Origin of the sequence: Brachybacterium sp. AOP3-A1-3, assembly GCF_052378285.1 — a bacterium.
In the GTDB taxonomy this organism is placed as follows: domain Bacteria; phylum Actinomycetota; class Actinomycetes; order Actinomycetales; family Dermabacteraceae; genus Brachybacterium.
This window is the reverse complement of the sequence record NZ_JBQSXM010000013.1, coordinates 1-57,671: the sequence shown is the minus strand read 5'-3', so window position 1 is coordinate 57,671 and position 57,671 is coordinate 1. Positions and strand designations below refer to the sequence as shown.

Here is a 57,671-nt window from a genome sequence, read left to right as displayed (position 1 = left end):
GCAGCAGCACCTCGTAGCCCTGGTCATCGGTGACCTCGGCCAGCGGGACCGGGGCGGACGTCGTGTTGACGACGACCCGGAGATCACCGCGATCGAGGACCAGCACCCCGTCGGGCGCCGTCTGCGCGAAGACCACGCCGGCGGCCTCGCTCTGGACCCCCAGCTGCAGCTTCCGGCGCAGGTGCAGCGCCGAGCGGTACATCTCCAGCACGGAGCCATCCACCCCGAGCTGCTGGTCGACCGCGAGCGGACCGAACTCCGCGGGCTGCGGAAGCCAGCTCTCGCCGGTCGAGGAGAACCCGTAGGCCGGGGCATCCTGGACCCACGGCAGTGGCACGCGGCAGCCGTCGCGACCGGGCACACCGGCACGCAGATGCGCGGGGTCCTCGCGCAGCTCATCGGGGATGTCGCTCACCTCCGGCAGCCCCAGCTCCTCGCCCTGGTACAGGTAGGCGGAACCGGGGAGGGAGAGCATGAGCAGGGTCGCGGCACGGGCCCGACGCAGTCCCAGCTCGGCATCGGGCACCTCATCGCGGGCCAGGCCCTCGCCGAAGCGGTGGTCCGGGGCGAAGCCGTAGCGGGAGGCGTGGCGGATCACGTCGTGGTTCGAGAGCACCCAGGTGGTGGGTGAGCCCACCGCATCGGCGAGGGCCAGGGGCTTCTCGATCGCGGCGCGCATCGTCTCCACGCCCCAGCGGGCCTGGAGGAAGCCGAAGTTGAAGGACTGGTGCGCCTTCTCGTCGCCGATGTACAGCGGCAGGCGGTGCTCCGGGATCCACGCCTCGAGCACCATCATCCGGTCACCCTCGTAGGAGTCGAGGATCGGGCGCCACTCGCGGTAGATGTCCAGCACGCCGTCGTTGTCGAAGTAGACGGGCACCTCGCCCTCGGGGATGTCGATCAGGCCTTCGGCGTTCACGGTCGCGTCTGGCAGGCCCTCGGGCTTGACCATGCCGTGGGCGACGTCCACCCGGAAGCCGTCGGCCCCGCGGTCCAGCCAGAACCGCAGCACGTCCTGCATGAGCTCGTGCACGCGCGGGTTCTTCCAGTTCCAGTCGGGCTGGCTGGTGTCGAAGATGTGCAGGTACCACTGGCCGGGTGTGCCGTCCGCCTCGGTGATCCGGGTCCAGGCGGGGCCGTGGAAGATCGAGGTCCAGTTGTTCGGGGGCAGCTCGCCGCTTACGCCCCGGCCCTCGGCGAACATGTACAGGTCCCGTTCGGGGGAGCCGGGGGCGGCGGCCAGCGCCTCCTGGAAGAGCACGTGCTCGCTCGAGGAGTGGTTGGGCACGATGTCGACGATGACCTTCAGGCCCAGCTCGTGGGCGCGGGCGATCATCTCGTCGGCGTCGGCCAGGGATCCGAAGCGGGGGTCGACGTCGGTGTAGTCGGCGACGTCGTAGCCGCCGTCGTGCTGCGGGGAGGTGTAGAAGGGCGAGAGCCAGATCGCATCGACGCCGAGGTCGCGCAGGTAGGGGAGGTGCGCGGTGACTCCGGGGAGGTCGCCCATGCCGTCGCCGTCCGCGTCGGCGAAGGAGCGGGGATACACCTGGTAGACGACGGCGTCGCGCCACCACTGGGCGGTCACCGCCTCACCGGTCGAGGAGGTGGTCGCGCTGGGGGCGGAGGTCGAGATCGGGGAGGTCATGCAGGTCCTTCCGAGGGTGGTGTACGGGTGCTTCGGGCTGCCGTATCCCGTTCGGGCGCTGCGGGGGCAGGCGCTCCGAGGGGGCGGCGGGGTTCAGGGGCAGTCAGTGCCAGGGGTGGTGGGTGTCAGGGGCGATGGACGTCAGCGGTGATGGACGTCAGAGGCGGCGCGGGCGATCTTGACCAGCGTCGCACCGGCACCCGTGGCAGAGAAAATCAGGGAGTGCCCCAGCAGACGGGCGCGGGCGCCGCCTTCGTGGTGGAGCATCTCGGCAGAGCAGACAGCATCAGCCGGTCCGGCAGCGTGAGCAGGTCCAGCAGCGCCAGCAGGTCCGACGGAGCCGGCAGAGCCAGCAGGATCGACCGGCACGCCCGGGAGGGCGGCGAGGTCGAGCGTGAGCTCCGCATGGGCGTCCCGCGCGAGATGCACGATCACATCCCCCTCCGGGTGGGTCCGGGCGAAGATCAGGGCGTCGGTGCCGATGTGCAACCAGCGCAGGCCACCGCGGCGCAGGGCCGCCTCACGCCGGCGCAGGCCCAGCAGGGCGCGGGTCGCCGCGAGGATCGCGAGGTCGACGCGCTCGCTGTCGGCCCCGCCCTCACCGTCGGCCCCGCCCTCACCGTCGCCCCCGCCCTCACCGTCGGTCTCGTCGATCGCGGGCCACGGCATCGGCGTGCGGGAGTGCTCGCCGGTGGTGCCGACGGCCCCCAGCTCGTCCCCGGCGAAGAGGGTCGGGACCCCGGGCAGGGACGCGAGGGCGGCGATCGCCGTGAGCTGTCGGCCCCGGGAGCCGACGACCGTGCGGGTGCGCGGCGTGTCGTGGCTCGAGAGCTGGTTCTGGGAATGGCTGCGCGCTTCCCAGGACAGCTGCGCGTTGTAGTCGCGCAGGGTGCGGGAGATGGCGGTGCCGCTCAGGCGAGGCAGCGTCATGGGCAGGCCGAGCCAGTTGAGCTCGCTGCCCGGGTTGGCGAGCCACGCCCACAGGGGGCGGGTGAAGCCCGCGTAGTTCATGGTGCCGTGCCAGCCGTCGCCCGCGAGATCGCCGGTGGCGTCGTGGCCGTGCTCGGCGATCAGCCAGGTGTCCCGGCCGGTCACGGCAGCGACCTCGCGCTGGGTGGAGCGGATCTCCCGCGCCACCTCGTGGGTGAGGTCCACCTCTCCGTGGCGGCCGGTCATGTTCGCCACGTCGATCCGCCAGCCGTCGGCGAGGACGGGGCCGGCGAGGTATCTGCCGACGACGCTGCGCGCCCCGCGGGTGAGCCGCTCGCGGAGCACCTCGCTGCGCTGGTCGAGCTTGGGCAGGGTCGGTACGTCGAGCCAGCAGGCGTACTGCTCAGGGTGCTCGTCGAAGAGGTAGAAGCCGGCTTCGGGGGAGTCCGGATCGGCCTGGGCGGCGCGGAACCATTCGTGGGTGTCGCCGGTGTGGTTCGTGGTCAGGTCCAGCACGAGTCGCATCCCGCGGCCATGGAGCGCCGCGGAGAGCCGGACCAGGGCCTCGTCCCCGCCCAGCAGCGGATCCACGGCGTCGAAGGTCGAGGCGTCGTAGCGGTGCACCGACCCCGCCGGGAACACGGGGGTGAGATAGACGGTGTCCGCGCCGAGGGAGGCGATGTGGTCCAGCCGGTCGATCACCCCGTCGAGGTCGCCGCCGTAGAACTGCTGCCCGGTGACGACTCCCTGCACCGCGGGCTCGTCCTCCCAGGCCATCGGGATCGCCCACTCCGGGAGGTGCTCCGGAGCAGGACGGCCGTGACCATCCACCGGCATCGCGGCGCTGCGGGAGAAGCGATCGGGGAAGACTTGGTAGACGATCGCATCGTCCACCCAGCCCGGGGCGGTCTCCTGGGCGACGAGCCGGAAGTCGGTCGCGTCGGACACGTCCCAGGGCACCAGCCCGGCCGCGGTGAGCCAGGCATAGGAGGGGGCGGGAGCGCCCGACGCGGTGACGGCGCCGTCCGCGGCGAGCACGCAGAAGCGATAGACCCCCACGGGGTTGACGACCCTCAGCGTCGTCTCCCACCAGGCGCCGGTCGCCTCCCGCGCGGCAAGGGAGAGCTGCGCGGTGCGGATCTCCCCGTCGGCCACCGTGCGCAGAGCGAGGTCGGCGACCGGATAGGAGTCCGGCACCCACACCCGCAGCAGGATCTCGTCCCCGATCCGGCGGGGCCGGACCGGGACGTGGAGCGGTCCGCCGTCGTGGTGGGGCTGCTCGGGCAGCGGCACCCCGGAGTCGTCGGGGCCGACGGAACCTGCGGGGCCGACGGACGCTGCGGGGCCGACGGACCCGGCGGGATCAGGGTGGCGAGGGGACGTCATGGAGAGGGGATCACCCCTTCACGGCGCCGGCGGTGGAGCCGCCGACGATGTAGCGCTGGAGGAACTGGTACAGGATGATCACCGGGATCATGATCATCACGGACCCGGCGGCGAAGACGCCCAGGTTGTTCGACCGGTCCCCCTGGAGCAGGCCGTACAGGCCCACCGCGAGCGTCTTCTTGTCGTCGGCGGTCAGGAAGATCGAGCCGAGCAGGAACTCGCTGAGCACACCCACCAGGGCGAGCAGCACGGTGGTGGCGAGGATCGGGGTGAGCGTGGGCAGCAGGATCTTCGTGAAGACCTGCCAGTGGCTGCAGCCGTCGATGATCGCGGCCTCGTCGAGCTCCTTGGGCACGGTGTCGAAGAAACCCTTGATCAGCCAGACCTGTCCCAGCGAGCCGCCGAGGAGCACCACGATGTAGCCCGGAAGGGAGTTCAGCCCCAGGACAGGGACGATCTGCCCGAGGTCCGAGATCATCGTGTACACGGCGATCATCGCGAGGATGGCCGGGAACATCATTACCAGCAGCAGGGACAGCAGACCGATCCGACGGCCCGCGAAGCGGAAGCGGCTGAACACATAGGCCGCGAGCGTGGACAGGAACACCTGGGTCACGGCGACCACGCCGCACACGACGAGGGTGTTGAGGTACCACTGCAGGAACGGGCCGCGGGATCCGCTGATCAGCGCCTCGTAGTGGACCAGGCTGAACGCCTTGGGCAGCAGCCCCGAAGAGGACACGGTCCCCAGCGGGTTCAGCGAGGCGGAGACCACGAACAGGATCGGGAAGACGGCGAAGGCCATGGCCGCGAGGCCGATCAGATGGCGCCAGCCGATCTCGGCCATCCATCGGCGGGGGGACATCCGGCGCGGGACGGCGACAGAGGTGCCGGGCGCGACGGGGAGGCGGGGTGTGGTGGAGGTGCTCATCGCAGGTCCCCTCTCAGTTGACGTCTTCGAGGACGTTGGTGAACCGGAACTGGATCGCCGCGAGCACGCCGGTGAGCGCGAACAGGGCGACGGAGACCGCCGAGGCGAAGCCGAAGTCGGCCCCGGATCCGCCGAAGGCGATGCGGTAGATCATCGAGATCAGGATGTCGGTCCCGCCACGGGTGTACTCACCCGGGAGGAACGGCCCGCCCTCGGTGAGCAGCTGGATGGCGTTGAAGTTGTTGAAGTTGAAGGCGAAGGACGCCACCAGCAGCGGGGCCACCGCGACCATGAGCAGCGGGGTCACCACCTTCAGCGTGGTCTGCAGCCGGCTGGCGCCGTCCATGCGGGCGGCCTCGGTGACGTCGTTCGGGATCGCCTGCAGGGCACCGGTGGAGACGATGAACATGTAGGGGAAGCCCATCCACAGGTTCGTCAGCAGCACGGCGGCCTTGGCGAGGGTGGGGTCGCCCATCCAGTCCAGGTGCAGTCCCAGCGTCTCGTTGATCAGGCCGAAGTCGCGGTTGTAGAAGTTCGACCACACCAGCAGGGAGATGAATCCGGGGACCGCGTAGGGCATCAGCAGCACGGAGCGGTAGAGGCGGCGTCCGCGCATTCGCTCGTCGTTGAGCACCAGGGCGAGGGCGAAGCCCACCACGAAAGTCAGCAGCACCGACCCGAGGGCGAAGATCAGGGTCCATACGAAGGCGGCGCCGAACTGCTTCGCGATGCCGGCGTTGGTGAACAGTCGCTCGTAGTTGCTTCCCCCGACGTTCTGCAGCCAGGACTGGCTGAAGGCACGCTTGCCGTCCGCATCGACGAAGTACTCGGAGTCCCCGACCTTCCCGACGGTGAACTCCTCATCGGTCTGGGAGTTGGTGAGGGTGTCGGTGGACTCGTCGTAGCTGAGCACCGTGGTGCCCTCGAAGGCCTGGTTCGCGCCCTGGACGCGCACCGCGGAGGTGTCCGAGATGGGGACGGCGAGGGCCTGCAGCGCGTCATAGGCGGTGTTCACCTCGCGCGCGTCGAGGATCGTGTAGCCCGCGGCCTCGGTGACGAAGCCCGAGGTCACTGTGACCTCGTCGGCGGGGACCTCCTGCACCGGCGCGGTCTCGTCGCCCCGATAGATCGTGCCGGTCTCGGGGTCCACGAGGAAGAGGGTGAAGGGGCCCTCGACGGGGTCTCCCTGGGTGGCGACGGCCAGGTTGTACCAGGTGGAGTCCTCGGTCTGCTGCACGGAGTTCGCGACGATCGAGTCGACCGCCTGCTCCTTCGAGCCGCGCGTGCCGTCGCCGAAGTTCGTGAAGGAGTACCCGATCGTGAGGATGATCGGGGTGATCAGGAAGACCACGAGGAAGAAGGTCCCCGGGAAGAGGTACTTGCCGGGCACGAAGCGCTTCGTCGAGTACAGGACGAAGATCGCGATCGCGGCCAGGATCATGACGCTCAGCCACATCCACTGCTTCAGCTCGATCATGAGCGGCACGGTGAAGGCGGCCACGGCGAGCACGGCACCGAGGAACAGCACTCGCACCACGATCGCGGGGATCGTGGTGGTGCGCTCTCGATGCGCAGGCGCGTGGGTGGAGGACATGGCGACGCTGCCTTTCGGGGATCAGGGCGAGGGAGAGGGACCGAGCCGAGACCGAACAGGGGCCGGACAGGGTCGGGTAGGGCAGGATCCGAACAGGGTTCGGGCAGGGCAGGGTAGGGCAGGGCAGGGCAGGGCAGAGCAGAGCAGAGCCGCGGCGGGGTGCGGCGCGTGTGCGCCGACCCCGCCCACGGCGTCGGGATCAGCCGCTGATCTGGCTGGTGATCTCCTCGCCGGCGGAGACCATCGTGGACTCCGGGTCGGCGCCGCCGACGATGTTCGCCTGTGCCTGGCCCAGCGGCTGCCAGATGGCGGCCATCTCCGGGATGGCGGGCATCGGATCGCCCTGGGCGGCGAGCTCCGCGATCTTCACGATCTCGGGGAAGTCCGTGGCGAGCTTCTTCTGCAGCTCGAGGTTCACCGGCGGCAGCTCGTTCTTGGGGAACATCTGCTCGACGATGTCCGGCGAGGACGCCACGGCGGTCGCGAACTGCTGCGCGAAGGCCGGGTTCTTGCCGCCGGCGGCGACGTAGAAGGCGTTGACGCCGGCGAAGGGGGCAGCCGGATCCAGGCCCTCGAAGCCGGGGACCGCGCTCATCGAGTAGTCGATCTCCGCGGTGCGGATGTCCTCGAGCGCCCAGGGCCCGGAGACCAGGTACGCCGCCTTGCCGTCGGTGAACAGGGAGATCGCGTTGTCGCCGGTGATGGAGGTGGACAGCACGCCGCTCTCGCCGAGCTCCTTGATCTTCTCGCCGGCGGTGATCGAGCCCTCCTGGCCCACGCCGACGTCGGAGGGGTCGAGGTTGCCCTCGGAGTCCTTGCCGAAGAGATAGCCGCCGGCAGAGGTGTAGAAGGCCTCCATGTGGTAGGCGTCGCCCTGCTCGCCCACGGGGAGCGCGAGCACGTTGTCGGCGCCGCCGGCCGTGGCCGCCTCGACCATCTCCTCGACGGTCTTCGGCTCAGGCACATCGGTCAGGGCCTTGTTGGCGAACAGCACCAGGGTCTCCACCGCGTACGGCACGCCGTAGGTCTGGCCGTCGTAGGTCACGGCCTCGATCCCGATGGGGGCGATGTCCTCGGTCGCGCTGCCCGGCAGCTGCACGGGGGAGATGGAGCCGTTCTGCACCAGGTTCCCGATCCAGTCATGGGCCGCGAGGATCATGTCGGGGCCATTGCCCGCCTGGTTTGCGGTGACGAAGTTGCCCTGGAGGTCGTCAGCGACGATCTGCACCGCGACGGTGAGGTCGTTGGCCTTGCCCCACGTGGCGGCGGGCTCCTCGAGGGAGACGGCCTTCTCCTCGTCGGTCCAGATCACGAGGTCGGCGTCGGCCCGAGCCGGGGCCGCACCCGCCTCGGCGCCGCCGGCATCCGAGGCGCCGCCCGCGTCGCTCGCACCACCGCCGCCGGTCTCGTCGCCGCCGCCGCAGGCGGCGAGCAGGGTGGTGCCGGCGGCGACGCCGCTGAGGGCGAGGAAACTCTGTCGACGGATCTGCACGTCTTCTCCTTTGAATCGTGGAGCGACCGGCTCTCGGTGGCGGTGCTCGATGGAGTCACAGTAGGACGGAACGCCCGCCGTATGCAAGAATACGCAAGAACTTGCAGGTATCGATTCGGCTACGGACGAGGGTGGTCGCTCCGCTCGCCCTCCGGCTGTCGGGTGCTCACCCCGCTCACTCTCTGGAAGGATGCGTGCCATGACACGACTCATCGACATCGCCCGGAGCGCCGGGGTCAGCGAGGCGACGGTCTCCCGTGTGCTCAACGGCAAAGCCGGCGTCAACGAGGCCACACGCGGAACGGTCCTGGAGGCCGCGCGGCAGCTGGGTCGTGAGCTGGGCCCGCGTGCGCTCTCGTCGGGCCCTCTGGTCGGCGTGCTCGTCCCGGACCTCGACAACCAGGTGTTCTCCGCCTGGGTGGAGCGGCTCGAGGCCGAGCTGTTCGAGCGCGGGGCGTCGGCTCTGGTGGGCCTGCGGGCCCGCACCGTGGAACGGGAGTGCGAGATCTTGCAGCGCTTCTTGCACAGCGGTGTGGACGCGATCATCGTCGTCTCCGGGCACCATGCGCAGCAGCGTGGTCCGATCGAGCACTACCGCGAGATCACGGCGGCCGGCACTCCGCTCGTGCTCATCAACGGGGTGCGGGACGATCTCGATGCCGCGTTCCTCTCGACGGACGACGAGCACGCGATGCGGCTGACCCTCACCCATCTGCAGGATCTCGGGCATCGGCGCATCGGCCTCGCCATGGGCGATGAGCACACCTGGCCGGTGCGCTCCAAGCTCGGCGTCTTCGAGGAGGTCGCCACCTCCTCGCTCGAGGGGGAGTGGCCGGTCTCCTTCACCGACTTCTCCTACGCCGGCGGGTACGAGGCGGCGCGAGACCTCATCGCCCATGACGTCACCGCGATCGTCTGCGGGTCCGACGTGATGGCCGCCGGGGCGCTCGAGGGCGTGCGCTCGCACGGGCTGTCCGTCCCGGAGGACATCTCCGTGGTCGGCTACGACGACGTCTTCTGGGCGGGGCTCACCGATCCGCCCCTGACCACGGTGCGCCAGGCGGTGAACTCCATCGCCCGCGCCGCGGTGCGCGCCGCGCTCGGCGGCGGCGAGGAGTCCCGTCGGCCCGCACGGACCGAGGTCGTCGTACGGCCCCAGCTGATCGTGCGCGGTTCCACCGCGGCCGCACCGGAGGGCTCTGCCGGCTAGGGACGCGCAGGCTTGGGATGCGCAGGCTAGGGACGCGCAGGCTGAGGCCCCGCAGGCGGCTAGCATGGTGGGGTGAACGATGAGACCCTCGCCCCCAGCAGCTATGACACGTCCCAGCGCCGCAGCGATGCGCTCTGGTCCAGGATCGAGACGGATCCCTCGGGTCTGCGCATGCTCACCGGCGACCGTCCCACCGGGGCCCTGCACATCGGCCATTACTTCGGCTCCCTGCGCAACCGCGTGCGGCTGCAGGACGCCGGTGTCGAGAGCTGGGTGCTGGTCGCCGACTACCAGGTGATCACCGATCGCGACGTCGTGGGTGACATCAAGGGCTCCGTGCGCGAGCTGCTGACCGACTACCTCGCCGTGGGCCTGGACCCGGAGCGCTCGACCTTCTTCGCGCACTCCGCCGTGCCGGCCCTGAACCAGCTGATGCTGCCGTTCCTGTCGCTGGTCACCCAGCCGGAGCTCGAGCGCAACCCCACCGTGAAGGCGGAGCTCGCCGCGGCCGGGAAGTCCGCCATGGGCGGCCTGCTGCTGACCTACCCCGTCCACCAGGCCGCGGACATCCTGTTCTGCGGCGGCAACGTGGTGCCCGTGGGCCGGGACCAGCTGCCCCACATCGAGCAGACCCGCGTCATCGCCCGCCGCTTCAACGAGCGCTATGCCGGCGGCGAGCAGGTCTTCACTGAGCCCGGTGCCCTGCTCTCCGAGTCGCCCACGATCCTGGGCCTGGACGGCGAGCACAAGATGAGCAAGTCCCGCGGGAACACGGTGATGCTGCGAATGGACGAGGCCGAGACCGTCAAGAAGATCAAGAAGGCCAAGACGGATTCCGAGCGCGTGATCACCTACGATCCCGAGAACCGCCCGGAGGTCGCGAACCTGCTGACCATCGCCTCGCAGTGTGCGGGGCGCACCCCGGAGGAGATCGCCGAGGAGATCGGCGACAAGGGCTCCGGCACCCTCAAGATCATGACCGCCGACCTGCTCAACGAGCACCTCGAGCCGATCCGAGCCCGTCGCCGTGAGCTCGAGCAGGACCCCGAGCACCTCTTCTCCGTGCTCCGCGCGGGCAACGAGCGGGCCAACGAGGTCGCCGAGAAGACCCTCGCCCGCGTGCGCGAGGTCATGGGGATGGTGTACTGAGCGCCTGACCGGCAGACCAGAACCGGTTCAGTTCCAGCTGGGGCACCTCTGCGCCGGCTCGTGCAGATCACGAACTGCCTCTCGAACCGCCTCACGAACTGCTCAGAAACGGCTCGAGCTGCCCGCGCCGGAGAAGCCGCCCGAGCTCGCCGAGTAGCCCGATGTGCTCCCGCTCGAGCTCGACGGATTCCGGTGGGCCTCCAGATCGGTGTCGGCCTCGTCGTGCCAGGTGCGGTACCACAGCAGCGGGCTGAGGTGCCAGAAGGTCCCTTGGCCGTCGGGGGAGCCGGAGGCCGCCGCATCCAGCGCATGGCGGCGTCCGCGCACCGAGCGGTAGCCCTGATCCTCGTGCTCCAGGTCGGCGTCCCACGAGGCGTCCCGCATCACCTCGGCCTCGTCGTCGTCGGCGGCGAGATGCGAGATCCGCAGGCGCTGCAGCGCGGCGACCGCCGCGGACAGCTCCGTGGTGAGGGTGTCCAGGCGCTGCAGGGCGCTGTCGGGAGCGATCTGGTCCGCCTCGAGCTGCGTGGTCAGCGTCTGCATCTCCTGGGCGACGTCCCCGCCCATCTCGCGGAGGTCCGCCGCGGCGGCGGCCTCCTCGGGGGAGACGTCCTCCCCGTCCTCCAGCGCGGAGTCGATCGAGTCGATCGAGTCCTGCAGCGGGGCCAGCTCGCGCTCCCAGGCGGCATGCCAGTCGCCGAGGCGGTGGAGCAGATCGTTCGTGCCGATGATGTCGTCATCGATGTCGTCGAGGTAGGTCACGACCTGCTCGAAGTCCCGGGCCAGTGTGCGCTCCGGACCCTTCAGCCCCCATGCCCAGCGGCGTTCCTGCGGCGTCGGGAGCTGCGTACACAGCTGCGTCGCCTCCTCGATCTTCTCGCGGTAGGTCTCGTGGTCGGCGAGCGCCGCCTGCGCGTAGACGGACTCGGTGGGCAGCGTGCGCGCCGCGGCGTCGGTCAGGCGACGCTTGGACAGGACGTCGTCCAGGCGGGGGAGGGATTCGTCGACGCGTCGCCGCGCCGCGCGGCGCAGGCCGACGAGCGACAGGGCGGTGACGGCGGCGCCGCCGAGGGCGACGAGGCCGACCACGAGCGTCGCGGGATGCTGCCACCAGGGGCGGTCGAGCAGATCTGCGTACTCCTCGACGCCTGCCTGGAGGGAGCCCTCCCAGTCGCCGTCGGCCGCGTCATCACGCATCGCCTCCTGCACGGCCTCGAAGCCGTCCTCGTCGAGCTTCACGTCCTCCCCGGCGTAGGTGCCCACGAACCGGTTCTCGGGGTCGAGGGCGATGATCACCGTGCCATCGGCCCAGTGGTCGCCGTCCGGGGCGAGCAGCTCGGGGGCGGCGTCCTTCGCGTGGGCGAGCACGGCATCGTTCAGCGCCGTGTCCTGGGACTCCTCGAGACCGTAGTCCGTGATGTCGAGGACCAGCACCGCGAGATCCACCTGGCGGCGGAAGTCGACGTCGGCGAGCCGGCTCTCGAGGATCTCGGGATCGACGTGGCCCGTGGTGTCCGTGTCGGTGACGGAGACCGAGCGCGGGGTCTCGGCCAGCGCCGGGGCGGGGAGCATCACGAGCAGAGACAGCAGCGACACCAGCGCGGCGAGGGCGAGAGCGGCGAGCGGGGTCGGCGCGGACTGCGAGCGAGCTGGCTGGACGGCGACGGGGTCGGCGGTCGAGAAGGGCATGGGGCGAGACTAGAGGGGGCATGCGCGCGAGCTCGTCGACGTTGGTCGATGCGCGCGTGTCGGAACGGTGGGACCCTGGAGGAGTTCGAGCCGGCAACGTGCCGGCGACGGCCCGGAGGACTCCGGGAGTCCGCCGATGGTGGGCGTCCCCGCACGGCGGCGCCCTGCACGGTTATGATCAATCCAAGCGCACCTTTGGGTCATGTCGTGAGTGACCCGTCCATCGAGGAGGAACACATGGCTATCTACGAGAACGTCTCCGAACTGATCGGCGGCACGCCGCTGGTGAAGCTCAATCACCTGGGTGAGGACGTGAAGGCCACCGTGCTGGCCAAGCTCGAGTTCTACAACCCCGCCAACTCCGTCAAGGACCGCATCGGCGCAGCCATGATCGACGCCGCCGAGAAGTCCGGCGAGCTGCAGGCCGGCGGCACCATCGTCGAGGCCACGAGCGGAAACACCGGCATCGCGCTGGCGATGGTGGGCAGCTCCCGCGGCTACAAGGTCATCCTCACGATGCCCGAGTCCATGTCCAAGGAGCGGCGCATGCTGCTGCGCGCCTTCGGCGCCGAGCTGGTGCTCACCGAGGCGGCCAAGGGCATGCAGGGTGCCGTGGACAAGGCCCAGGAGATCGCCGCCGAGAACGGCGCGGTCCAGGTCAAGCAGTTCGACAACCCCGCCAACCTCGAGGTGCACCGTCGCACCACCGCCGAGGAGATCTGGAAGGACACCGACGGCTCGGTCGACGCGCTGGTCGCCGGCATCGGCACCGGTGGCACGATCTCCGGTGTGGGCCAGGTCCTCAAGGAGCGCAAGGGCGAGGTGAAGGTCTTCGCGGTCGAGCCGCAGGAGTCCGCGATCCTCAACGGCGGCGCCCCCGGCCCCCACAAGATCCAGGGCCTCGGCGCGAACTTCGTGCCCAGCGTGCTGGACCGCGAGGTCTACGACGAGGTCGTCGACATCGACGCCGGGACGTCGATGGAGCGTGCCCGCAACGTGGCCCGCACCGAGGGTCTCCTGGTCGGCATCTCCTCCGGCGCCGCGATCGAGGCCGCCGCCCGCATCGGTGCCCGCGAGGAGTTCGCCGGGAAGACCATCGTGGTCATCGTCCCGGACTTCGGCGAGCGCTACCTCTCCACCCCGCTGTTCGCCGAGTACGCGGATTGAGCACCTCGGGACGCCGCCGGGCGAGTCCGCGGCAGGACCCGTCGCAGGGTTCGTCGTCGGGCTCGTCACGGGGCCTGCGGCCGCTGACGCGGGGCCTCACGGACCGTGTGATGAGCGCCGTCGGGACCGTCCGGGAGGACGTCGCGGCGGCGCGCCGTCGTGACCCCGCAGCGACCGACGACCTCTCGCTCGTGCTGACCTCCCCGGGGCTGCATGCGATCTGGACCTATCGGGTGACCAATCGGCTCTGGGAGCGGGGAGCGCGGTTGCCCGCGCGGATCATCTCGCAGGGCGCCCGGTCGATCACCGGGGTCGAGATCCATCCCGGCGCGACCATCGGCCGCCGCTTCTTCATCGACCACGGCATGGGCGTCGTCATCGGCGAGACCTCCGAGGTCGGCGATGACGTGATGCTCTATCACGGGGTCACGCTCGGAGGGCGCTCCATGGAGCGCACCAAGCGCCATCCCACGGTCGAGGACGGCGTGACGATCGGGGCCGGTGCCCGCGTGATCGGACCCGTCGTGATCGGGCAGGGCGCACAGATCGGGGCCAATGCCGTCGTCGTGCGGGACGTCCCGGACGGTGCCACCGCGGTCGGGGTCCCGGCGAAGGTGCGCACCGGCGCCGCCCACCCCGAGCACCAGGTGGATCCCGCGATCTGGATCTGAGCTGTCCGCCGGATCAGAACGGGTCGAGGAACGAGCTCCGACCGATCTGGTTCAGCGTGCGCTCCCAGTCCGGGAGCACCTCGTGGGCGTCCTCGGCGATGATGTGGTCGAAGACCGCCCGCAGGGACGGGTCCGGCGGCGGATCGATGTCGATGAGCACGGTCGTGGCCCCGTGGGCCTTCGCCATCGGGGCGAGCCGGGCGGCGGGGAAGACCACGCCGCTGGTCCCGACGGCCACGAACAGGTCGGCTCGCCGTGCCAGCCGCACCGCGAGCTCGAGCGCGTCCGCGGGCAGGTTCTCGTCGAACAGCACGACATCGGGCCGCGTCGGCTCCCCGCAGTCCGGGCAGGCCGACGGGACCCCGTGATCCTCCGCGCGGCTCCCGGCACCGGGATCCACCACGGCCCGCCACCGGCACTGCGGATCCAGGCACACGGCCCGCAGGGCGCTCCCGTGCAGCTCGGCGACGACCTCGCTGCCGGCGGCCTGGTGGAGACCGTCGATGTTCTGGGTGATCACCGGGGCGCCGAGGCGTGCGATCGCCCGGTGCCCCGGCGTCGGCCCGTGGTCCAGGGCGATCCGGGCCATGCGCCCCCAGACCGACCACAGCATCGGCAGCGAGCCGGGCAGCAGCTCGGCATGCATCGCCTGCTCCGTCTCCGGCTCCATGGCCCACAGCCCGTCCGGGCCGCGGAAGGTGCCCAGCCCGGTGCGGGCGCTGAGCCCGGAGCCGGTGAGGAACACGATCTCCCCATGCTCCTCACCGGGGCAGAAGCGGGCGCGCCCGCCCGCCGTCACCACTCCTCGTGCTCGCGCGAGTCCCAGGCGGCCTCCTCGCCGAGGTCCAGCGTCGCGAGCAGCTCCCGGTCGGCGTCGTCGAGCGCGACGTGGTCCAGGGAGGCGTTGTCGAGCTGGCGCTGCGGATCGCCGGACTTGGGGATCACGACGATGCCCTGGTCGATGGTCCAGCGCAGGGTCACCTGGCTGGTGGTGGCGCCGTGCTTGTCGGCCACCTTCCGCAGCGCGTACTGGGCGCTCAGCCCGTCGCGGCCACCGAGCGGCCCCCACGCCTCGGTGACGATCCCGTGCTCGCGATGGAAGGCGACCGCGTCGTGGCGCTGCAGGGCGGGGGAGAGCTGGATCTGGTTGACCTCGGGACACACCCCGGTGGCGTCGACGAGCTCCTGGATCTGCTCGGGTCGGAAGTTCGAGACGCCGATGTGCAGCGCCTTCCCCTCCTCCTTGAGGTCGATCAGGGTGCGCCAGGTGTCCAGCGCGAGGCCGCGAGAGGGGTTGGGCCAGTGGATCAGCACGAGCGCGGCACGCTCGAGGCCGAGCCGGCGCAGGGACTCCAGGCAGCCGGTGCGAGCCGCGTCGCGCCCCTGGTCGTCACCGGCGATCTTCGTGGTCACCAGGACCTCGTCGACGTCGACGCCGCTGCGGCGCACCGCCTCGCCGACGGCGGTCTCGTTGCCGTACTGGGCGGCGGTGTCCAGCAGCCGGTAGCCGGCGCGGATCGCGGTCGCGATGGCCTCGGCACCGTCGGGGCCCTTCAGACCTCCGGTCCCGAAACCGATCAGCGGGAAGGCCGTGCCGTCGGCGAGCGACGTGCTGGGAAGGGAGAGCGTGGTCATGGAGACCTCCTGCAGGAGCGGAAGCGGACACCACCAGCGTAGTCATCGTCGGCCCGGAGCGGGCCGGAGGGGGGTGGGAGGTCTGTTAGCGTGCATCCACCTGACGTCTCGACGAGGAGAGTCCGCATGACCGATACGCCTCCCCGGCATCACGGAGTCCACGATGAGATCTCCCCGCTGCGGCGGGTGATCGTCCACCGGCCGGGACCCGAGCTGGAACGGCTCACCCCGGACAGCAGGGAGGACCTCCTCTTCGACGAGGTGCTCTGGCGCGACCGGGCGGAGGCGCAGCACACCGAGTTCACCACCCTGCTCGCCGACGAGGGCGTGGAGGTGCTCGAGCTGACCGGGCTGCTGACCGACCTGCTCGAGGAGTCCGAGGTCCGCGCCACTCTGCTGGACCGGGCGCTGGATCCCGCAGCGCTGGGCGACATCGCCGCGCAGGACCTCCGCGAGGCGATCGCCGACCTCCCCGCGACCCAGCTGGTCGACGTGATGATCGCCGGGATCACCGTCTCCGAGCTCCGCGGGCTCGGGGTCGGGCCCCGGTCGATCTCCCTGCAGCACGTGCCGGGGGAGCATCTTGTGCTCGATCCTCTGCCCAACCATCTCTTCACCCGCGATTCCTCCGCCTGGATCGGTGACGTCGTCTCGGTCAGCCCGATGCGGCGATCGGCCCGACGGCGCGAGAGCCTGCACCTCGAGGCGATCTATCGCTACCACCCCGCGTTCGCCGGGGCCGCTGCGCCGCGTCGGATCCTGGGGCCGGGTGCGGGCGGCGCGGCCACCGTCGAGGGCGGGGACGTGATGCTGCTGTCCCCGCGCGTGCTCGCCGTGGGGCTGTCCGAGCGCACCACCGCCGTGGGCGTCGAGCGTCTTGCGGCGGATCTGCTCGAGGCCGGCACCGTGGACACGGTGATCGCGATCGCGCTCCCGCACCAGCGGTCGATGATGCACCTGGACACCGTGACCACCGTCGTCGACCAGGAGTCGATGCTGAGATACGGGCCGTTGGGGACGCTCGAGACCTTCGAGATCCAGCGGCACGGCGACCGCCTCGTGTCGCGGGCGCGCGCGGCCGGCGAGATGGACGAGGTGCTCGCGCGCGGGCTCGGCGTCGAGTCGCTGCGCGTGCTGAGCGCGCCCCTGGACGCCTATGCGGCGGCGCGCGAGCAATGGGATGACGGGTGCAATGTGCTGGCGATCGCGCCGGGGAAGGTCATCGCCTACGAACGGGCCGCCGCGACCAACGACTACCTGCGGGACCAGGGCATCGAGGTGCTCGAGTTCACCGGGGACGAGCTGGGTCGGGGCCGGGGCGGGCCACGATGCATGAGCTGTCCCGTCGCCCGCGGCTGACAGGATGGCCTGTCGGCCGCTCAGCGCCGGGTGGGCGGTGGCGGATCGGCCTCGGTCTGCAGGCTCAGCGCCTGCTCCGGCAGAGGGTCCCGGAGGGAGCGCTCGAGCAGCAGCTGCTGCGAGCCGAACTCCTCGAGCCCCTTGCGCACGGTGAAGCCGAGCTTGCGCAGCAGGGCGACGCTGCGCTTGTTCCGGGTCTGGCTGATCGCGATCACATGATCGTCCTCGAGCGCATGGCGCGCCCAGGAGAGCAGAGCGATGCAGGACTCCGCGGCGTATCCCTGCCCGGTCCACTCCGGGAGCAGGGCGTAGGAGAGCTCGAGCTCCCCGCGGTCGTAGTCCAGGGTGATCGACCCGATCATCGTCTCGTCCTCATGACGGATCAGGGCCCAGCGGCCCCACGTCAGGCCCAACGGCGAGAGCTCCAGCGCCTGCCGTGACGCATAGTCCACGGCGCCCCCGAGATACTCCCTGGTCACAGGATCGGTGAGCAGACGGATCACCGCTTCGCGGTCGCCGTCGCCCGGCGGGCGGATCATCAGCCGTGGGCTGGGGATCCGGACCGGCCATTCGCTCGTGCCTTCCTTCGTCACGGGTCCACCGTACAAGGTCCGGGTGCTGCCTCCCGCCGTGTTCCGTCCTGCTGCACAGGGTTTCCACACATCTGTCTGCGGGTGCCTGCCCGCGGGTGCCACGAGGCGTCGGGCGCAACGGTATGGTGACTTCTGCGGCACACCGAGGTGACGCACCCTGTCCGCTCACGAGCACGTGCCGTGTGACGCAGCCGGGCGGCGATCCCGCCCCGTGACGAGAAGGAGCATGATGGTCGAGCAGGCTCTGCGCAGCACCGCGCTGGAGACGGTCCACGAGTCGCTCGGAGCGACCTTCACCGATTTCGCGGGCTGGCGCATGCCGGTCCGCTACGACTCCGATCTCGCCGAGCACGCGGCGGTCCGGGAGCGGGCGGGGCTCTTCGATCTCAGCCACATGGGCGAGATCCATCTGCGCGGCCCGCAGGCGGCCGACGCCCTCGACCATGCGCTCGCCGGGAAGCTGTCGGCGATGTCCGTCGGGCGCGCGAAGTACTCGCTGCTGCTGACGCAGGACGGCGGCGTGATCGACGACGTCATCACCTACCGCCTGGCCGAGGACCACTTCATCGTGGTCGCCAACGCCTCCAACGCGGAGGTCGACGCCCAGGAGCTCACGGAGCGCGCCGCCGGCTTCGACACGGTGGTCGACGACGCCTCGGACCGCACCGCCCTGATCGCCGTGCAGGGCCCGGCCAGCGAGGAGATCCTGCTGCGCGCCCTGACCACCGGTGACAGCGGCGTCGAGGGCATCGGCGCCGAGGATCTCCGGGAGATGAAGAACTACCGCTTCGCCGAGGGCACCTACCACGGGGAGCAGCTGCTGATCGCCCGCACCGGGTACACCGGGGAGGACGGCTTCGAGCTGTACGTCCCCGACGAGCTGGCCGCAACCCTGTGGGAGCAGTTGACCGTCGCCGGCGGCGAGGACCTCACCCCGTGCGGCCTCGCCTGCCGCGACACCCTGCGCCTCGAGGCCGGGATGCCGCTGTACGGCCACGAGCTCGGCCGGGATCTGTACCCCGCCCAATCGGGCATGGCACGGGTCGTGGCCCTGACGTCCAAGGGCGATTTCGTCGGCCGCGAAGGCGTCGAGGCGGCGGACCTGTCCGATCGCCCCGTGCTGGTGGGCCTGGTCGCCGAGGGCCGACGAGCCGCCCGCGCCGACGCGAAGGTGCGCGACACCGAGGGGCGCGAGGTCGGGGCCATCACCTCCGGGGTGCTCTCGCCGACCCTCGGCCACCCCATCGCCATGGCCTTCGTGCGCCCGACCGTGACCGAGGTGGGCACTGAGCTGATCGCTGATGTGCGCGGCAAGGACCTCCCGGTGCGGGTCGTCGCCCTGCCGTTCTACTCCCGCGCCTGACACCACAGCATTCCCGTTCGCCAGCTTGACCGTTCGATCCCCGTTTTCTCTCCCGGAAGGACCACTCTCATGACCGCAGAACTCCTCTACAGCAAGGACCACGAGTGGGTCCGCGTCGAGTCCGACGGCGTGGCCGTCGTCGGCGTGACCGACTACGCGGCCGAGCAGCTCGGTGACGTCGTCTACGTCGATCTGCCGGAGGCCGGCGCCGACATCTCTGCCGGCACCGAGATGGGCGAGATCGAGTCCACCAAGTCCGTCTCGGACCTGTTCTCCCCGATCGACGGCACCGTCACCGAGGTCAACCAGGCCGTGGTCGATGCCCCGGAGCTCGTGAACTCCTCGCCGTTCGACGAGGGCTGGCTGGTCAAGGTCAGCTTCGCCGCACTGCCCGAGGATCTGCTGAGCGCCGAGGACTACACGGCCTTCACCCAGTCCTGACCGACCGGGAGGCGGCCGCATCGTGTGCGCGGTCGCCCCGGCCGTCGGGCCCACGCACCCACCGAGAACCGCGACACCCCAGGGGCACCTCTTCATGACCGCTTCGTCCGTGCATGCGCACGACTCCTTCGTCCGCCGCCATGTCGGCACCGATCCCGATGCGCAGCGTCGCATGCTCGAGGTCCTCGGCTACGAGACCTTGGACGAGATGCTGACCGCCGCCGTGCCCAGCACGATCCTGCTGGACCCGGAAGGGCAGGACGCAGCCTCCGCGGTGCCGTCGGGGATCACCGAGACCGCTGCGCTGGCCGAGCTGCAGGCCCTCGCCGATCGCAACACGGTGCGGCGCTCCCTGATCGGCCTGGGCTACCACGGCACCCACACGCCCGCGGTGATCCAGCGCAACGTGCTGGAGAACCCGGCCTGGTACACCGCCTACACGCCGTACCAGCCGGAGATCTCCCAGGGCCGGCTCGAGGCGCTGCTGACCTTCCAGACGATGATCTGCGACCTCACCGGGATGGACGTCTCCAACGCCTCGACCCTGGACGAGGCCAGCTCCGCGGCCGAGGCGCTCATGCTCGCCCGCCGCACCGCCAAGCGCAACGGGAACGTGTTCCTGGTGGACGCCGACGCGCTGCCCGCCACGAAGGCCGTGCTGCGCGGTCGCGCCGACGGGCTCGGCATCGAGCTGCGCGAGGTGGACTTCGCCCGCGACGGCGCCCCCGAGGGAGACTACTTCGGAGCCTTCATCCAGTATCCCGGGGCCTCCGGCCGCATCTGGGATCCCCGGGACGTCATCGCCGAGGTGAAGTCCACCAAGGCCGTCGCGATCGTCTCCGCCGATCTGCTGGCGCTGACGATGCTCGCCTCGCCGGGCTCCCTCGGGGCCGACGTCACCGTGGGCAGCTCCCAGCGCTTCGGCATCCCGCTCGGCTTCGGCGGCCCCCACGCGGGCTTCGTCGCCGTGCGCAAGGGCCTCGAGCGCCAGCTGCCCGGTCGGCTCGTGGGGGTCTCCGTCGACGCCGAGGGCAACCCCGCCTACCGGCTCTCGCTGCAGACCCGCGAGCAGCACATCCGCCGCGAGAAGGCCACCAGCTCGATCACCACCGCCCAGGTGCTGCTCGCCGTGATGGCTGCCATGTACGCCGTCTACCACGGCCCCGAGGGGCTCACCCGGATCGGTCGCCAGGTCGCCGATCGCACCGCGACCCTCGCCGCCCATCTCGTGGCCAGCGGCTTCGAGCTCGTCGGGGACTCCTTCTTCGACACCCTCGAGGTGCGCGCGACAGGACAGGCCCAGGACATCGTCGCGGCCGCGGGGGAGGCAGGCTTCCTGGTCCATGCCGTGGGCGACGACCTCGTGCACCTCTCCCTGGACGAGACCATCACGTCGGCCGACCTGCAGGCGATCGCCGCGGTGTTCGCGCCCTACGCCCAGAACCCCGGCCAGGAGCTGGCCGAGACCGCCTCGGGCGGAGCCTGGGGAGGGCTGGCGCGCGAGGACGCCTTCCTCCAGCACCCGGTGTTCTCCTCCTTCCGGTCCGAGACCGCGATGATGCGCTACCTGCGCCGGCTCGCGGACCGCGACTTCGCCCTGGACCGCGGCATGATCCCGCTGGGCTCGTGCACCATGAAGCTCAACTCCGCGACCGAGATGGCCGGGGTCACCTGGGCGGGCTTCAACGCGATCCACCCCTTCGCCCCGCGCGAGGACGTCGAGGGCTATCTCGAGCTCATCACCCAGCTGGAGACCTGGCTGACCGACCTCACCGGCTACGACACCGTGTCCCTGCAGCCCAACGCCGGCTCGCAGGGCGAGTTCGCCGGACTGCTCGCGATCCGCGCCTATCACGCCTCCCGCGGCGAGAGCGGCCGCGAGGTGTGCCTGGTGCCGAGCTCCGCGCACGGCACCAACGCCGCCAGCGCCGTCAACGCCGGCCTGCGCGTGGTGGTCGTCGCCTCGGACTCCCGCGGCAACATCGACCTCGATGACCTCAAGCAGAAGATCAAGGACCACGGCGACGAGCTCGCCGCGATCATGATCACCTACCCCTCCACGCACGGCGTGTACGAGGAGGAGGTGCGCACGGTCTGCGAGCTGGTGCACGACGCCGGCGGGCAGGTCTACGTCGACGGGGCGAACCTCAACGCCCTGCTGCAGGTCGCCCGGCCCGGCGAGTTCGGCGGCGACGTCTCCCACCTGAACCTGCACAAGACCTTCTGCATCCCCCACGGCGGCGGCGGTCCGGGCGTGGGACCGGTCGCGGCTCGCGCCCACCTGGCACCGTTCCTGCCCGGCCACCCGGCCATGCAGAAGCCGGAGCACCCCGTGGCCGGCCACGGGGATCAGGTCCACGGCGGCGCCCCGGTCTCGCAGGCTCCGTACGGCTCCCCGTCGATCCTGCCGATCACCTGGACCTACATCCGCCTCATGGGGCCCGACGGGCTGCGCCATGCGACCGCCTCCGCGGTGCTCGCGGCCAACTACATGGCTCGCCGCCTCTCGGAGTCCTACGAGATCCTGTACACCGGCGAGAACGGGCTGGTCGCCCACGAGTGCATCGTGGACCTGCGCCCCTTCACCGCGCGCACCGGGATCACCGTGGACGACGTCGCCAAGCGGCTCGTCGACTACGGCTTCCACGCCCCGACCATGTCCTTCCCGGTCGCCGGGACGTTCATGGTGGAGCCGACGGAATCCGAGGACCTCGCCGAGATCGACCGCTTCGTCGACGCGATGCTGATGATCGCGAAGGAGGGCGAGGAGGTGCTGGCCGGCACGTGGTCCGCCGAGGACAACCCGCTGGTGAACGCCCCGCACACCGCGGCGTCCATCGCCACGGGGGAGTGGACCCATCCCTACTCCCGCGAGGTCGCCGTCTACCCCGGCAGCTGGACCGCCCCGGAGGACCTCTCCACCCATGACAGCGCACAGATGCGGATCCAGTCCAAGTACTGGCCCCCGGTGCGCCGTATCGACCAGGCCTTCGGCGATCGCAATCTGGTGCCGACCTGGCCCCGTGGCGACGAGTGAGCTGCTGATCGCCCGCGCCGCTCGATGAACGGCTGTGACGCCCCGGTTTCTGACCGGGGCGTCCTGTCTTCTACTCTCGTGGCCATGACCGAGATCCTCACGACCCATGCCGGTTCCCTACCCCGCAGCCCCGAGCTGCTCGAGGCCAACGCCGCCCGCCCCGTCGGCGCGGACGGGCTGACCCCCGAGCCGACCGACGAGTTCCGTGAGGTGCTGCGCCAGGCGGTCGTCGACGTCGTCGCCAAGCAGCGCTCGATCGGCATCTCGATCCCCAACGACGGGGAGTACGGGCACCTGATGGGTTCGGCCGTGAACTACGGCTCCTGGTGGTCCTACATCTTCGACCGGGTCAGCGGCCTGGAGCTGACCGGCAGCGATCATTTCTCCAGCGAGCCCGTGCGCTCGAGCCCCGGGGACGTGCGCCTGACGACCTTCCCGGACCGACGCGACTGGACGATCTTCGCCGACGCCTACCAGGACCCCACCTCCGGCATCACCGTCGGCGCCCAGACCACGTTCCCCGCCGCGACCGGCCCGGTCTCGTTCTCCGACGTCGGCCGCGAGCTGGTCGCGCAGGACACGACGAACATCCAGGCGGCGCTGCAGGCGGCAGGTTACGAGCACGGCTTCCTCAACTCCCTCTCCCCGGGCTCCGGCAGCCGTATCAACGATGACCACTACGGGGACGAGGACGCCTTCCTGGACGCGTGGGTCGAGGTGATGCGCCCCGAGTACGAGGCGATCGCCGCCGCCGGGCTCACCGTGCAGATCGACGACCCCTCGATCGCCGAGAACTGGGACCAGATCAACCCCGAGCCGTCGGTCGAGGACTACCTCGTCTTCACCCGCAAGCGGGTCGACGCCGTGAACCGTGCGCTGGTGAACGTGCCTACGGAGCAGACCCGCTTCCATCTGTGCTGGGGCTCCTGGCACGGTCCGCACACCACGGACATCGAGTTCCGGCACATCGCCCCGCTGCTGCTGGAGATCGACGCGAAGTACTACAGCTTCGAGGCCGCCAACGTGCGCCACGAGCACGAGTGGACCGTGTGGCAGGACCTCGAGCTCCCCGCGGACAAGGTGCTCGTGCCCGGGATCGTCTCCCACGCCACCAACGTCGTCGAGCACCCCGAGCTGGTCGCGCAGCGCCTGGAGCGCTTCGCGAAGCTCGTCGGCCCCGAGCGGGTCATCGGCTCCACCGACTGCGGACTCGGCGGGCGCATCCACCCGCAGATCGCCTGGGCGAAGCTCGAGTCGCTCGCCCAGGGCGCGGAGATCGCCTCCCGCCGCCTCTGACACGTGATCCGTGCCCTGGGAGACAGGGCTGCGTCCGGCGTGCGATGTTCGGCGTTCGGGGTGCGGCATCCGGGGTGCAGTCCGAGGCCGGGGCGGGATGCTCTGTCGTCTGTTCATGTGGACGTCGCGCAGAGGCCACGCGCCCGTGGGGCGGATTCTGCTCGGGCGGAGGAGCATCGAGCTCGTGAGGATCCTTGTCGTGACCGAGTCCTTCCTGCCGCACATGAACGGTGTCACCAATTCGGTGCTCCGCGTCGTCGATCATTTCGCCTCTGTCGGCGATGATCTCGGGATCATCGCCCCGAAGTGGCCAGGGGTCGACAGATTCCTCCGCACCGCCGGTGGGCGGAGGATCCGGGTGCGCCGCGTCGCGTCGGCGCCGCTGCCCGGCTACTCCGCGGTGCGGATCGCCGCCACCAGCGCCGCGTCCCTGCGCCGACGCATCGAGGACTTCCAGCCCGACGTCATCCACCTCGCCTCACCCACGATCCTGGGAGGTCGCGCCGTGGTCGCCGCGCAGAGAGCCGGGGTGCCGACGGTCGCCGTCTACCAGACGGACATCCCGGGCTACACCGCCCGCTACGGGATGCCGTTCCTCGAGAACGCCTCCTGGCAGCTGCTCAAGGACGTCCACAACCGCGCCACGCTCACGCTGGCGCCCTCCACCGCGACCCGGGACCAGCTGGTCGAGCACGGGATCGACCGGGTGCACCTGTGGAGGCGCGGCGTGGACACCTCCCAGTTCTCGCCCACCATGCGCAGCGACTCGCTGCGGCAGAAGTACGCGAGGCCGGGGGAGAAGCTCGTGGTGTACGTGGGCCGTCTCGCGCCGGAGAAGCAGGTCGGGGACCTGAAGGTCATCCACGACATGCCCGGGGTGCGGCTGCTGATCGTCGGCGACGGCCCGGACCGTGACACCCTGCGCCGGGACATGCCCCGCGCCGCGTTCGCCGGCTTCCGCACCGGCACTGATCTCGCCGCCCACCTCGCGAACGCCGACCTGTTCATCCACCCGGGGGAGCTGGAGACCTTCGGACAGACCATCCAGGAGGCCATGGCATCGGGGCTGCCCGTGATCGCGCCCCGTCGCGGCGGGCCGGTGGATCTCATCGCGCCCAGCCGCACCGGGTGGCTCTACACCCCGGGCATGCTCGACGAGCTGCGCGAGCACGCCGGCGATCTGCTCTTCGACGACGCCAAGCGCCTGGCCTTCGGGCGAGCGGCCCTGGACTCGGTGCATCAGCGCACCTGGCCCGTGCTCGCCGAGCAGCTGCGCGGCCACTACCTCGCCGCGATCGAGCAGCACCAGCAGCTCCGGCAGCTCCGGCCGCCGGCGCGGACCCGACGCTGAACCTGCGCTGGCCCGGCACTGACCCCATACCCGCACCGATGACCCCGTCCCCGTCACATTCGGCCACATAAGTCGCCCGGGACAACGTCCCCGCGATGAACTGTGCATGTCGCCGACCCGGCGGCTCGGATCTCCGCGGAAAGGACTACATCATGGCGCAGCGCACCACCCGCCGCCCGCTCATCGGCGTGACCGCAGGGACCCGGGCCATGATGTCCGGCGCCTGGGCGGGCCATGACGCCGTGGTCGTCACCGAGCACTACGTGCGTGCCCTCCGCGAGGCCGGAGCCCGACCCGTGATCATCGCCCCGCAGGATGCGTGGAGCGACGAGGAGATCGCTGAGCTCGACGGCCTCGTACTCACCGGCGGCACCGACCTCGACCCCGCCGCCTGGGGCGAGGACGCACTGGCCACCGACATGACGCCCGATCCGGAGCGCGACGCCTTCGAGACCGCCCTGTACCGTGCGGCCCGCCGCGCGGACGTCCCCGTCCTGGGCATCTGCCGCGGCCTGCAGATCATCGTCATCGCCGAGGGCGGCGAGCTGCACCGGCATCTGCCCCTCGACGTCCCGGCCCATCCCGTCACCGGGGAGCAGCCCACCCGGGTCGAGGTCGGCATCGACGCCGCCAGCGACCTGGCAGTGGCCCTGGGCACCCGCGCGGAGGTCACCGCCTTCCACCACCAGGGTGTGCGTGATGTCGCCGGGGACCTCCGGATCGTGGCCCGCCACGACAGCGGGCTCCCGCTCGCGGTCGAGGCCGCGTCCGGATCCAGCGTCCTCGCCGTGCAGTGGCACCCCGAGATCGACGGGACGGACGGCGCCGCCATCTTCGAGAGCCTGCTCACGGCGATCGAGCATCGCGCCGCGTCGGCACCGGAGCCTGCTCTGGTCTAAGATGGCCGTGACCGTACGCGCCTCCGGGCCGCGCGGAGCACACAGGTGACACGGAGGAAGAACCACCATGAACAACCAGCACGCCGCCGAGGCCGACGTCATGGCCGAGCAGGCAGAGCGTACCGAGAGCAACCAGACCTCGACGGGTAACAACCTGGTGCTCAGCATCGTGCTGTTCGTCGTGCTGTTCGTGCTGTTCGCCGCGGGCCTCTACGTGATGAGCCTGTTCACCACGGTCACCTTCGTGGTGGGCCTGGGCATGTGCCTGGTCGCCCTGTTCGGCACCTTCGACCTGGTGCCGCGCTTCCTCACCTGAGCCCAGCTCCTCGACGCATTCCTCGTGCCCGGCGCCTCATGGCGGCCGGGCACGAGTGTTCTGCGACCGGCCCGGCGGCGAGGACGCCGTCCGGCGGGTCGAGCCCCAGCCTGACGGAGCCGCAGCCTGACGGAGCCGCAGCCTGACGGAGCCGCAGCCTGACGGAGCCGACGACCGGGACGGATCCGGTGGGGGTCGGATCCGATGGGTGTCAGATCCGGTGGGTGCTGTCGAGCCGGACGATCGACTCCAGCGCCACGACGATCATGTCCTCGAAGGTCTCTTGGCGCTCCTGCGAGCTGGTCTCCTCGCCCGTCACGAGATGGTCGGAGACGGTGCAGACCGCGAGCGCCCGGCGGGAGAACTGCGCGGCGAGCGTATAGAGGGCGGCGGCTTCCATCTCCACGCCGAGCACACCGTACTCCGCGAGCGTCGCGGTGATGGTGGGGTCGGGGTTGTAGAACTGGTCCGCGGAGTACAGCCCGCCGGCGACCACCGGCAGCATCTTCTCCTCGGCGACGTCCGCCGCGATCCTCAGCAGCTCGAAATCTGCGGCCGGGGCGTAGGAGACCTGTCGGAACCGCGGCACGTTCATCGCGGAGTCCGTCGACGCGGCCGTCCCGAGGATCACGTCGCGCACCGAGACCTTCTCCGAGAGCCCGCCGCAGGTGCCCACCCGCACGATGGCCTGGACGTCGTAGTCGCTGAAGAGCTCCTGGGCGTAGATGGCCATCGAGGGCTGGCCCATGCCGGAGCCCTGGGCGGAGATGCGGACGCCGGCGTAGGTGCCGGTGTACCCGAGCATCCCGCGCACATCGTTGTACTGGACAGGATCCTCGAGGAAGGTCTCGGCGATCCAGCGGGCACGGTAGGGGTCACCGGGCATCAGGACGTAGGGGGCGATCTGGTCGGGCGAGGCACCGATATGTATCGACATGCCGCCAGCGTACGTGGGCTCCGGCCACGTAGTCGGCCGACGGTCCGACGCCGACCGGGTTGGCTTCTGCGGGAGACTCCCGGACAATGTCGTCTCGTGAACGTTCACTCCTCGTCGCGCGCCGCGGCGTCCCCCTCCCTGCCCGTCGACGCCCGTCGGGCCCGATGGGCGGTCTCTCTGCTCTTCTTCCTCAACGGGGCGTCGTTCTGCGCGATCGTGCCCCGGTACCCGGAGCTCGTGGAGAGCATCGGGCTCACGAAGACGGCCTTCGGGCTCGCCGTCGGCATCGGTCCGATCGGCGGTCTGATCGCAGGGCTCGGGGCCGCGGCCCTGATGTCCCGCTTCGGATCGGCGCGGGTGGCCGTCGTCGCCCAGATCATCGCCTCGACCACGCATCTGGCCGTCTACCTCTCCGGCTCGTGGCTCTGGCTCGCCGGCTCGCTGATGTTCGCCATGGCGGCCGATTCCATCACCGACATCTCCATGAACGCCCATGGCATGCGCGTCGAGCGACGCTACCGGCGCTCGATCATGAACAGCTATCACGGCTGGTGGTCGCTGGGCGCCGTCACCGGCGGGCTGCTGGGCGCGGCGAGCGCCCAGCTCGGGCTGCCGCTGTGGATGCAGGGACTGATCGGCCTCGTCGTCTTCGGCGTCCTGGCCGCGTCGTCGCTGCGCTTCATGCTCCCCGGGCACGACACCACCGAGCGCACCCCGGTCGCCGCCCCGTCGGCCGCCTCCGGCGCGGAGGTCCCCGCCGACGTCGCCCCGACGGGCTTCCGCATCGCTGGGATGAGCCTGCGGGCACTGGGGCTGGTGTGCGCCCTGGGCATGGTCCTGGTGTTCGCCGGGTCCACCGAGGACGCCGGCAGCACCTGGGGTGCGCTGTTCATGGACTCGACGTTCGCGGTCACCCCGTTCGTCGCCGGCATGGCCTTCGTGGCCCTCCAGGGCGCCCAGACCATCGGCCGTTTCACCGGTGACTACGTCGTGGACAGGCTGGGGGACCGCACCACCGCCCGGCTCGGGGCGCTGATCGCGGCTGTGGGCATGGCCTTCGCCCTGCTGGTGACCAGTCCGATCACGGCGATGATCGGCTTCGCCGCCGCCGGCTGGGGAGTCGCCACCCTGTTCCCTGCGGCCTACCGCGCGGCCGACGACATGCCGGGAGTCCCGCACGGCGTCGGCATCACCGTCGTGGGCTGGTTCGCACGCCTGGGCTTCTTCGTGACCCCGCCGCTCGTCGGCGCCCTCGCCGACGCCCTGACCCTGCGCTACGCACTGTGGATGATGCCGCTGTATGCCCTGGGCATCCTGATCTTCTCCGGAGTGCTCAGCACGAGGTCCCGGACGACGGGGTCACCGAGCCCCACGGCCTGAGAGGCCCGAGCGGGGCCCTCAGAAGCGGCTGATGTCCCCGGCGCCCTCCCGGGCGATCTCGAGGTCACCACCGGAGAGGTCCACGACGGTCGTCGGCTCGATGCCCACCTCACCGGAATCGATGATCACGTCCACCTGATCGCCCAGCAGGTCCTGCACGACCCAGCCCTCCGAGGGCGGATCCTCCTGGCCCGGCAGCAGCAGGGTGGAGGAGACGATCGGCTCCCCGAGCGCCTCCACCAGGGCGTGGGCGACCCGATGATCCGGGATCCTGACGCCCACGGTGTGCTTCTTGGGGTGCGCCATCCGTCGGGGCACCTCCTTGGTGGCCGGCAGGATGAAGGTGTACGGGCCCGGCGTCGCATTCTTCACCAGGCGGAACGTCGGGTTCGAGACGATGACGAACTGGCCGAGCTGCGCGAAGTCCGCGCACACCAGAGTGAAGTGATGGTTCTTGTCGACCTGGCGGATGCGGCGGATCCGCTCGAGGCCTTCGGCGGCGCCCAGCGAACAGCCCAGCGCGTAGCAGGAGTCGGTGGGGTAGGCGATGAGGCCGCCGTCCTTCAGCACGTCGACGGCCTGGTCGATGAGACGCTGCTGCGGATCGACCGGGTGGATGTCGAGGTAACGGGCTGACGGTGAGGATCTGGCCATGCCCGATGCTACGTCCGCGAGTCCGGGAATGCCACGCACTCCTGGGCCTCGGTCCGTGCGCACAGGCGACGACGATCAGGCGACGACGATCAGGCGACGACGACGAATTCGCGGCCGATCCACTTGGTGCGCCGCAGCCGCAGCACGGCACTGACCGGCAGCGGACCCTTGATGTGGGGGTAGCCGCGGCCCTCGCCGTCGTCGTCGGCCTCGATGTCCACCGCGATACCGGCGGCCTCCACCTGGCCCACATCGATCTCGAGGATCACCAGGTTCGCGGGGCGGTCGGGGTACACGCGTTTGGCGACCACGGAGACCTGCTCCGGCCAGGAGGCGTGGATGTACCCGATCTCGCTCAGGTCGCGGCCACGGGTCGCCTGGGTGTACGAACCCGACCGAGCGGCCGCCTCCCAGGCGGGCAGCTCGGTGATGTGCCAGATCAGGGGCGCGGGCATGACCGGCAGTGTACCGTGAACTGCATGGATGAGACCTCCGCCGGACCAGGCGCGGTACGCCTGGTCCACGATGGCGACCGAGACCGTTTCGAGGCGCTCGTGGGTGACGCGCTGGTGGGCGTCCTCGCCTACGGCGACGAGCCGACAGGGCCGGACGGACCCGACGGGCCCAGGATCGTGCGCGATCTGCGATCCACCGTCGTCTCCCCCGATCACGGCGGCCGCGGTGTCGGCTCCGCCCTGGTGCGATTCGCACTCGAGGACGCCCGCGAACGGGGCTGCTGGGTGATCGCGACCTGCTGGTTCGCCCGCGGCTGGATCGACCGCCATCCCGAGTTCTCGGACCTGCTCGAGGACTCCTCGACCCCTCAGGAGGACGATCACCGATGACGTACCGCATTCTCACCGTGTGCACCGGGAACATCTGCCGCTCGCCGATGGCCGAATATGCCCTGCGCGAGGCCGTCCAGCAGGCAGGCCTCGGCGAGGAGGTGGAGGTCGCCTCGGTCGGCACCACCCGCGAAGAGGTCGGCAACCCGATCGACCGGCGGGCCGGCGAGCTCCTGCGCCGCCACGGCATCGACCCCTCCGCCCATCGGGCCCGGCACATGAGCGCACAGGATCTGGAGGAGGCCGACCTCGTGCTGGCCCTGGACCACGACCACGTCGGCCCGCTGCGGCGCCTCGGCGGCGACGCTCTCGACGGCCGACTGCACATGGTGCGGGACTTTGCGCCGGAACCGGTCGACGACACCGGCATCCGCGACCCCTGGTGGGGCGATGAGAGCGATTTCGACCTCGCGTGGGAGCAGATCACGGAAGCGACCGACGGGATCCTCGACCAGGTGCGCGCCGACCTCGGCCACGACGGGCGCTCGGCGGACGACGCGGGCAGCGATCGCGCCGACGAGGACGCCGATGAGGACGCCGACGAGAACGAGGCCGCCCGATGACCCCGTCCCACGGGGCTGACGCCCTCGGGGCGCTGGAGACGGGAACGGCGATCCGCGACGGAGAGATCGACCCGCGAGAGCTGGCCGAGGGAGCCCTCGACGCGGCCCGCGGCATCGGCGGCGTCGTCGGTGCTTTCGCCCACGTGCTGGACGACCTCACCCGCGACCAGGCCCGGGCCGTGTCCGATCAGCTCGCGGAGGCGAGGCGCACCGGACAGCTCGAGGAGCTCGCGCGCCGCTTCCCGCTGCTCGGCGTGCCGATGCCGATCAAGGACCTCACCCAGGTCGCCGGCCAGCCCTTCGAAGCAGGCAGCGCCACGATGGCGGGGAACATCGCGAGCGTCACCGATGGCGTCGCGCAGAAGATCCTCGACGCCGGCACCCTGACCATCGGCAAGACCAGCACGCCCGAGTTCGGGATGCCCTGCTACACCGAACCCGCGACCGGTGCGCCGGCCCGGACCCCCTGGGACGTGCGCCGCACGGCGGGCGGCTCCAGCGGTGGGGCCGCCGCCGCGGTGGCCAGCGGCATCGTGCCGATCGCGCACGGCTCCGACGGCGGGGGCTCGGTGCGGATCCCGGCCGCGTGCTGCGGCGTCGTGGGCATCAAGCCGACGCGAGGGCTGGTCTCGCCCGGCCCGTACTCGAGCGAGGGGATGGGCCTGGCGACCGATGGGGTGCTGGCCCGCAGCGTGCGGGACGTCGCCGCCGGGCTCGACCTCCTGGCCGGCCCGCGCCCCGGAGACTTCTTCTCGGGGCCCTCCCGCTCGGACAGCTACCGCGAAGCGGCCGGGCGCGCCCCGGGCCCGCTGCGCATCGCCGTGCTGCGCGAGCCGCTCGCGGCCGAGACGGAGGTGCACCCGGCGGCGCTGCGCGGCCTGGAGCGTGCGATCGACCTGCTGCACGGGCTCGGTCACGAGACGACGCCGATCGGCGCACCGTTCACCCCGCAGGAGTGGTCCTCGTTCATGCCGCTGTGGACCGTCGGCGCGGCGTCGATCCCGCTCGCCCCCGAGCAGGAGGACGAGCTCCTGGAGCTCACCCGCTGGCTGCGGGAGCGCGGACGCTCGTACAGCGGCGTCGACCTCGCGGGGGCCCTCCAGGGCGTGCAGTCGATCGCCCGGCGCACGGGGGAGCAGTTCGCCCCCTTCGACGTCGTGCTCACCCCGACCCTCTCCGGACCGCCTGCCTACCCGGAGGATCTGCAGCTGGCCGACGGAGCGGCGGACTTCGACGCCCAATGCGCCTTCACCCCGTGGACCAGCACCTGGAACATGATCGGGAACGCTGCGATCTCGGTGCCGTTGCATCGCGAGGAGATCGACGGGACGGAGCTGCCTTTCGGGGTCCAGCTCGGCGCGACGCGTCCCGGTCAGGACGCCCTCCTGCTCGCGCTGGCGGCGCAGCTCGAGGCCCAGGATCCGTGGCCCCTCGTGCGGGAACCCGCCACCGCATGAGCGCACCGTCGAGCGGGCAAGAACCGTCCGTCGGACCGCAGTCCGTGCGCCTGGACGTATGGCTGTGGAGCGCTCGGCTGATGCCCACGCGCTCGGCGGCGACCTCGGCATGCCGTGGCGGGCATGTGCGCCGCAATGGAGAGCCCACCAAGGCCGCCCAGCGCATCGCAGTGGGGGATGAGCTGAGGATCCGCTCGCCCGGGCGGGAGAAAATCGTCATCGTCACGAAGATTCTCGTCAAACGGGTCGGGGCACCGATCGCACGGACCGCCTACGAGGACCACAGCCCGGAGCCGCCGCCGCAGCTGGCGGCCGCCCCGCCGCGTCGTGATCGTGGCACCGGACGCCCCACGAAACGGGAGAGACGAGCCCTGGACCGATTGCGGGGACGGGACGAGCAGCAACCGCTCTGAGGAAGCGCCCGCGGTGCGCCGCTCACTCCGCGGGTGAACGGTTCACCTCGCGGTGCACCGCTCAACCTGCCGCGCACCGCTCAGGAGGAGTGCGACAGCAGCTCCTGACGGTTGCTCGTCAGGCGGTTGAGCAGCCGGGCCTCGATGCCGACCACCTTCGGGTTCGACCCGTCGGCAAGCAGGCGCTGACGGATCGACGCGAGGTCCGCACTCTCGCGGATGAACCTCTTCATCACGGGCTTCGCCCCGATCTGGGAGGCCCAGCGCTTGCCCTCGCTGCGGCCCTTCCAGGTCGCGAGCATGTCGACCTCCTCGTGGGTGAGCCAGCCCTGGTTCGCGTAGTCGCCCAGGCGGATGCGGGTCAGCCGGGACTCGTCCCAGATCAGCACGCCGATGAAGATCAACCAGAAGAAGGACAGCACCGCTTCTGCGGCGAACATGGCCACGATGAACAGCAGGGAGTTGTTCAGACCTGCCGAGAAATTCCACATCGCGTGCAGGAGCATGCCCGGTATCAACGCGGGGATGAACACGAGGAAGCCCATGATCGTGCCCCACTTGCGTGCCACGAAGCCGACGATGACGCCGGTCGCCGAGGTGTAGATCGCGTGGCCGAAGATGTTCAGCACGCCGCGCATGATGAACAGGATCAGCACCCCGAATCCGCCGTCGGATTCGAGCCCCCGGGTGTAGTAGAGGATGTTCTCGGTGAAGGCGAAGCCACCGCCGATGAGCGCGCCGTAGATCATGCCGTCCAGCGGGCCGTTGAAGTACCGGCGCGCCAGGATCATGAGCAGCAGCAGTCCCAGGCCCTTGGTGGTCTCCTCGACCAGGGGAGCGCTGATCACCGGGCCCACGAAGGCGACCGCGGCCTCGCTGCCGGTGACCACGTAGGTCAGGAAGCTGTTGAAGGTGTTGATCCAGTAGCTCGCGAAGGCGGCGATCGCCGCACCCCACAGCACGGCGACGACCAGCAGGGGGAAGGGCTGTGGATCCCAGCGGTCCGCCAGGAACATCACCAGGGCGATCACCAGCAGGGAGAACAGGGCGATGAAGGCCGTCACCGGCCACCACACCGGGTTGGCGCTCGACTCCGTGACGAACTTCAGGAAGAAGTAGCCCAGCACCAGGAGCAGGGCGATGCCCAGGACCACGACGACGAGCCAGACCAGGAGGCTGACGGCCGGGACCTTGGTGGCGTGCTGCGACACCTCCTGCACCCGACGCATCTGGGTGGACCAGGCGGACTGCGGCTGAGCCTGATCAGGTCGCTGGATCTGGGCCGGCGCGAAGCGGGCTGCGGTGAGGCCGGAGGCCGGTCGCATGGAGGTGTCCAGGGAGCGCGGATTGCCGTAATCGACGAAGCGCGGCTGGGACTGGAAGGCCGGCGCGCCGGAAGCGGTGGAGGTCGCGCCGGGACGAGGGCGTCCGTTGGGCATGAACTGACCGTCCTGCGGCGGGTTCGGGGGCTGGGTCATGAGGTCCTCGGTTTCGGCTGCAGAGACTGGGAGCTGATGGCGGACAGGGTGCGCAGATCGCGTCTGTTCCCCCACACGCGGCACACCCCGTAACGGGTGCGATGCTACAGGTGTCGGAGACCATGATCCCGGACCGGGGCCCGCCCGGGGGACGGTTGTGGACAACCGGCGATGTCCTCCTCGTCCCGGACGACGAGAGTCATCAGGGTTGAGCGGAATAGACTCAACTCTGAGGTCGTTGCACCCCTCGAGGCACCGTACAGACCCAGGGAAGGAGCACCGTGGAGTTCCAGTTCACCACCCGATCGCAGGAGGCCGTCACCGCGGCCGCCGAGAAGGCCGTCCAGCTCGGCAACCCCCAGATCAGCTCCATGCACCTCCTGTGGGTGCTGGCGACCCAGCAGGACGGCATCGGGCGTGCCGTGCTCACCGAGGTCGGCGCTGACCCCCAGGACGTCGCTCGGCGCGCCGAGCAGGCCGTGCTGGGGCTCCCGCAGGTCAGCGGCAGCGGTGCCTCGGGATCGCCCACCTTCGTCGGCACCGGCTTCGACGCCCTGGATGCGGCGCGCCGCGAGGCCGATGCCCAGCACCGGACCTATCTGTCCACCGAGCACCTGATGATCGGCATCGCGCTCGGCAAGGACGCGGCCTCCCGGCTGCTCTCCGCCGTCGGCGCGACGCCGGTGGCCCTTCGCGATGCCGTATCCCGACTGACTCCAGGAGATGAGCGCATGAACCAGATGGACTCCCAGAACCCCGAGGGCACCTTCAAGAGCCTCGAGAAGTTCGGCGTGGACCTCACCGAGCAGGCCGAGGAGGGCCGGCTGGACCCGGTGATCGGCCGCGACGCCGAGATCCGCCGCGTGGTGCAGGTGCTCTCGCGCCGCACCAAGAACAACCCCGTGCTGATCGGTGAGCCCGGTGTCGGCAAGACCTCCGTCGTCGAGGGGCTCGCCCAGCGCATCGTCGCCGGGGACGTCCCCGATTCGCTGCGCGGCAAGCGCCTGATCTCGCTGGACCTCTCCTCGATGGTCGCGGGGTCGAAGTACCGCGGTGAGTTCGAGGAGCGGATGAAGGCGGTGCTCGACGAGATCCGCACCAGCAACGGCCAGGTCATCACCTTCATCGATGAGCTCCACACCGTCGTCGGCGCCGGGGGCAGCGGCGACGGCTCGATGGACGCGGGAAATATGCTCAAGCCGATGCTCGCCCGGGGAGAGCTGCGGATGGTCGGTGCGACCACGCTGGACGAGTACCGCGAGAACATCGAGAAGGATCCTGCGCTCGAGCGCAGGTTCCAGCAGGTCTACGTCGGAGAGCCCAGTGTCGAGGACACCATCACGATCCTGCGCGGGCTCAAGGACAAGTACGAGGCGCACCACAAGGTGTCCATCACGGACGCTGCGCTGGTGGCCGCCGCGACGCTGTCCTCGCGTTACATCTCCGGCCGGCAGCTGCCCGACAAGGCGATCGACCTGGTCGACGAAGCCGCGTCCCGCCAGCGCATGGAGCTGGACTCCTCCCCGGAGCAGCTGGACATCCTGCATCGCCAGGTGGACCGCCTGAAGATGGAGGAGCTGGCTCTGGCCGGCAGCGAGGATCCGGGCAGCATCGCCCAGCTCGAGTCGGTGCGGTCCCAGCTCGCGGATCGCTCTGAGCAGATGACGGCGCTCTCGGCGCGCTGGGAGCGGGAGAAGGCCGGCCTGAACCTGGTCGGTGATCTGAAGGCCCGGCTCGAGTCGCTGCGCATGCAGGCTGATCGGGCCCAGCGGGAGGGTGACCTCACCGCGGCGTCCAAGATCCTCTACGGCGACATCCCCGAGCTGAAGATGCAGCTGGTGGACGCCGAGGAGAACGAGGCGGCCGGAGGGGTCGAGGGTGATCGTCCGCTGGTCTCGGACCATGTCGGGCCCGACGACATCGCCGATGTGGTGGGCAGCTGGACCGGGATCCCCGCCGGCCGCCTGCTGCAGGCGGAGAGCCAGAAGCTGCTGGAGATGGAGGACCTGATCGGTCAGCGACTGATCGGGCAGAAGAGCGCGGTCGCGGAGGTCTCCGATGCCGTGCGCCGTTCGAGGGCCGGGATCGCCGACCCGAACCGGCCGACGGGGTCGTTCCTGTTCCTGGGCCCCACGGGTGTGGGCAAGACCGAGCTCGCCAAGGCTCTCGCCGACTTCCTCTTCGACGACGAGCGGGCGATGGTGCGCATCGACATGTCGGAGTACGGGGAGAAGCACACCGTCTCGCGGCTGGTGGGTGCTCCTCCGGGATATGTGGGCTACGACGAGGGCGGCCAGCTCACGGAGGCCGTGCGGCGCAGGCCGTACTCGGTGGTGCTGCTCGATGAGATCGAGAAGGCGCACCCTGACGTGTTCGACGTGCTCCTGCAGGTGCTCGATGACGGGCGCCTCACCGATGGGCAGGGCCGTACGGTCGACTTCCGCTCCACGATCCTCATCCTCACCTCGAACCTCGGCGCGCATGTGCTCCAGGACCAGACGCTCGAGGAGAGGGACAAGCACGAGCGGGTGATGCAGGTGGTGCGGGCCTCCTTCAAGCCCGAGTTCCTCAACCGCCTGGACGATGTGGTCATGTTCGACGCCCTCGACCGCGAGCAGCTCTCCCGCATCGTCACCCTGCAGATCGCGGAGGTCGCCGCCCGCCTCGAGGACCGTCGGATCGAACTGACGGTGGACGAGACGGCGACACGGTGGCTGGCGGCCGAAGGCTTCGATCCGATGTACGGGGCCCGACCGCTGAAGCGGTTGGTCCAGAAGGAGATCGGCGACGGCCTCGCGCGACTCATCCTCAAGGGCGAGGTGCACGATGGGCAGACGGTCTCGGTGGCTGCTCGCGAGGACGGTCCCGGCCTCACGCTGCAGGTCCTCCAGGACACGGATGCCGCTGACTCCGAGGATCCCGGGACGGCGGAACCCGACGCTGAGCGACCGGCATCTGCCGACTGATCTCAGGTACCGACGGCCCGGACGGCGCAGCCCCTCGGCGGCGGGGAGAGGAGATCACCTCCCCGCCGCCGGGGGCCCTGCTGCCGGGGGCTTCCTGTCGCCGGGGGCTCCCTGTCGCCGAGAGAACCTGCCGCTCGGGGCACCACCAGCAGCGGCGCAGAGCCCGAACCGTTACGGATCACTTCGGGTCCCACGGGAGAGGGGCGGCGCTGCGGCGGGCGTCGTACCAGCGCTCGGAGTCCAACAGTCCGTCCTTGACCCCGGTGACCTGGTCTCCGAGGTCGTGCGCGGAGGCCTCCACCGAGCGGAGCGGTTCCGCGGCGGCCGGGCTGAACGGCTCGATCGCATCGGCCGCATGGCCTGCCATGTCGCCGCCGACGTCGGGGAGCTCCCACAGCGGTGAGGCCGTCGCGATGGTCCCGAGTCCCTCGAAGTTGCGGTAGATGCCGCGCTCGCCGGCTCGGATGGCGGCATCGAGGTCGCCGTTGCCCACGGCGTCGCTCACCTCGACGGTCGTCTGCCCGGCATTGGCCACCATCATGTCCAGCCCGTCCGCTGCCTGCCCGATCGTGGAGTTCTCGCCGATCAGGAGAGAGGTCCCCGACTGACCGACCCGTGCGAGGTCCACGGCGGGGACGAGGGACTCGTAGCCGTGCTCCACGAGCGTCTCCTCGGCGCCGTCCAGGAACCTCCCCTTCAGATCGTGCAGTCCCATCAGCTGCTGAGCCTCAGAGGCTCCGGGGACATGGCCGAGCACCTCCTGCCGCACCGTCGTGCCGTTGTCGAGGGCATCCTGCGAGAGGTCGTACTCCTCGCCCTCGGGCAGGTCGTGCCGACCGAACGGATCCTGGGAGGCGAACGGTCCGCCGATGCCAGGCATACCGTCAGGGAACGTGATTTCGGGGAACCAGCTCGGCTTCTCTGGCAAGGGGGCACGGAAACCCGGGTCGACCTCGGGGAACGGACTGAATTCCGGGCTGAGGGGCAGGCCCCACCTCGAGGTGGTGGCGGGCTCGTCGCCGGATCCGCCCCCGGCGAAGGGATTCGCCCCCGCGACTTTGTCCCGGAGCGGGACGGGCAGCAGGTCGGTGATGTCCGCGCGCACCGCGACGAGGGGATTGGTGCCGGTGTCGGCCTGGGAGGCTGTCGTCTGCTGGGAAGACTCTTCGTCCAGCTGTCGTGAGAGCTCTCGCAGGATCCCGCACAGGTCGGTGCCCTCCGTGGCCACGGCGCCTGTCCGTGCCCGGTGCGCCTCGGCATCCGGCCCGATCCACTCGGCGGCGTCGGAGGCGCTGCGCAGGAGTCGGAAGAGCTCGATCAGCTGCTCCGCCTTCTCGACGAGCTTCTCCGCGATCTCGTCCATGTGCACGGTGTCGCATCCCCAGATGGTGTCCATGCGGCGACCGTAGTCAGCAGGGCCGTCCGTTCGTCGGGTCCTCACCGGCAGTGTGGATGACGGGGCGTTGTGGAGGAAAGGGTGTGCAGCGACGAAGCGGCCCCGGGACACCGAGGTCCCGAGGCCGCTGCATCGTGCGGAGACGTCGTGATCAGACCACGATGTTCACGATCTTCGGGGCGCGCACGATGACCTTGCGGACGGTCTGGCCCTCGAGGACCTCCTGCACCCGCGGCTCGGCCATGACACGGGCCTCCAGATCGGCCTCGGAGATCTCCGGGTCGACCTCGATCTTGTGGCGCACCTTGCCCTTGACCTGGACGACGCAGGTGACCATATCGGCCTTGACCAGCGCCGGATCCGCCACCGGGTAGGAGACACGCGAGATGGACTCGTCGTGGCCCAGGCGGGACCACAGCTCCTCCGCCAGGTGCGGGGCCAGCGGCGAGACCATCAGCACCAGCGGTTCGACGGCCTCGCGCGGCGCGGCCCCGACCTTGGTCAGGTGGTTCACCAGCTCGATGAGCTTGGCGATGGCCGTGTTGAAGTGCATCTGGGCCATGTCGCGGCTGACCCCGTCGATGGCTCGGTGCGTGGCCTGCTGGGTGGCGAGGTCCGCCGGCTCGTCGGAGACCGTGAGGTCGCCGGACTCCTCATCGACCACCAGACGCCACAGCCGCTGCAGGAACCGCTGCGAGCCGACCACGGCCCGGGTCTCCCACGGGCGCGAGAGGTCCAGCGGACCCATCGACATCTCGTACACGCGCAGGGTGTCCGCGCCGTACTCCTCGTACATGTCGTCGGGAGCGACCGCGTTCTTCAGCGACTTGCCCATCTTCCCGTACTCCTGGGTGACGCTCTCGCCCTGGTACGTGAAGGTGCCGTCGGCCTCGGCGACGACCTCCTCGGCCGGGACGTACACGCCCCGGGAGTCGGTGTAGGCGTAGGCCTGGATGTACCCCTGGTTGAACAGACGGTGGAACGGCTCCTGGCTGGAGACGTCACCCCGGTCGAAGAGGACCTTGTGCCAGAAGCGCGCGTACAGCAGGTGCAGCACGGCGTGCTCGACGCCGCCCACGTAGAGGTCCACACCGCCCACGCCGCCGTCCTCGCGAGCGCCCAGCCAGTACTCCTCGTTCTCGCGGCGCACCAGGACGTCGTCCTCGGTGGGGTCGATGTAGCGCAGGTGGTACCAGGAGGAACCGGCCCACTGCGGCATCGTGTTGGTCTCGCGGTGATAGGTCTTCAGGCCCTCGCCCAGGTCCAGCTCGACGGTGGCCCACTCGGTGGCGCGCGAGAGCGGGGTCTGCGGCTCGGTGTCCGCGTCCTGGGGGTCGAAGGTCTTGGGGGAGAAGTCGGCGACCTCGGGGAGATCCAGCGGTAGCATCGACTCCGGCAGCGGGATCGGCACCTCGGGGTTCTCCGGGTCGTAGACCACCGGGAAGGGCTCGCCCCAGTAGCGCTGGCGGGAGAACAGCCAGTCCCGCAGGCGGTACGTGGTGCGGGCGCGGCCGAAGCCCTTGTCGCTCGCGTACTGGGTCGCGCGGGCCTTCGCCTCGTCCTTGTCCAGGCCGTCGAGGTCGAGATCGGCGTTGGCGGAGTTGATCTTCTCGCCCTCGCCGGTCCAGGCGCCGCCCTCGAAATCGGCGGGCGGCCGCACCGTGCGGATGATGGGCAGGTCGAACTTCGTGGCGAAGGCGTGGTCGCGCACGTCCTCCGCGGGCACGGCCATGATCGCGCCGGTGCCGTAGCCGGTCAGCACGTAGTCCGCGGTGAACACGGGCAGCTCGCGGCCGTCCATCGGGTTCGTCGCGACCAGGCCGGTGAACACCCCGGTCTTCTCGCGGTCATCGGCCGTGCGCTCGTCCTCGCCCAGCGCGGCGGCGCGGGCCCGATAGGCCTCGACCGCTTCGCGCGGGGTGGCTGCTCCGCCGGTCCAGGACGCTGCGGTGCCCTCGGGCCAGGAGGCAGGCAGGGCCGAGGGGTCCTGCAGCAGCGGATGCTCGGGGGAGAGCACGCAGAAAGTGGCCCCGAACAGCGTGTCCGCGCGGGTGGTGAAGACGTCGAAGGAGGCGTTCGGGTCCGTCGCGACGCCGGCGGTGGGGAAGGTGATCTGTGCGCCGTGGCTGCGACCGATCCAGTTGCGCTGCATCGAACGGATCGACTCGGGCCAGTCCACCCGGTCCAGGTCGTCGATCAGGCGGTCCGCGAAGGCGGTGATGCGCATGTTCCACTGGCGCAGGCGCCGGGTGAAGACCGGGAAGTTGCCGCGCTCGGAGCGGCCCTCGGCAGTGACCTCCTCATTGGCCAGCACGGTGCCCAGGCCCGGGCACCAGTTCACCGGCGTCTCGGAGATGTAGGTCAGGCGGAAGGCATCGGCCAGCTGCGAGATCTCGGCGTCGGAGGCGGCGGAGACGTCGGCGGGGGAGCGGTCCGACCAGGTCGTGGGCAGATCGATGCTCTGGCGGTCCGCCAGCGCGAAGGGGTCCACGGTGCCGGCGCGCAGCTCGTCCCGCAGCTCGGCGATGGGACGGGCCCGGCCGGTGACGCCGTCGGCGTTCGGCGCCTCGGGGTCGTACCAGGAGTCGAAGATGCGCAGGAAGATCCACTGCGTCCACTTCACGAACGCAGGGTCGGTGGTGGCCAGCGACCGGCGGGAGTCGTGGGACAGTCCCAGCCGATGCAGCTGACGGCGCATGTTCGCGACGTTCGACTCGGTGGTCGTGCGCGGGTGGGTGCCGGTCTGGACGGCGTACTGCTCAGCCGGCAGGCCGAAGGCGTCGTAGCCCATCGTGTACAGGACGTTCTTGCCCATCATCCGCTGGTGGCGGGCGACGACGTCGGTCGCGATGTACCCCAGCGGGTGGCCCACGTGCAGCCCCGCCCCGGAGGGGTAGGGGAACATGTCCATGATGTACATCTTCTCGGCGGCCTCCGCGGAACCGGCGGCCGACGCGGACACCGCCTGCTCGAGGGACTCGACCTCGCCGCGCAGCTCGCCGACGGGATTGTCGGCGTAGAAGGTGCCGTCCTCGTCCCAGCGCTGCTGCCAGCGGCGTTCGATCTCGTCCGCCACGGCGGCGGTGTAGCGGTACGGGGCCTCGCTCATGGGTGAATCGTCCTCCGAAGGATCGGTGCGGCAGATGCCGTCAGGTGTCGCGTGACATGAAAAAACCCTCGCGCAGGCGAGGGGAGCCGCGTCGGTGCCCGCACAGGCACACCAGCGCGCTCAGGAGCGCGGGGCGGGCGCGGGCCTTGTCCGACGCGGCTGCATAAGCAGAAGCCGTCGTGTCACGTGTTCATCGTACCGCGCCCTCGTGGTGACCAGAGTGCGGTCACCACGAGGGCGCAGGAGGACACGGTGGGGCGGGCGATCAGCCCTGGGGCAGCTTCAGATTGGGGTCCGGTTCGCCGAAGCCCTCGGGGAGCGAGAAGGGGACGAACTGCTGCATCGTGGGATCCACGTAGTGCTGTGCCTCCTTCACCAGGTTCTCCGGGGTGTCGGACGCCTGGGTCAGGCTGCCCTGCATGGTCTCCATGGCGTCCCACAGCTTCGTCCCGACCGGCAGGGGAGGGCGGGACTGTGTGACGTCCAGGAGCTCGACGAAGAACTCGATCCTCGGATCCCATCCCTCCGGGTCCGCGATGGTCTCGAGATTCGTCGGGATGCCGGTGAGCGGCGGCATGAGGATCTTCTGGCCCTCGTAGCCCGCGTAGAACTTCATCAGCTCCCAGGCCGGCTTCGACATGCTCGACCCCTTGGGCATCGCCAGGGCGAATCCACCGGACCAGCTGAAAGGGTCATCGCCGTCGGAGGGCACAGGAAGGTAGGTTACGCCGTAGTTCATGTCGGGCTTGTAGTCCGCGAGGCTGCGCACGGCTCCGGGGTTCGTGATCTGGAACAGCTGACGGTCCGAGAAGAACGACGTCTGGGCAGGTGGCGCGTTCGGCGGCTGGTAGGTCGCCTTGAACGCATCCATGCGTGGGAAGTCCAGCTTCTCGATCCACCCGGCGTACATCGTCGCGACGTCGAGCATCTCCGGGGAGTCCAGGAGCATGTGGCCGGTGGAGTTGTCGAAGAAGGGGACGTCGGCGGCCATCGCCCACATGATCAGCTTCGCCTGATCGTCCCAGGGGATCCAGGTGACGCGTTCGTACGTCCCGCGCTCGTCCTGCACGTTGAAGGAGTCGTTGATCTCCCACAGCTGGTCATAGGTCATGGGGCCGTTCTTCGGGTCGAGCAGCGCGGGGTCGATGCCCGCCTCCGTCGCCAGATCCATGTTCACGTACATGGCGCGGGTATCCGTGGACGTCGGCAGTCCGAAGTACTGGCCATCGTAGTGGAGCTCGTCGGTGGCGAAATTGATCCACCCCGACATGAACTCCTCCGAGCTGACTCCCTCCTGCTCCTCGATGAGACCGTCGATGGACTCGAGGAGCCCGAGGGAGGCGAACTGAGGTGCGTTGAAGCGGTCCATCCAGTAGAGGTCCGGCCCCGTTCGGCCGCGGATCGCCGTGATGACGCTGGACGCATCTCCTTCGCCGTTCGAGGGCACCTGGGAGACCTCGACCTTCACGTCCGGGTGCTGCTCGGAGAAGGCCTCGAGGACTGTCGCCTCCTTCTCGGCATCCGCGGCGCCGAGGCCCCAGAGCTTCACGGTGTTCGGGTCGCGCTCCTTTCCGACGCGATGGTTCGAGCAGCCGACGATCGCGCCGCCGGCAATGGTCACGCTCGCGCCGGCGCCGAGGGCGCGGAGCAGGGTTCGTCGATCGATCATTGACTTCCTCTGAGGGTGGTTCCAGTGAGGGGACGGCTGTGGATGAGAGCTGGTCGGTGGTCCGACGGCATCCCCCGGCAGCGGAACGCGTGCTTGTGCTGGTGGGCGGACGTCGTCGGAGCGGGGCGGAAGTTCGAGGACTTCCGCCCCGCTCCGGGACGGTCGGGCCGGGTGACGGACAGGATCAGGCGTCCACGGCCTTTTCGACGTCCTTGACGTCGAAGTTCGGATCCGGTTCCCCGAATCCTTCGGGCAGGGAGACCGGGCAGAACTGCTGCATCGTCGGGTCCACGTAGGCCTGTGCCTCCTGAACGAGGTTCTCCGGGGTGTTGGAGCCCTCGTTGAGGCTGCCCTGCATGGTGAACATCGCGTCCCACAGCTTGGTGCCGACCGGCAGCGGCGGACGCGACTTGGCCACGCCCATCAGCTCCACGAAGAAGGAGATGTCCCGGTTCCAGCCCTTGGGATCCTTGACAGTCTCGATGTTCGTGGGAATGCGGCTGATCTGGGGCATGAGGATTTTCTGGCCCTCGTACCCGGCGTAGAACTTGAAGAACTCCCAGGACGCCTTCGACATGCTTGCGCCCTTGGGCATCGCCAGGGCGAAGCCGCCGGCCCAGGTGAAGGGGTCGTCGCCCTCATTCGGCACGGGGAGATAGGTGACCCCGTACTTCATGTCCGGCTTGTAATCCGCCTGACCCTGCACGCCCCACGGGCCGGTGATCTGGAACAGCTGACGGTCCGAGAAGAACGAGGTCTGGGTAGGTGGCGCGTTGGGCGGCTGATAGGTCGCCTTGAACGCGTCGAGCCGGTGGAAGTCCAGGCGCTCGATCCACCCGGAGTACATCTTCGCGACCGCGAGCATCTCGGGAGAGTCCAAGAGCGTGTGGCAGGTCTTGTTGGAGAAGAACGGCACGTCATTGGCCATGGCCCACATGAGCAGCGAGGCCTGGTCGTCCCAGGGGATCCACGTCACCCGCTCGTAGGTTCCACGGTCGTCCTGGACGTTGAACTGGTCGTTGATCTCCCACATCTGGTCGTAGGACATCGGGCCGTTCTTCGGATCCAGCAGGGCCGGGTCGATGCCCGCCTTGTCCGCGAGATCCAGGTTGACGTACAGGCCACGGGTGTCCGTGTCCATCGGGAGACCGTAGTACTGGCCGTCGTAGAACAGCTCGTCGGTGGCGAACTTGACCCACCCGGACATGAACTCCTCGGGACTGACCCCCTCGTGCTCCTCGATGAGGCCGTCGATCGGCTCGAGGAGACCGAGAGAGGCGAACTGCGCCCCGTTGAACCGGTCCATGAAGTAGACGTCAGGTCCCGTACGACCGCGCACGGCCGTGATGACGCTGGAGGCATCGCCCTGACCGTTCGAGGGAACCTGGGAGATCTGGACCTTGATATCGGGATGCTTCTCCGTGAAGGCCTCGACGACCTTCGCTTCCTTCTCCTGGTCCGAGGCCCAGATTCCCCAGACCTTCACGACGTTGGGGTCGCGTTCCTCGCCGACGGGTCGGTTGGTGCAGCCGACGATCGAGCCGCCGGCGATGGTCACGCTCGCGCCGGCGCCGAGGGCGCGCAGCAGGGTTCGACGATCGATCACTTGAAGCCTCCGAGAGTGATGCCGCTGATGAAGTAGCGCTGGAACATGAAGAACAGGATCACCAGCGGCAGCAGCACCAGGAAGGATGCGGCCATGAGCAGGTTGAACTGGATGTCCTGGGAGTTCACGGAGCGGAACACCTGCATACCGATGGAGAGCGTCTGCTTGCTCGTGTCCTGCAGGTAGATCAGCGGTCCCATGAAGTCGTTCCAGGTGCCGACGGCCGCGAAGATCGCGATGACCGTGACGGCCGGGCGTGCGGTGGGGAATACGATCCTCCAGGCGATGGCCCATTCGCTGGCACCGTCCACGCGCGCCGCGTCCATCATGTCCTTCGGGGTCTGCAGCATGAACTGCCGCAGGAGGAAGGTGAAGAACCCTCCGGCGAACAGTGCCGGTGCGATCAGCGGCACCCAGGTGTTGACGAATCCGAGACCCGCCCACATGTCGAACATGGGGATCAGGGTGACCGGGAACGGCAGGAACAGGGTGGCCAGCACGATGAAGAACACCTTGTTGCGGCCCGGCCACTCGATGCAGGAGAAGCCGTAGGCCACGATGAAGTTCGAGACCACGCTGAAGACCACCACGCTGATCGTGATGATCGCGGTGTTCCGGAAGAAGGTCCAGAATGGCATCACCGTGACGGCGTCGGCGAAGTTCTGCCACCGGAACTCGGTGGGGAACAGGGTGGGTGGGAACTGTGCAAGCTCCTCCGGCGTCTTGAGTGCGGAGATCAGCATCCAGTACAGCGGGAGGGAGAACAGGACGAGCACGACGAGCATCACGAGGCGTGACACCCATTTGCCGACCGGTCCCTGACGGGAGCCGTCGGGGTTGCGGCCGTAGTTCGACCGCGACTTGATCTTGGTGGGGGACTGACCGAGATTCTGCGTCCCGGTCTCGAGAGTATTGATAGCCATGGTTATGTTCTGCTCCTCAGCCGGCCGACACGTCGTAGTTCACGAACCGGCGCGAGAGCCAGTAGATGAGTCCGGCCAGCAGCATGCCGAACAGGAACAGCAGCACGGCCAGCGCGGACGCGAAGCCCAGCTGCCCGTACGAGAAGGCGTTGCGGTACAGGTACAGCATGTAGAACAACGTGGAGTTGTCCGGACCGCCGTTGGTCATGATGAACGCCTCGGTGAACACCATCATCGCGCCGGAGACGCCCGTGATCAGGTTGAACAGGATCGTCGGGGTCAGCAGCGGGACGGTGATCGAAAAGAACTGGCGCATGCGGCTCGCCCCGTCGATGCGGGCGGCCTCGTAGAGCGTCTCGGGGATGTTGCGCAGGCCTGCGAGGTAGATGAGGGCGGCGTTGCCCGCACCCAGCTGGGCCATCACGATCATCACGATCTTCGCGTAGCGCGGCTCGCCCAGCAGGTTCGTGTCCGGCATGCCGAACAGCCCCAGGAACTGGTTGACGATGCCGAACTGGGGGTTCACGAACACGATGAAGATGAAGGACATCGCGAACATCGGGATCAGCGAGGGCAGGTACAGCAGCGTGCGGTAGATCGCCACCTCCCGCACGTTGCGGTTCATCGCCAGGGCCAGCAGGAGGGCGATGATCAGGCCGATCGGCACCGCCAGCAGCATGTAGTACACGGTGTTGCCGACCGAGGTGTGCACCATCGGGTCGGCGAACGCGGCGATGTAGTTCTTGAACCCGATGAACGTCGGGGACTGCATGCCCGAGTACTGCGTCAGGCTGATCACGAAGGAGTAGATCAACGGGTAGATCACGAAGACGGCGACCCCGATGATCCACGGGGAGATGAAGAGCAATCCCACCCGGAGATTGCGCTTCTCGCGCCCGGTGAGCTTCCTCTTGGCGGGTTTTCCGCCGGTGCCGTTCCGGGCGCTGGGCCCGCTTCGCGCAGTGCGGTCTGCGACGGGGCCGGCGCCGGATGATCCGGCCCGCGGTGTGTCCGTGGCAATGGCTTCGCTCGCGCTCATCGCTCTCCCTTCGGGTACTCACCGCGCCGCCATCGGAGCGGTGGAACGGAACGCCAGGCATCGGTGCCTTCGTGGGTGTGCCGACCTCGGCGCACGGACCACGCTGTTCCTGTGAGGTAGGTTACTCACACCGATGGACTAATGCAATAACCGCTTAAGCGATATCGTCGTCGGGCAGGCGTCAGGCGAGGTGAGGAGGGGTGGGATGCGCGGATCATCGATGACGGACATCGGCGAGTTCAACGAGAAGCTGGTGCTCCAGACGATCCGCAGCGCCCCGGAGGGCATCGGGCAGGCCGATGTGGTCCGGCGCAGTCATCTCTCCCGGCAGGCGGTCTCCCTGATCACGCGCCGCCTGCTGGCGGACGGGCTGATCGAGCAGGCCGGACGGCGGATCTCCGGCCCCGGCAAGCCGCACACGCTGCTGCGGGTGGTCGCCGATGCGCGCCTCGCGATCGGGGTGCACCTGGACCCCGCCCACATCACCGTCGTGGTCTGCGACCTCGCGGCCCGTCCCGTGGCCAGAGCGACCCTCGAGCCGCCGACGGAGGATCCTCAGGCCGACATCGCACGCATCGCCGACGCGATCGGGGCCCTGACCCGATCCCTCGGGGCACGGCCGTCGGAGCCCGTCGAGGACCCCGCCGAGCGGAACGAGCGGGCCGATGCCCAGGAGGCCCTGCCCGCCGGCCGTCGGCTGCTCGGGATCGGCATCGCGGCCCCGGCCGGTCTCGATGCCGAGGCCGGCATCCTGCGCGATCCGCCGTGGATGCCCGGCTGGCGCGATGTCCCGGTGGTCGACGCGCTGAGCGCGGCGACAGGGCTCCCGGCGATGCTCGACAAGGACACCAACGCCGCCCTCACCGGGGAGATCTGGTCGCGGCATCTCGATGCGTCGCAGACCGTCCTGTACCTCTATGTCGGGCATGGCGTCGGCTCCGCGATCAGCGCCAACGGACGGGTGCACCGCGGCGGCAGCACGCAGGCCGGGGAGATCGGGCACCTGCCGATCGGCCGGGCGGAGGAGATCTGCTCCTGCGGCCGCGCCGGCTGCCTCAGCCTCTACACCGACGCTCATGTCCTGGTGGGCAGCGCGCGCTCTCTCGGCGTCCCTCTGCCAGCCGGCGACGACATGACCGCCGCGCTCGCGGCCCTCTCGCAGGCGGCGGAGGATGGCTCGGACCCGGCACGGAGCGTCATCGCCGACCACGGCAACGCCCTGGGTGCCGCGGTGCGGCTCCTGGCGGGTATCCACGACCCGCGACGGATCATCATCGGCGGTCCGACCTGGCCCGCTCTGAGGTCCGTGGGCACCGCGCAGGTGCAGGAGGCTCTGGCGGACTGGTTGGTCGAGGGCCGCGCCGTGGTGGAGAACTCGCAGCTCGGCGATGACGGCGGGGCGATCGGTGCGGCGAGCCTGTTCCTCGACCAGGAGCTGGCGCCCGGCACTCCGGGCCCGTCCCCGTTCTGAGTGATCTTCGGCGGTCAGACGCCGAGCACGCCGGAGATCAGGAGCAGCACCACGACCGTCCCGATCGTCGTGATCAGAACAGTGTCCCGAGCGAGGTTCTCCGCGGCTCGGTAGCGGGCGGCGGCGACATAGACGTTCTGCGCCGTGGGCAGCGCGGCCATCACCACGACCTCGTAGAGCGAGTGCCCGGACAGCCCGAACAGCAGGCCGATGCCGAGCGCGATGAGGGGCATCACGAGCAGCTTCGCGCTCGAGGAGACGGCGATCAGGCCGCGATATCCGTCGTCCTTCGCGAGGGGCCGGGAGCCGTGCAGGGACAGCCCGTAGGCGAGCAGCATCGCGGGGATGGCCATGTCGGCGAGGGACTGGATCGGCTCGAGCACGACGTCCGGGACCTTCGCGCCGAGCACGGCGAGCAGCATGCCCACCGCGGCGGCGATGATCGTGGGATTCGCGCCGATGCTGCGCGCCACGCCCCGGGGGCCGAGCGATTCCTTCTCCGTGATCTGGTGGAGCACGAACAGGTACAGCGGGTTGTAGACGGCCTGCTGGAAGAGGATCACCGGCAGGGCATGGGAGATGTCCCCGAGCACATAGGCGGCGATGGGGAAGCCCATGTTCGCCCCGTTGACCACGGAACCGCTGATCGCCGCGACCACCAGCTCGGTGCCCCGGCGCTTCGTGAACAGCCGCACGCCGAGGACCAGCAGACCGCCGGTGGCCAGCCCCGAGATGCCTGCGACAGCCATCGGCACGGAGAAGATCTCGCGCAGGTCCGAGCTCAGCAGGCCCACGAGGACCAGGGCGGGGGAGGCGATGAAGAAGGTCGCCCGGTTCAGCACATAGCGGCCGTGGGGCCCGAGGACGCCCGTGCGACCTGCCACCCAGCCCACGGCGATGAGAGACCAGACGATGAAGAACCCGGCCAGGACCCCGGTCACAGCAGGGGAGGGGGCTGGGCGGTGTTCACGGGGGAGATCCTAGACGTCGAGCGGGAAAGGGGCTTCCCGTGTCCACCGGTTGCCGCGGCCGGACGGATGGGCGATCGCGAGGTACCGGGGCGGAGTGCCGAAGCGAGGTGCCGTGGCGACGTGCCGAGGCGAGGTGCCGGGACGGAGTGCGAGGCGAGGTGCCGAGGCGGAGTGCCGTGGGGACGGCTCAGAGCATGCCGTGCGACTCGCGGCCGCAGAGCTGGTCCGGCATCCCCGGGACGGGCTGTGCGCCGTCGTCGCCGATCGCGACGATGCGGTTGCTCTCGTCGACATGCACCACGCGGGGCCGGTGCGAGGAGATCTCGGTCTCGTCGAGCTGGCCGTAGGCCATGAGGATCACGAGGTCACCGGGGGCCACGAGATGGGCGGCGGCGCCGTTGATGCCGATCACGCCGCTGCCGCGCTCGCCCTCGATCACATAGGTGGTGAGGCGGTGACCATTGGTGATGTCCACGATCGTGACCTGCTCGTTCTCGACGAGACCGGCCGCCTCGGTGAGAACGGGGTCGATCGTCACCGAGCCCACGTAGTGCAGGTCTGCCTGCGTGACGGTGGCTCGGTGGATCTTCGAGGTCATGAGTGTGCGCAACATCGTCCTTCCAGTCTCCCACGGTCGGCACATGCGGGATGATGGCGGTGTTCGTATCGTCAGGAGGATCACCATGCCCAAGGCCCGTCGTCGTTCCGCCCACAGTGGGGAACGTTTCGAGGACATGGCTCTGCCCGATGAACTGATCGGCGTCCTCGCCGATCAGGGACTCGAGCGGGCCTTCGAGATCCAGTCGGCGATCCTGCCGGATGCTCTGGCAGGACGCGACGTCCTGGCACGCGCAGAGACCGGCTCGGGCAAGACCCTCGCCTTCACCCTGGCGATGACCTCACGCTTCCGCGGGCGCAAGGTGCACCGCAAGCGCCCGCTGGGCGTCGTGCTGGTCCCCACGCGTGAGCTCGCCGTCCAGGTCGTCGACACCATCCACCCCTTCGCCCGCGCGGTCGGGGTGAAGGCGCAGCTCGTCGCCGGCGGGATGAACATCGAGAAGCAGGCCGACGCGATCAACCGCGGCGTCGGGATCGTCGTCGCGACACCGGGGCGTCTGATCGACCTCGCCGAGCGCGGCGCGCTCCAGCTGGACCTCGTCGAGAGCACGGTCGTCGACGAGGCGGACCACATGGCCGACCTCGGCTTCCTGCCCGATGTGCGCGACATCCTCGCCGCCATCCCGATGGGCACCCAGAAGATGCTGTTCTCCGCCACGCTCGACGGCCAGGTCGAGGAGATCGTCGACACCTTCCTGGTCGACCCCGTGAGCCACGAGACGACCCCGGTCAGCGCGGCCGTGACCACGATGGATCACCACGTGCTCGCGATCGAGCCGTCGGCCAAGCGGTCGGTCACCGCGCAGCTCGGCGCCCGCGAGGGCCGCACCCTGATGTTCACCCGCACCCAGCTCGGCGCCGAGCGCGTCGCCCAGGAGCTGCTCGAGGTCGGCGTGCGCGCGGCCGCGCTGCACGGCAACAAGCAGCAGGGGCTGCGCATCAACGTGCTGGCCGGCTTCCGCGAGGGTGCCTATCCGGTGCTCGTCGCGACAGACGTCGCGGCCCGCGGCCTCCACATCGATGACGTCACGATGGTGGTCCACGTCGACCCGTCCGACGATCTCAAGGAGTACGTGCACCGCTCCGGTCGCACGGCCCGCGCCGGCGCAACGGGCGTGGTGGTCACGCTGGCTCTGCCGCACCAGGTGAACAGGACCCGCGGGATCATCCGCGACGCCGGGGTCGAGGCCACCTGGGCGGATGTCGCGACCGCGGAGGACCCGGCGCTCGAGCTGCTCGGAGGGCAGGATCCCGCCGGGGAGCCCGCGGAGGACCCGGCGCTCGTGAAGTACAAGGGCGCGCCCCGCAAGCTCGACATCGGACGCACCTCCGGGGCGGATGCCCGTCGTGCCGAGGAGCGCCGTGCGAACGAGGAGCGCCGCGCCTCCTGGGAGGAGGATCCCGCGACCGAGGGGACGAATGCCGGGGGTCGTGGGGGCCGCAGCGCTGGAGGTCGCACTGCCGGAGGACGCTCAGCTGGTGGTCGCGGTGCTGGTTCTCGTGGTGGCGGTGCCGGGGACCGCGGCGCCGGTACGAGGACTCGAGGCGCGCGCGGGGACGCCGGCGCCGCGGAGTCTCGCCAGGGCGGGCCGCGGTCTGGCGGTGGTCGCGCGGTCGGTGGCCGTCGTGGACAGCGCACTGCGGAGGCCGCCGGGCGGGACGCCCAGGACCGCGGCCGAGGACGTGGTGGTGCAGGCCGGGACGGCGCCGGCGAGCGCGGCGGCCAGGCCGGCGGTCGCGGAGGCAAGGGCGGCACCGGGAAGGGTGGTGCCGGGAAGGGTGGCGCGCGAGGCAGCTCCGGTGCCCCGTCCCGCAGCCCACGTCGAGGAGGCGGACGGTGAGCATCAGCACGTTCGACCTGTTCAAGATCGGTATCGGGCCCTCCAGCTCGCACACGGTCGGTCCGATGCGCGCGGCGGCCCAGTTCGCCCACGACGTGCTCGAGGACGAACAGGTCGGGCCGCGGGTCGCCCAGGTGGAGGTGCACCTGTACGGGTCGCTCGCCGCCACCGCCACAGGGCACGGCACCCTGGACGCCGTGGTCATGGGTCTGGAAGGCTCTGATCCCGAGACCGTCGACCCGATCTCCGGGCGGGAGCGCGTGGCCAGGATCGAGGCCGAGGGCGGATTGCTGCTGGGCGGCCGGCTCGAGGTGGATCTGCGACCTTCTGCCATCGTGCTGCACCCTCTGACCTTCCTGCCCCAGCACTCCAACGGGATGACCTTCATGGCCCTGGACGCCGCGGGCGAGGAGCTCGTGCGTCGGCCCATGTTCTCCGTCGGAGGCGGCTTCGTGGTCGACGAGGCGGATATGGGCCGCTCGATCGCCGAGGTCGCCGCGGAGGGTGAGGGCAGCGCGATCTTCACCACCGGCGACGAACTGCTGCGGGTGTGCGAGGACCAGGGCATCTCCGTCTCCGAGGCGATGCTGCAGCGCGAGCGCCAGTGGCGCAGCGACGAGGAGATCCGCTCCGGCCTGCTCACCATCTGGCAGTCCATGGACGACTGCATCCGGCGGGGCACCGCCACCAGCGGGACCCTTCCCGGCGGGCTCGAGGTCAAGCGCCGCGCCGCCTCCTGGTACGACTCGCTGAGCGCCGAGGACCCGGTGCGCCTGCCGATGAACGCCTTCGAGTGGGTCTCCCTCGCCGCCCTCGCGGTGAATGAGGAGAACGCCGCCGGCGGCCGCGTCGTCACCGCGCCCACCAACGGCGCCGCGGGAATCATCCCGGCGGTGCTGTTCTTCGCGACCACCTACATCGACGGGGTCGACCCCGACGAGATCGCCGTGCGCTTCCTGCTCACGGCCGGCGCGATCGGCTCCCTGTACAAAGAGCACGCCTCGATCTCCGGCGCGGAGGTCGGCTGCCAGGGCGAGGTCGGCTCGGCCTGCTCGATGGCCGCCGCGGCCCTGTGCGAGGCGATGGGCGGCAAGCCCGCCCAGGTCGAGAACGCCGCCGAGATCGCGATGGAGCATAATCTCGGGCTGACCTGCGACCCCGTCGGCGGTCTGGTGCAGGTTCCCTGCATCGAGCGCAATGCCATGGCCGCGGTCAAGGCGATCACCGCGGCACGGTTCGCGCTGCGCGGCACCGGCGAGCACTTCGTCTCCCTGGACACGGTCATCGAGACCATGCGTCAGACCGGCAAGGACATGAACGAACGCTACAAGGAGACCGCGATGGGCGGTCTCGCGGTCACCGCGGTGCCCGTCAGCGTCCCGGACTGCTGAACCGCACCTCGCGCGGCACCGACGCCGCGCCGAGATGATCTCGGACCAGAGCACGCAGCTCCTCCGGGAGCGGAGCGGCGTCCGCCGGGATCCCCGCAGGTAGCGTCACCTCGGCGACGGTGCACGGTCCGAGCTCCGCATCATGCACGACCCGCAGCTGGACTGCGGTGACTCCCGGGTGGGTGCGCAGCAGGCGCACCACGGCGATCGGATCGTGCACCATGCCGCCCGGGCTGAGGGCGTCATCGGTGCGGCCGGTGATCCGGACGGTGCCGTCGGTGTCGATCTCACCTCGATCGGTGAAGAACGTGCGCCCCGCGGTGAACGGGGTGCGGGCCAGCAGCCGGCCGTCGCGCTCGCGCAGGCGGATGCCGCGCAGCGGGCGGCCGTCGACGGCGAGCGGGCCCGTCTCCGCCGTGCCGTAGACGTCGTGCACACGCGCTCTGAAGTGCCGGGACAGATCGGCTCGCAGCTGCGGGGACAGGACATCGGATCCGGAGATCACGCGCTCCATGCGGACCGGCCGGTTCCCGCCCAGCTCGCGGTCGGCGAGCATGAGCTCGACCAGATGGACTGGGGCGCCGGCGAGCAGGTCCATGGCGTGCCGATGCAGCAGATCCACCCGCTCGGCGGCCGGAAGATGGGACAGATCCAGCAACGGGCAGCCGAGAGCGAGGGCACCGAGCGCCACCAGGAGTCCGTGCCCGTGCACCCCGGGGGCGGCGCTGGCCACCCGGCGACCCGGGCGCAGGCCGATCCGTCGGCCGAGATCCAGCAGGGTGAGGAACTGCGACGGCGTGAGCGGGCCTCGGCGCCGCGGCGAGAGGTGCTCGGTGACACCGCTGGATCGCAGCTCGAGCGGGGCATCGCTGGAGAGCGCGGTGACTATGATCTGTCGCAGCGGCGCGTGCGCCGGAAGCAGGTTCCACGGGGAATGGCCGCGTCCCGGCAGTGCCGATCCGGGACGATGCCGATACAGCTGCGCCTGAGCGAGCAGCTCTTGCGCCGTGAGCGTGCCGAACCTGTCGATGAGCACCACCGCGCGCGGTGCCAGGGCGACCCGCGCACGCAGGGTGGCCGAGACCGGGAGCATCTTCACCGGGCCACCTCCTCCTTCACGATTCCCACTGCGACCATCACGTCGAATCCCACCATTATTCCGCCCGGGAGACTCACCAGGAGCCGCAGCGAGAGGCACCAGGAGAGAGAATTCGATCCCGCACGCCGGGCTCATGGGCGGCGCGCGCCGCGAGATGCATCAGATGCCGGTCCGTGGGCACGCCATCCTCGGAATCGACCGTGTGCTGGCACAGGGGGCCGGTCAGATCCGATGGCGACGATCGAGACCGCTCGGACGAGCCGGCTCCGGCGATGACAACTGGGAGACGGCGGCATCGAGGGCCCCGAGATCCCACGATAGTCCCACTGCCTGCGTCTCCGCCGATCTGCCCGGCCCTTGAACTCGGTGGCAAGGATGCTAGCATTCTGGCATGGTAGATGCTTCGGATTCCTCCGCCCGTGCACCCAAGGTGCAGTTCAACGTGTACCTGCCCAAGGGCCTCGTGGTCGCGGTCAAGCACCGCGCGATCGATGAGTCCACCAGCCTCAGCGCCCTCGTCGAGACCGCGCTGACGCAGTACCTCACCCCCTCCACCACCCAGCGCGACGACGCCTGAGGAGATATCGACATGACCGAACATCCTGCTGCAGCCCACCGAACCACCCCGGATCCCCGTGCCTTCGCGGTGTTCCCGCTGCGGTTCACAGCGAACCCTCGCGCGCTCATCGACTTCCTCTGCGTCGTGGGGATGGCCCCGCTGCTGACCTCGCCGAGTGATCAGTACGCCGAGCTCGTCGCCGGCGGCGGTGGTCGCGTGATGGTCCATTCCGCATCGACCTCGGCGACGCTCTCCCCGGCCGGGGAGACCCAGCTGAGCATGGTCGTGCGCTCCGCCGACGCCGCGGCCGAGCAGCTGCGCGAGGCCGGGCTCGAGGTGACGGTCTGGGACGAGGCCTATGGGCGCCAGGGGAACATCGCCGGGCCTCATGGCGAGGCGATCGGCCTGAACGAGGATCAGGAGGACCACTACGGCTACGTCGCCCATGACGGCGCTGGAGCGGACGCCCGGCTGTCCGTGGTCGCCGTCCGAGCCAGCGCCGTAGGGGCCGAGCGGGACCGTGACGTCGAGTTCTTCGGTGCCCTCGGATTCGTTCCGGCCGACGCGGGCAGTCCGTCCTACCGGGCCCTCGTGAACCCGGGTTCCGGCGGGATCGGCCTGCACGCCTCGGCCGAGGGGGAGTCGGCCTCCAGGCCCGGAAGGGACTCGGCCCATCCAGATCTGCGGATCCCGCTCGTCCACCTCGGCTTCACGACCACCGAGGATCTCGGGGAGCTTGCCGCGCGGCTCACGGCGAGCGGTCATCCCGCGCGTCTGGTCGAGGGTGGGGCGGTGCGCAGCGTCCATGTCACCGATCCTGACGGTCAGCACCTGGAGATCCACCCCGCGGTGTGACACGGGGTGCTCGGGTCGCGTCGGGCGTCATCCCTCGGGCCTCGGGCGTCACTCCTCGGCCTCGGGCGAAAAACATCAGCGACGAGTCGTCAGTCGTCATACCGGGCATCAGACGTCGGACGTCCACGCGGTGGACCGTGCCCGTGACGTGGGTCTCCTGCGATACGGTTGGCGCGTCCGTTACGCCCCGGCGGCCCCGGGGCCCGTGAACCAGGAGTACTCATGACTGACGACGCCGCCACCGGGATCGAGAACCTCTCCCAGGAGACCCGCACCTTCTCCCCCTCCTCCGAGTTCGTCCAGAACGCGGTCGGCCGCCCCTCCCTCTACGAGGAGGCCGAGCGCGACAGACTGGCCTTCTGGAGGGCGCGGGCGAGCCTGCTCAGCTGGAAGACCCCCTTCACCGAGACCCTCGACTGGACCGATCCGCCGTTCGCGAAGTGGTTCGCCGACGGCACCTTGAACGCCGCCTACAACTGCGTGGACCGGCATGTGGAGTCCGGGCACGGAGAGCAGGTCGCGCTGTACGCCGAGTATGAGGACGGCTCCGATGCGACCTTCACCTACGCCGAGGTCAAGGACGAGATCAGCAAGATGGCGAACGTCCTGACGGACCTCGGGGTGAAGACCGGCGACCGTGTCGCCATCTACCTGCCGATGATCCCGGAGGCGACCTTCGCGATGCTGGCCTGCGCCCGTATCGGCGCCCCGCACTCCCTCGTCTTCGGCGGCTTCAGCGCCGACGCCCTGCGTTCGCGCATCGAGGACGCCGATGCGCGGGTCGTCATCACCGCCGACGGCCAGAACCGCCGCGGGAAGCAGCTGCCGCTGAAGCCCGCCGTCGACGAGGCGCTCGCCGGCGGCGGCGACAGCGTCGAGAAGGTCCTCGTGGTCCGTCGCACCGGTGGCGACGTCGAGTGGACCGAGGGTCGCGACGTCTGGTGGCACGAAGCCCGCGAGAGCGCGTCCACCCAGCACGAGCCCGTCTGGGTGGAGGCGGAGCACCCGCTGTTCATCCTCTACACCTCCGGCACCACCGGGAAGCCCAAGGGCATCATCCACACCACGGGCGGGTACCTCACGCAGGCCGCGTACACCCACCGCGCCGTCTTCGACATCAAGCCGTCCTCGGACGTCTACTGGTGCACGGCGGACGTCGGCTGGGTCACCGGCCACACGTACGTGGTCTACGGGCCGATGGCCAACCGCACCACCCAGGTGATCTACGAGGGCACGCCGGACAGCCCCCACCAGGGTCGGTGGTGGGAGATCATCGAGAAGTACAAGGTCACCCAGTTCTACTCCTCGCCCACGGCGATCCGTACCGCGATGAAGTGGGGCGAGGAGATCCCGGCGAAGTTCGACCTGTCCTCGCTGCGTCTGCTCGGCAGCGTCGGAGAGGCGATCAACCCCGAGGCATGGATGTGGTACCGCCGCGTGATCGGCGGGGACCGCTGCCCGATCGTCGACACCTGGTGGCAGACGGAGACCGGCGGCATCATGATCTCCCCGCTGCCGGGCATCACCTCGACCAAGCCGGGCTCGGCGCAGGTCGCGCTGCCCGGCATCAGCGCAGACGTCGTCGACGAGTCCGGGAAGCCGGTCGCGAACGGCGAGGGCGGCTACCTGGTGATCGACAAGCCGTGGCCGGGCATGCTGCGCGGCATCTGGGGCGACCCGGAGCGCTTCAAGGAGACCTACTGGTCGCGGTTCGAGGGGATGTACTTCGCCGGCGACGGCGCCAAGCGCGACGAGGACGGCGACATCTGGCTGCTGGGCCGCGTGGACGACGTCATGAACGTCTCCGGGCACCGCCTGTCGACGATGGAGATCGAGTCCGCCCTGGTCAGCCACGAGTGGGTGGCCGAGGCCGCGGTGGTCGGCGCGAACGACGAGACGACCGGGCAGGCGCCGGTCGCCTTCGTGATCCTGCGCTCGGGCAATGACGAGGCGATCTCCGCCGCCGGTGGCGAGGAGAAGGTGCCCGAGATGCTCCGTGCCCACGTGGGCAAGGAGATCGGCCCGATCGCCAAGCCCAGGAAGGTGCTCGTGGTCTCCGAGCTGCCGAAGACCCGTTCCGGCAAGATCATGCGCCGCCTGCTGCGGGACGTCGCCGAGAACCGTGAGGTCGGGGACACCCAGACCCTCGCCGACGCGTCGGTCATGGACCTCATCCAGAAGGGACTGGGCGGCAAGGACTGACCCACGGCTCCGTCTCCGGAGCTCGCTCCGTCCACGGAGCACGATCACGGGCGGGGGCCCCCGGTGATGACCGGG

General features: G+C 69.9%; 46 protein-coding genes (1 of these 46 running past the window's edge). 24 read left to right on the top strand and 22 right to left on the bottom strand.

The features are described from left to right. From ACT3T5_RS15060 to ACT3T5_RS15040, 5 genes are all read right to left on the bottom strand, one after another. On the bottom strand, positions 1 to 1,645 hold the 5' portion of the coding sequence (locus tag ACT3T5_RS15060) for a glycoside hydrolase family 13 protein (protein ID WP_444594781.1). The gene continues 77 nt to the left of window position 1, outside the view; only the first 1,645 of its 1,722 coding nucleotides appear in the window; the start codon lies at positions 1,643 to 1,645; its stop codon lies beyond the left edge, outside the window. A 141-nt stretch (positions 1,646 to 1,786) separates the two neighbouring features. Further along, the gene (locus ACT3T5_RS15055; protein ID WP_444594780.1) at positions 1,787 to 3,961 is read right to left on the bottom strand and encodes a glycoside hydrolase family 13 protein; all 2,175 of its coding nucleotides are present in this window, start codon (positions 3,959 to 3,961) and stop codon (positions 1,787 to 1,789) included. 10 nt (positions 3,962 to 3,971) lie between these two features. Then, a complete protein-coding gene (locus tag ACT3T5_RS15050) occupies positions 3,972 to 4,892 on the bottom strand; it encodes a sugar ABC transporter permease (protein ID WP_443343768.1) in 921 nt (306 codons plus the stop codon). 13 nt (positions 4,893 to 4,905) lie between these two features. Then, on the bottom strand, positions 4,906 to 6,486 hold the full coding sequence (locus ACT3T5_RS15045; RefSeq protein WP_343921878.1) for an ABC transporter permease subunit: 1,581 nt from the start codon (positions 6,484 to 6,486) through the stop codon (positions 4,906 to 4,908). 199 nt (positions 6,487 to 6,685) lie between these two features. Beyond that, positions 6,686 to 7,978 (bottom strand): sugar ABC transporter substrate-binding protein, encoded by a 1,293-nt coding sequence (locus tag ACT3T5_RS15040; protein WP_444594779.1) that lies wholly within the window; start codon positions 7,976 to 7,978, stop codon positions 6,686 to 6,688. Positions 7,979 to 8,177: 199 nt separating this feature from the next. Between ACT3T5_RS15040 and ACT3T5_RS15035 the strand changes: the two genes are divergently transcribed. Both ACT3T5_RS15035 and trpS read left to right on the top strand, forming a co-directional pair. Continuing rightward, a complete protein-coding gene (locus tag ACT3T5_RS15035; RefSeq protein ID WP_444594778.1) occupies positions 8,178 to 9,188 on the top strand; it encodes a LacI family DNA-binding transcriptional regulator in 1,011 nt (336 codons plus the stop codon). Positions 9,189 to 9,260: 72 nt separating this feature from the next. Continuing rightward, a complete protein-coding gene (trpS, locus tag ACT3T5_RS15030; protein WP_444579117.1) occupies positions 9,261 to 10,337 on the top strand; it encodes a tryptophan--tRNA ligase in 1,077 nt (358 codons plus the stop codon). Positions 10,338 to 10,439: 102 nt separating this feature from the next. On the opposite strand, the gene ACT3T5_RS15025 is transcribed toward trpS, so the two are convergent. Beyond that, on the bottom strand, positions 10,440 to 12,026 hold the full coding sequence (locus tag ACT3T5_RS15025; RefSeq protein ID WP_444594777.1) for a DUF5129 domain-containing protein: 1,587 nt from the start codon (positions 12,024 to 12,026) through the stop codon (positions 10,440 to 10,442). A gap of 237 nt (positions 12,027 to 12,263) precedes the next feature. On the opposite strand from ACT3T5_RS15025, the gene cysK reads away from it, so the two are divergent. Together cysK and epsC are read left to right on the top strand one after the other, a co-directional pair. Continuing rightward, the gene (gene cysK / locus ACT3T5_RS15020; RefSeq protein ID WP_343921883.1) at positions 12,264 to 13,193 is read left to right on the top strand and encodes a cysteine synthase A; all 930 of its coding nucleotides are present in this window, start codon (positions 12,264 to 12,266) and stop codon (positions 13,191 to 13,193) included. Between the two features lie 110 nt (positions 13,194 to 13,303). Next, a complete protein-coding gene (gene epsC / locus ACT3T5_RS15015) occupies positions 13,304 to 13,864 on the top strand; it encodes a serine O-acetyltransferase EpsC (RefSeq protein ID WP_444579121.1) in 561 nt (186 codons plus the stop codon). A gap of 13 nt (positions 13,865 to 13,877) precedes the next feature. On the opposite strand, the gene ACT3T5_RS15010 is transcribed toward epsC, so the two are convergent. Together ACT3T5_RS15010 and ACT3T5_RS15005 are read right to left on the bottom strand one after the other, a co-directional pair. Beyond that, on the bottom strand, positions 13,878 to 14,663 hold the full coding sequence (locus tag ACT3T5_RS15010; RefSeq protein WP_444579122.1) for an SIR2 family NAD-dependent protein deacylase: 786 nt from the start codon (positions 14,661 to 14,663) through the stop codon (positions 13,878 to 13,880). Further along, positions 14,660 to 15,499, bottom strand: a complete 840-nt coding sequence (locus ACT3T5_RS15005) for an aldo/keto reductase (protein WP_444579123.1) — start codon at positions 15,497 to 15,499, stop codon at positions 14,660 to 14,662. Before ACT3T5_RS15005 ends, ACT3T5_RS15010 begins: the two co-directional genes overlap by 4 nt. A 126-nt stretch (positions 15,500 to 15,625) precedes the next feature. On the opposite strand from ACT3T5_RS15005, the gene ACT3T5_RS15000 reads away from it, so the two are divergent. After that, positions 15,626 to 16,858, top strand: a complete 1,233-nt coding sequence (locus ACT3T5_RS15000) for an arginine deiminase (RefSeq protein ID WP_444594776.1) — start codon at positions 15,626 to 15,628, stop codon at positions 16,856 to 16,858. Positions 16,859 to 16,878: 20 nt separating this feature from the next. Here ACT3T5_RS15000 and ACT3T5_RS14995 read toward each other — a convergent pair whose 3' ends face one another. Beyond that, positions 16,879 to 17,451 carry a GNAT family N-acetyltransferase gene (locus ACT3T5_RS14995; RefSeq protein ID WP_444594775.1) on the bottom strand — a complete coding sequence of 191 codons (573 nt, stop codon included), beginning with the start codon at positions 17,449 to 17,451 and terminating at the stop codon, positions 16,879 to 16,881. 229 nt (positions 17,452 to 17,680) lie between these two features. On the opposite strand from ACT3T5_RS14995, the gene gcvT reads away from it, so the two are divergent. From gcvT to ACT3T5_RS14960, 7 genes are all read left to right on the top strand, one after another. Continuing rightward, positions 17,681 to 18,814 carry a glycine cleavage system aminomethyltransferase GcvT gene (gene gcvT, locus ACT3T5_RS14990; RefSeq protein WP_444594798.1) on the top strand — a complete coding sequence of 378 codons (1,134 nt, stop codon included), beginning with the start codon at positions 17,681 to 17,683 and terminating at the stop codon, positions 18,812 to 18,814. Between the two features lie 69 nt (positions 18,815 to 18,883). Beyond that, a complete protein-coding gene (gene gcvH, locus ACT3T5_RS14985) occupies positions 18,884 to 19,255 on the top strand; it encodes a glycine cleavage system protein GcvH (RefSeq protein WP_444579128.1) in 372 nt (123 codons plus the stop codon). A 94-nt stretch (positions 19,256 to 19,349) separates the two neighbouring features. Beyond that, positions 19,350 to 22,292: an aminomethyl-transferring glycine dehydrogenase gene (gene gcvP / locus ACT3T5_RS14980; RefSeq protein WP_444579129.1), complete on the top strand. Its 2,943-nt coding sequence runs from the start codon at positions 19,350 to 19,352 to the stop codon at positions 22,290 to 22,292. A gap of 84 nt (positions 22,293 to 22,376) precedes the next feature. Beyond that, a complete protein-coding gene (locus tag ACT3T5_RS14975) occupies positions 22,377 to 23,588 on the top strand; it encodes a cobalamin-independent methionine synthase II family protein (RefSeq protein WP_444594774.1) in 1,212 nt (403 codons plus the stop codon). Positions 23,589 to 23,772: 184 nt separating this feature from the next. Further along, on the top strand, positions 23,773 to 24,939 hold the full coding sequence (locus ACT3T5_RS14970; protein WP_444594773.1) for a glycosyltransferase family 4 protein: 1,167 nt from the start codon (positions 23,773 to 23,775) through the stop codon (positions 24,937 to 24,939). A gap of 152 nt (positions 24,940 to 25,091) precedes the next feature. Then, positions 25,092 to 25,838, top strand: coding sequence for a gamma-glutamyl-gamma-aminobutyrate hydrolase family protein (locus ACT3T5_RS14965; protein ID WP_444579132.1), 747 nt, complete (start codon positions 25,092 to 25,094; stop codon positions 25,836 to 25,838). A gap of 67 nt (positions 25,839 to 25,905) precedes the next feature. Beyond that, on the top strand, positions 25,906 to 26,154 hold the full coding sequence (locus ACT3T5_RS14960) for a hypothetical protein (protein WP_444594772.1): 249 nt from the start codon (positions 25,906 to 25,908) through the stop codon (positions 26,152 to 26,154). Between the two features lie 211 nt (positions 26,155 to 26,365). Here ACT3T5_RS14960 and deoD read toward each other — a convergent pair whose 3' ends face one another. Then, positions 26,366 to 27,091, bottom strand: coding sequence for a purine-nucleoside phosphorylase (gene deoD / locus ACT3T5_RS14955; RefSeq protein ID WP_444594771.1), 726 nt, complete (start codon positions 27,089 to 27,091; stop codon positions 26,366 to 26,368). A 96-nt stretch (positions 27,092 to 27,187) separates the two neighbouring features. Here deoD and ACT3T5_RS14950 point away from each other — a divergent pair, with 96 nt between their 5' ends. Beyond that, complete coding sequence (locus ACT3T5_RS14950) at positions 27,188 to 28,471, top strand: MFS transporter (protein ID WP_444594770.1); 1,284 nt, start codon at positions 27,188 to 27,190, stop codon at positions 28,469 to 28,471. Between the two features lie 18 nt (positions 28,472 to 28,489). On the opposite strand, the gene ACT3T5_RS14945 is transcribed toward ACT3T5_RS14950, so the two are convergent. Both ACT3T5_RS14945 and ACT3T5_RS14940 read right to left on the bottom strand, forming a co-directional pair. Next, the gene (locus ACT3T5_RS14945) at positions 28,490 to 29,125 is read right to left on the bottom strand and encodes an L-threonylcarbamoyladenylate synthase (RefSeq protein ID WP_441462136.1); all 636 of its coding nucleotides are present in this window, start codon (positions 29,123 to 29,125) and stop codon (positions 28,490 to 28,492) included. 89 nt (positions 29,126 to 29,214) lie between these two features. Then, positions 29,215 to 29,580, bottom strand: coding sequence for a DUF952 domain-containing protein (locus tag ACT3T5_RS14940; protein ID WP_444579137.1), 366 nt, complete (start codon positions 29,578 to 29,580; stop codon positions 29,215 to 29,217). Between the two features lie 24 nt (positions 29,581 to 29,604). Here ACT3T5_RS14940 and ACT3T5_RS14935 point away from each other — a divergent pair, with 24 nt between their 5' ends. The 4 genes from ACT3T5_RS14935 to ACT3T5_RS14920 are packed head-to-tail and all read left to right on the top strand — an operon-like array spanning position 29,605 to position 32,403. Then, on the top strand, positions 29,605 to 29,970 hold the full coding sequence (locus ACT3T5_RS14935) for a GNAT family N-acetyltransferase (protein ID WP_444594769.1): 366 nt from the start codon (positions 29,605 to 29,607) through the stop codon (positions 29,968 to 29,970). Beyond that, the gene (locus ACT3T5_RS14930) at positions 29,967 to 30,533 is read left to right on the top strand and encodes a low molecular weight protein-tyrosine-phosphatase (RefSeq protein WP_444594768.1); all 567 of its coding nucleotides are present in this window, start codon (positions 29,967 to 29,969) and stop codon (positions 30,531 to 30,533) included. The genes ACT3T5_RS14935 and ACT3T5_RS14930 overlap by 4 nt, the downstream gene beginning before the upstream one ends. Further along, positions 30,530 to 31,990 carry an amidase gene (locus ACT3T5_RS14925; RefSeq protein ID WP_444594767.1) on the top strand — a complete coding sequence of 487 codons (1,461 nt, stop codon included), beginning with the start codon at positions 30,530 to 30,532 and terminating at the stop codon, positions 31,988 to 31,990. The genes ACT3T5_RS14930 and ACT3T5_RS14925 overlap by 4 nt, the downstream gene beginning before the upstream one ends. Further along, positions 31,987 to 32,403 carry an RNA-binding S4 domain-containing protein gene (locus ACT3T5_RS14920; protein ID WP_444594766.1) on the top strand — a complete coding sequence of 139 codons (417 nt, stop codon included), beginning with the start codon at positions 31,987 to 31,989 and terminating at the stop codon, positions 32,401 to 32,403. Before ACT3T5_RS14925 ends, ACT3T5_RS14920 begins: the two co-directional genes overlap by 4 nt. An 80-nt stretch (positions 32,404 to 32,483) precedes the next feature. On the opposite strand, the gene ACT3T5_RS14915 is transcribed toward ACT3T5_RS14920, so the two are convergent. After that, positions 32,484 to 33,881, bottom strand: a complete 1,398-nt coding sequence (locus tag ACT3T5_RS14915) for a PrsW family intramembrane metalloprotease (RefSeq protein ID WP_444594765.1) — start codon at positions 33,879 to 33,881, stop codon at positions 32,484 to 32,486. Between the two features lie 281 nt (positions 33,882 to 34,162). Between ACT3T5_RS14915 and ACT3T5_RS14910 the strand changes: the two genes are divergently transcribed. After that, positions 34,163 to 36,847: an ATP-dependent Clp protease ATP-binding subunit gene (locus ACT3T5_RS14910; protein WP_444594764.1), complete on the top strand. Its 2,685-nt coding sequence runs from the start codon at positions 34,163 to 34,165 to the stop codon at positions 36,845 to 36,847. Between the two features lie 178 nt (positions 36,848 to 37,025). Here the strand turns inward: ACT3T5_RS14910 and ACT3T5_RS14905 are convergent, their stop codons facing one another. From ACT3T5_RS14905 to ACT3T5_RS14880, 6 genes are all read right to left on the bottom strand, one after another. After that, complete coding sequence (locus tag ACT3T5_RS14905; protein WP_444594763.1) at positions 37,026 to 38,243, bottom strand: hypothetical protein; 1,218 nt, start codon at positions 38,241 to 38,243, stop codon at positions 37,026 to 37,028. 151 nt (positions 38,244 to 38,394) lie between these two features. After that, the gene (gene leuS / locus ACT3T5_RS14900) at positions 38,395 to 41,352 is read right to left on the bottom strand and encodes a leucine--tRNA ligase (RefSeq protein ID WP_444594762.1); all 2,958 of its coding nucleotides are present in this window, start codon (positions 41,350 to 41,352) and stop codon (positions 38,395 to 38,397) included. Positions 41,353 to 41,617: 265 nt separating this feature from the next. After that, complete coding sequence (locus tag ACT3T5_RS14895) at positions 41,618 to 43,021, bottom strand: extracellular solute-binding protein (RefSeq protein WP_444594761.1); 1,404 nt, start codon at positions 43,019 to 43,021, stop codon at positions 41,618 to 41,620. Between the two features lie 184 nt (positions 43,022 to 43,205). Then, complete coding sequence (locus ACT3T5_RS14890) at positions 43,206 to 44,627, bottom strand: extracellular solute-binding protein (RefSeq protein WP_444594760.1); 1,422 nt, start codon at positions 44,625 to 44,627, stop codon at positions 43,206 to 43,208. Then, positions 44,624 to 45,550: a carbohydrate ABC transporter permease gene (locus ACT3T5_RS14885; RefSeq protein ID WP_444594759.1), complete on the bottom strand. Its 927-nt coding sequence runs from the start codon at positions 45,548 to 45,550 to the stop codon at positions 44,624 to 44,626. Before ACT3T5_RS14885 ends, ACT3T5_RS14890 begins: the two co-directional genes overlap by 4 nt. Before the next feature lie 16 nt (positions 45,551 to 45,566). Further along, positions 45,567 to 46,589, bottom strand: a complete 1,023-nt coding sequence (locus ACT3T5_RS14880; RefSeq protein ID WP_444594758.1) for a carbohydrate ABC transporter permease — start codon at positions 46,587 to 46,589, stop codon at positions 45,567 to 45,569. Positions 46,590 to 46,794: 205 nt separating this feature from the next. On the opposite strand from ACT3T5_RS14880, the gene ACT3T5_RS14875 reads away from it, so the two are divergent. Continuing rightward, entirely contained in the window at positions 46,795 to 48,060 is a 1,266-nt protein-coding gene (locus ACT3T5_RS14875) for an ROK family transcriptional regulator (RefSeq protein ID WP_444594757.1), read from the top strand. A gap of 14 nt (positions 48,061 to 48,074) precedes the next feature. On the opposite strand, the gene ACT3T5_RS14870 is transcribed toward ACT3T5_RS14875, so the two are convergent. Then, entirely contained in the window at positions 48,075 to 49,001 is a 927-nt protein-coding gene (locus ACT3T5_RS14870; RefSeq protein WP_444579157.1) for an AEC family transporter, read from the bottom strand. A gap of 217 nt (positions 49,002 to 49,218) precedes the next feature. Next, a complete protein-coding gene (panD, locus tag ACT3T5_RS14865) occupies positions 49,219 to 49,644 on the bottom strand; it encodes an aspartate 1-decarboxylase (RefSeq protein WP_444579158.1) in 426 nt (141 codons plus the stop codon). Positions 49,645 to 49,714: 70 nt separating this feature from the next. Between panD and ACT3T5_RS14860 the strand changes: the two genes are divergently transcribed. Together ACT3T5_RS14860 and ACT3T5_RS14855 are read left to right on the top strand one after the other, a co-directional pair. Continuing rightward, positions 49,715 to 51,490 carry a DEAD/DEAH box helicase gene (locus ACT3T5_RS14860; protein ID WP_444594756.1) on the top strand — a complete coding sequence of 592 codons (1,776 nt, stop codon included), beginning with the start codon at positions 49,715 to 49,717 and terminating at the stop codon, positions 51,488 to 51,490. Then, positions 51,487 to 52,881, top strand: a complete 1,395-nt coding sequence (locus tag ACT3T5_RS14855; protein WP_444594755.1) for an L-serine ammonia-lyase — start codon at positions 51,487 to 51,489, stop codon at positions 52,879 to 52,881. The genes ACT3T5_RS14860 and ACT3T5_RS14855 overlap by 4 nt, the downstream gene beginning before the upstream one ends. Here ACT3T5_RS14855 and ACT3T5_RS14850 read toward each other — a convergent pair. Continuing rightward, positions 52,862 to 53,974 carry an AMP-binding protein gene (locus tag ACT3T5_RS14850; protein WP_444594797.1) on the bottom strand — a complete coding sequence of 371 codons (1,113 nt, stop codon included), beginning with the start codon at positions 53,972 to 53,974 and terminating at the stop codon, positions 52,862 to 52,864. The genes ACT3T5_RS14855 and ACT3T5_RS14850 overlap by 20 nt on opposite strands. A 397-nt stretch (positions 53,975 to 54,371) precedes the next feature. On the opposite strand from ACT3T5_RS14850, the gene ACT3T5_RS14845 reads away from it, so the two are divergent. The 3 genes from ACT3T5_RS14845 to acs all read left to right on the top strand — a co-directional run bounded on the left by ACT3T5_RS14845 (position 54,372) and on the right by acs (position 57,596). Further along, positions 54,372 to 54,557, top strand: a complete 186-nt coding sequence (locus ACT3T5_RS14845; protein WP_444579162.1) for a ribbon-helix-helix domain-containing protein — start codon at positions 54,372 to 54,374, stop codon at positions 54,555 to 54,557. A gap of 12 nt (positions 54,558 to 54,569) precedes the next feature. Then, the gene (locus ACT3T5_RS14840) at positions 54,570 to 55,394 is read left to right on the top strand and encodes a hypothetical protein (RefSeq protein ID WP_444594754.1); all 825 of its coding nucleotides are present in this window, start codon (positions 54,570 to 54,572) and stop codon (positions 55,392 to 55,394) included. A 222-nt stretch (positions 55,395 to 55,616) separates the two neighbouring features. Further along, a complete protein-coding gene (gene acs / locus ACT3T5_RS14835; RefSeq protein WP_444579165.1) occupies positions 55,617 to 57,596 on the top strand; it encodes an acetate--CoA ligase in 1,980 nt (659 codons plus the stop codon). The last annotated feature ends 75 nt before the right edge of the window (positions 57,597 to 57,671 follow it).

Coding starts and splice junctions, on each gene's coding strand:
- ACT3T5_RS15055 (WP_444594780.1), bottom strand. CDS start 3,961: ATGACGTCCCCTCGCCACCCTGATCCCGCCGGGTCCGTCGGCCCCGCA.
- ACT3T5_RS15050 (WP_443343768.1), bottom strand. CDS start 4,892: ATGAGCACCTCCACCACACCCCGCCTCCCCGTCGCGCCCGGCACCTCT.
- ACT3T5_RS15045 (WP_343921878.1), bottom strand. CDS start 6,486: ATGTCCTCCACCCACGCGCCTGCGCATCGAGAGCGCACCACCACGATC.
- ACT3T5_RS15035 (WP_444594778.1), top strand. CDS start 8,178: ATGACACGACTCATCGACATCGCCCGGAGCGCCGGGGTCAGCGAGGCG.
- ACT3T5_RS15025 (WP_444594777.1), bottom strand. CDS start 12,026: ATGCCCTTCTCGACCGCCGACCCCGTCGCCGTCCAGCCAGCTCGCTCG.
- cysK (WP_343921883.1), top strand. CDS start 12,264: ATGGCTATCTACGAGAACGTCTCCGAACTGATCGGCGGCACGCCGCTG.
- epsC (WP_444579121.1), top strand. CDS start 13,304: ATGAGCGCCGTCGGGACCGTCCGGGAGGACGTCGCGGCGGCGCGCCGT.
- ACT3T5_RS15005 (WP_444579123.1), bottom strand. CDS start 15,499: ATGACCACGCTCTCCCTTCCCAGCACGTCGCTCGCCGACGGCACGGCC.
- ACT3T5_RS15000 (WP_444594776.1), top strand. CDS start 15,626: ATGACCGATACGCCTCCCCGGCATCACGGAGTCCACGATGAGATCTCC.
- gcvT (WP_444594798.1), top strand. CDS start 17,681: ATGGTCGAGCAGGCTCTGCGCAGCACCGCGCTGGAGACGGTCCACGAG.
- gcvH (WP_444579128.1), top strand. CDS start 18,884: ATGACCGCAGAACTCCTCTACAGCAAGGACCACGAGTGGGTCCGCGTC.
- gcvP (WP_444579129.1), top strand. CDS start 19,350: ATGACCGCTTCGTCCGTGCATGCGCACGACTCCTTCGTCCGCCGCCAT.
- ACT3T5_RS14975 (WP_444594774.1), top strand. CDS start 22,377: ATGACCGAGATCCTCACGACCCATGCCGGTTCCCTACCCCGCAGCCCC.
- ACT3T5_RS14965 (WP_444579132.1), top strand. CDS start 25,092: ATGGCGCAGCGCACCACCCGCCGCCCGCTCATCGGCGTGACCGCAGGG.
- ACT3T5_RS14960 (WP_444594772.1), top strand. CDS start 25,906: ATGAACAACCAGCACGCCGCCGAGGCCGACGTCATGGCCGAGCAGGCA.
- deoD (WP_444594771.1), bottom strand. CDS start 27,091: ATGTCGATACATATCGGTGCCTCGCCCGACCAGATCGCCCCCTACGTC.
- ACT3T5_RS14945 (WP_441462136.1), bottom strand. CDS start 29,125: ATGGCCAGATCCTCACCGTCAGCCCGTTACCTCGACATCCACCCGGTC.
- ACT3T5_RS14940 (WP_444579137.1), bottom strand. CDS start 29,580: ATGCCCGCGCCCCTGATCTGGCACATCACCGAGCTGCCCGCCTGGGAG.
- ACT3T5_RS14935 (WP_444594769.1), top strand. CDS start 29,605: ATGGATGAGACCTCCGCCGGACCAGGCGCGGTACGCCTGGTCCACGAT.
- ACT3T5_RS14930 (WP_444594768.1), top strand. CDS start 29,967: ATGACGTACCGCATTCTCACCGTGTGCACCGGGAACATCTGCCGCTCG.
- ACT3T5_RS14925 (WP_444594767.1), top strand. CDS start 30,530: ATGACCCCGTCCCACGGGGCTGACGCCCTCGGGGCGCTGGAGACGGGA.
- ACT3T5_RS14920 (WP_444594766.1), top strand. CDS start 31,987: ATGAGCGCACCGTCGAGCGGGCAAGAACCGTCCGTCGGACCGCAGTCC.
- ACT3T5_RS14915 (WP_444594765.1), bottom strand. CDS start 33,881: ATGACCCAGCCCCCGAACCCGCCGCAGGACGGTCAGTTCATGCCCAAC.
- ACT3T5_RS14905 (WP_444594763.1), bottom strand. CDS start 38,243: ATGGACACCATCTGGGGATGCGACACCGTGCACATGGACGAGATCGCG.
- leuS (WP_444594762.1), bottom strand. CDS start 41,352: ATGAGCGAGGCCCCGTACCGCTACACCGCCGCCGTGGCGGACGAGATC.
- ACT3T5_RS14895 (WP_444594761.1), bottom strand. CDS start 43,021: ATGATCGATCGACGAACCCTGCTCCGCGCCCTCGGCGCCGGCGCGAGC.
- ACT3T5_RS14885 (WP_444594759.1), bottom strand. CDS start 45,550: ATGGCTATCAATACTCTCGAGACCGGGACGCAGAATCTCGGTCAGTCC.
- ACT3T5_RS14880 (WP_444594758.1), bottom strand. CDS start 46,589: ATGAGCGCGAGCGAAGCCATTGCCACGGACACACCGCGGGCCGGATCA.
- ACT3T5_RS14875 (WP_444594757.1), top strand. CDS start 46,795: ATGCGCGGATCATCGATGACGGACATCGGCGAGTTCAACGAGAAGCTG.
- panD (WP_444579158.1), bottom strand. CDS start 49,644: ATGTTGCGCACACTCATGACCTCGAAGATCCACCGAGCCACCGTCACG.
- ACT3T5_RS14860 (WP_444594756.1), top strand. CDS start 49,715: ATGCCCAAGGCCCGTCGTCGTTCCGCCCACAGTGGGGAACGTTTCGAG.
- ACT3T5_RS14850 (WP_444594797.1), bottom strand. CDS start 53,974: ATGCTCCCGGTCTCGGCCACCCTGCGTGCGCGGGTCGCCCTGGCACCG.
- ACT3T5_RS14845 (WP_444579162.1), top strand. CDS start 54,372: ATGGTAGATGCTTCGGATTCCTCCGCCCGTGCACCCAAGGTGCAGTTC.
- ACT3T5_RS14840 (WP_444594754.1), top strand. CDS start 54,570: ATGACCGAACATCCTGCTGCAGCCCACCGAACCACCCCGGATCCCCGT.
- acs (WP_444579165.1), top strand. CDS start 55,617: ATGACTGACGACGCCGCCACCGGGATCGAGAACCTCTCCCAGGAGACC.